This window comes from Jiangella endophytica (assembly GCF_003427025.1).
GTDB classification, from domain to species: domain Bacteria; phylum Actinomycetota; class Actinomycetes; order Jiangellales; family Jiangellaceae; genus Jiangella; species Jiangella endophytica.
In genome coordinates this window covers 1-56,009 of the sequence record NZ_QVAI01000024.1, presented here as the reverse complement: position 1 = coordinate 56,009, position 56,009 = coordinate 1, and the positions used below count along the sequence as shown (strand labels likewise).

Here is a 56,009-nt window from a genome sequence, read left to right as displayed (position 1 = left end):
GAGCCGGCCGTCGCCGTACATCGCGCGGTGGTCCGTGGCCGGGGCGGGTGCGCCGTTCTGCTGCGTGCCGTAGGCGACGACGCCGGCGATCGCGCCCTCCGCGGCCAGCCGGACGCCCTCGCCGACCGTCTCGCGGACGTAGTCCTCGGTCGGCGGCAGCGGCGCGTCGAGGAACCGGCCCGTGTAGATGAGCAGCACGAGCTGCAGGCCGCGGGGCTCGGTGTGCGAGCGGATCTCGTCGATGCAGTCGCCCAGCGACGTGGTGATGGTCGTGTTCTCGTTCCGGCCGTCCAGGTACGGGTAGATGATGCCGTCGATGTAGGGGCCGTACTTGTCGAGGAAGGCCGGGTTGGTCGCCGACCCGATGTAGGCGCAGGTGTAGAAGCCGAGGTCGGGGTTGATCCCCGACTGGGCGCGCTTGATCCGCTCCATGTAGTCAGGGGTGAACAGCAGCGCGTTGTCGCCGATCTCGAAGTCGTCGATCGCCCACGAGACCAGGTTCGGGTAGCGCAGGGACAGCTCGGCGATGGCCTTGGCCCACGCTTCGTAGTCGGTCATGAAGGGGCGCGAGGCGCGGCCGTTCTCGGTGGTCTCGCTGGGCGGCACGATGTAGGGGATGACGTCGATGCTGGCGGCCTGCGCGGCGGGCATGAACTCGTCGCGCAGGTCGTCCCAGTCGGTCGGCGAGTCCCACACGCCGTAGAGATAGGTGTTGACGTTCAGCTCCACCAGGCGCCGCACGAGGGCCGGGGTGTCGATGTGCCGGTAGCCGTCGGCCCGTGCCTCGCGCTCGCGAAGGTAGCCGCCGATGGTGTTGCCGCCGCAGAGCGTGGCCTTGATGCCGTGCTCGGGAATCCGTGGCCGGCCGCGGAACGAAGACATGGAGGGACCTTCCTGTGGATGACGTGATGCGGTGCTGGACTCGAGCGGGTCAGGCCTTGACGGCGCCGGCGAGCACGCCGCCGATGAACTGACGCTGGAAGAGGACGAAGAGCAGCGCCATCGGCACGATGCTGATCACGGCTCCCGCGGTGAGCAGCGAGATGTTCTGCGCGAACTGCGTGTTCGTGGTGGCGATGCCCACCGGCAGCGTCATCATGTGCTCGCTCTGTGCCATGAGCAGCGGCCAGAGGAACGTGTTCCAGTTCGCGACGAACGTGAAGATGGCGAGGACGGCCATGGGCTGGCGGCACAGCGGCAGGATGATCCGGACGAAGATGCTCCCGTGGCCCGCGCCGTCGATGCGGGCGGCCTCGAGCAGGGAGTCCGGGACGCCCCGGACGAACTGGCGCAGCAGGTACACGCCGAACGGCCCGGCGGCCGCGGGGATGATCAGGCCGCTGTAGCGGTCGATCATGCCGAGCTCGGAGGCCAGCAGGTACACCGGCACCAGCGTGGCCGAGAACGGCAGCATCATCGTGGCCAACATGACGCGGAACGTGATGTCGCGGCCGGCGAAGCGCATCTTGGCGAAGGCGTAGGCGGCCAGCACGTCGACGGCGACGGTGAGCGCCGTGACGGCCAGCGCCACCAGGACGCTGTTGACGATCCAGCGCAGGAACACCTCGTTGGCCAGCAGCCGCTCGTAGTTCGCGACGGTGAGGTTCGTGAACGAGAAGTCCGCGAACACGGAGTCGTGGAGGGACGCGACGACGAGCAGCAGCACCGGGCCGGCGCAGACGACCGACATGACGATGGCCGCCAGATGGACGGCCGTGGCCTGGGCGCCGCGCCGGGTGTTGCGGCGCGGACGGACGGCCTGCGGGCGGGCTGCGGTGACGCTAGACATCGTCGGCCTCCGACCTGCTGCGGTTGATGAAGATTCCGGCGATGACGGCCGTGATCACGAGCAGCACCAGGCTCATGGTGGCGGCGTACGGGACGCTGCCGCCGTTGAAGGCGTTCTGGTAGACGTACCACATGGCCGTGTACGTCGCGGTTCCCGGACCGCCCTTCGTCATCACGTAGACCAGGTCGAACAGCTGCACCGCGTTGATGGTGACGAGCACCAGCACCACCTGGGCGACCGGCCTGATGAGCGGCAGCTTGATCTTCGTCAGCACCTGCCATCCGCTGGCGCCGTCGATGCGGGCGGCGTCGACGAGATCCGGGTCGACGTTGTTGAACCCCGCCATGAACAGCAGCGAGTAGAAGCCGATGCTGGTCCACACCGTCACCACGGAGAGGAAGACGATGGCGGTGTTCCCGTCGGTGAGCCACGCGATGTCGAGACCCAGCACGCCGTTGGTGAAGCGCTCCAGCGGGCCGGTCTCGCCGTCGATGAGCATCTTCCAGATCAGGCCGGCCACCACGATCGAGAGCAGCGACGGCGTGTAGATCAGCGACCGGTAGACGCTCATGCCGCGGATCCGGCTCGACAGCAGCAGCCCGACCGCGCAGGTGACCACGAGGGTCAGCGGGATGACCACCACCATGAACAGGGCCGTGTTGCGCAGCGTCTCGTGGAAGAGGGCGTCCTGCAGCACGTTGCGGTAGTTCTCCAGGCCGGCGAAGGACAGGCCGGTGAGCAACGAGCCGCGCTGGAAGGTCAGGTAGACGGTGTAGACGAAGGGGAAGGCGATGAACGTGCCGAACAGCAGCACCTTGGCCACCAGGAACGGCGCCGCCGGCCCGAGCTCACCGCGACGCCGCCGCGACGGTCGGCGTCGCTCGCCGGCATCGGAGCGCCGGGGCCGGGCCGGGTGAGCCGGCGGGGCGACCTGGCCGGTCGCGGTGTCCGGCAGTGGCGACGTCACGAGCCGGACCTCGTCGTGCGGCTGCTGGAACCGGCCATGCGCGGGATCACGTCGATCTGCACCACGCCTCCCTCAATAGTTTCTATATATCGAAAATTTATTTAGCATGCCAGGCTAGTGTCGGGCCGCTCTTCGCACAAGACCGTGTGCGACACCCGGGCGCCGGACTACGGGCCGTAGACCTCCACCTCGGTGACGATCGCGTAGGCGTACCCGTTGGTCGCGATGGTGGTGATCCGCACGGCGTCGGCCCGCACGCTCGGGAAGGTGGACGTGGCGCCTCCGGACGTGTGGCCGCGCACCGACGCCACCGTCGTCCAGCCGGCGTCGGTGCGCACCTCGACGTCCCAGTCGCGCAGCGCGAACCGGGCCTCGGGATGCGTGTGCACGTCGACCCGGTTCACGACGGCCGGCCGGGCGAGGTACGTCTCGAGCTGGTCGGGGAAGACGCCCGGCGAACCGTCGGCCCAGGCGGTCGGCGGCCGGTTATACCCCTCGAGCGTGTAGCTGTAGTCGCCGTCGACGACGCCGCACGGCGTGGTGAGGTTGCCGACCGTGGAGGCGGTGGTCTCCTGGCCGAGGGCGAGGTTCGTGTCCGGCCCCGATGCCCGCTCCGTCACGGTGACCGGCACCGTGAGCCGGCCGGCGCCCGACTTCACGGTCAGGTCATACGCGCCGGGCGCGGTGTCGCCGGGGACGACCACGTCGATCGGCGTCATGGCGGCGTACTCGGTGGGCACATAGGTGGTGAAGGTGTCGCGCGAGACCCGGAGCGGGGGCGGTGCCACCACGTCGACCGTCGGATAGGACGGTTCGGCGTCCAGGCTCCGCACGCCGAGCTGCACGGTCGACGGTGAACAGAGCCCGGGCGCGACGTCGAGCCGGTCCGGGCCGGCGCTGAGCTCGAGGGACGGAGGGACGGCCGCGTCGGCCGGGGCGCTGTCGCCCGGTGCCGCCGCGATGGCGACGACGCCCAGCGCGATGACGGTGGCGGCCGCGCCGAGGGCGGCCGTGCTCGTGCGGTGCCTGCTGTGCATGGTGCCTCCTGGCGGCGGAGCGGGTGGGTCGGCGACGGGAGGTGCTGCCCGTGGTCAGGCCGGCTGGAGGCCCGGACGGCCGCTCTCGACGTAGAAGGTGGCGTCGGTGCGCAGTGGTGCTCCAGGCCGGCTGACGTACGGGACGACCTTGAAATCGGTGCGCCACGACTGAGGCGTCAGCTCACAGCGCACGTAACCGCGCTGCACGTTGTAGTAGGGGATGTGCGGCAGCTGGGACGCGAGCGCGTCACGCCCCGGGTCGGTGTCGCGGCCGTCGCCGGAGCTGCTGATCGAGGTGCCGACGAACTCCGTCCCCACGGTGGCCGAGTCGGGGTCGTCGAAGTCGGCCTTGATCTCGCAGGCGTTGTTCGCGTGGACGTCGCCGGTCAGGACGACGGGGTTGGCGATGTCGCGATCCTGCAGGAAGTCGACGATCCGGTCGCGGCCGGCCTCGTAGCCGTCCCAGGCGTCCATCTCGTAGGCCTCCTTGTCGTCGGCGACGTTGAGGTCGAGCTGCGAGAAGAAGACCTGCTGGGCGAGGACGTTCCAGGTGGCGCCGGATCCCGCCAGACCATCGAGCAGCCACTGCTCCTGGGCGCCGCCGAGCAGCGTCCTGTTCGGGTCGCGGCTCTCGTCGCTGGGTGGCTTGATGCCGTCGCCGTTGGCCTGGTCGCTGCGGTACTGGCGCGTGTCGAGGACGTTGAACCTGGCCAGGCCTCCGTAGTCGAACCGCCGGTAGAGCGGCAGGTCGGGCCCGGTCGGCAGGTTGCCGAGCCGCAGCGGCATGTGCTCCCAGTAGGCGCGGAACGCGTTGGCGCGGCGGACCAGGAACGCGTCGGTGGCCTCCTGCGGGTGGTAGAAGGAGTAGTCTGACGCCCAGTTGGAGAGGACCTCGTGGTCGTCCATCGTGACGATCCACGGGAAGGCCGCGTGCGCCGCCTGCAGGTCGGCGTCGGTCTTGTACTGGGCGTACCGCGCTCGATAGTCGTCGAGCGTGAGCAGCGTGCGCTCGGGGAAGTGCCCGCGGCCGAGGTTGCCCTGGTCGGCGCCCTCGTAGATGTAGTCGCCCAGGTGGAACACGACGTCCAGGTCTTCGGCGGTCAGGTGCTGGTAGGCGGTGTAGTGGCCGACCACGCGGTGCTGACACGACACGAAGGCGAACGCCATCGACGCCGGCGCGGCGGTGCGCGCCGGCGCGGTCTTCGTGCGGCCCTGCGGCGAGATGCTGTCGCCGGCACGGAAGCGGTAGAAGTAGTGCGTCGACGGTCGCAGGCCGCGGACGTCGACGTGCACGGAGTAGGCGAACTCCGGGCGGGCCAGCACGTTGCCCCGGCGCACCACCCGATGGAACGACTCGTCCTCGGCCAGCTCCCACCGGACGGGCACCGAGATGCGGCCGTCCATGCCGCCGAACGTAGCGAGCGGCTCCGGCGCCAGGCGGGTCCAGAGCACGACGCCGTCAGGCAGCGGATCGCCGGAGGCGATGCCCAGTGTGAACGGATACGCCAGCCGGCTGCGCTGCGGCGAGGTGTCGGCCGTCGCCAGGGATCCGCCGAAGGCCAGGGCCGCCGCGGCTCCGGTGACGGTGAGGAAACGGCGTCGTCCCCACCGCGCGGCGAGGAGTTCTCCTTGAGTGGGACGCGGGACGACGGGGTCGTCGGGGGTCATGGCGGTCCTCCGCATCGGTGGCCTGAACGGCACGGGCGAGGGTGGTGCGAGCCGCGCGCCGCTGGTGGCGACGCGGTCCGTCGCCACCAGACGCGTCGCGCCGGCGGTGCTGGGGTACTGGTGGGGAGTCGGGTGCCGCCGTGCGGTGGCTCAGGCGGCGCCGGCCATCTGCCGGATGCCCGCGGACGCGTCGGTGATCATGGCGTCGAGCGGCTGCCCGTTGAACAGGTAGTCGTTGATCTTGCCGATGAGGAACTCCTGCGGCTGGTACGGCAGCACGAGGGTGGCCCGGGCGTACTGGCCGTACTCGGTGGCCTCGTTCTGGAAGGTGTTCATGCGCGGGTCGGCGAGGGGCTCCTCGTAGAAGTTCCCCTCGACCGGGCGCGTGGGCTGGCCGAGGATCATGCGGATGTAGCGGTCGGCCTGCGCCGGCTGGAGCAGGAACCGGGCGAACTCGTAGGCCGCCTCGGGGTTCTCGCTCTCGGCCGCGATGGCCCAGTAGCCGCACCCGGCGACGATGTTGCGGCCGGCCGGGCCTCCCGGCAACGGGACGACCGTGAGCCGCGCGTCCGGGTACTGCTTGAAGACCTCTTCGGACGGCGGCGGCATCCACTGCATCCCGGACTTGCCGGAGATGGTGGACTGGCTCCACCGGGCGTCGTCGGCGAAGGTGCCCTGTGGAACCGTCGCGCCGGAGTCCACCAGCCGCTTCATCACCTCCAGCGCCTCGCGGCCCTCGGCGGTGTCGAAGCCGATGTCGTCGCCGGCCTCGTTGATGTAGTCGCTGCCGTAGCCCCAGAAGTACTGCCAGACCCAGTTGTCCTCCTGGGTCGGGATGGACGACCACGCCATGCCCCAGTGCTCGACGTTCTCGGCGTCGAACCCGGGATCCTTGAGGTTGCGGCCGCTGGTGTCGAACGTCAGCGCCTCGGCGAAGCCGATCATCTCTTCGAACGTCGTGGGCAGCGGCGGCTGGCCGGCCTTCTCCCAGATGGCGGCGTTCAGGCCCAGCGGCTGGAAGCCCTGCGTGAAGGGGACGGCGAGCAGCTCGCCGTTCTCGCCGGTGGCCGCGTCCAGGTAGGACTGCGGCTGCCCGGACGTGTAGTACTCCAGGTCCTCGTCGCTGGCGAACTCGCGGAAGTCGGCCAGCACGCCCGTCTCACGCCACTTGTTCATCCACGGGATGATCTGGTACGTCACGTCGGGAGGGTTGTTGCCCGAGAATCCCGCGGTGTACTTCGTCAGGGCGTTCTCCCACGGGATGACCAGGCTGGCGGCGCTGATCTCGCCGCCCGAGGACTCCTTGATCCCCGTCGCCATCTCGGTGGTGAAGGCCTTCATCGCCTCGGGGGACGAGTTGGGCGTGAGCCAGAAGTCGAGCGAGGTGCTTCCGCTGCTCGACCCTCCGCTGCTGCTCTCGCCGAGGCCACACGACCCGAGGAAGGCGGCCAGGCCGGCGGCGCCGCCGATCTGGAGGACTCTACGACGAGACATCTGGGCGGCGCCATGCGTGTGATCGAACACGGGAACTCCTGTCGTAGATCTTCGGTATTTCGAAGATAGAGTCGATATATGCAACCATAGTGCTGCGGCGGGGCGCAGCGCAATGGTTTGGAACCAACGTCGTGGGCGGTCGCCGGCGGCCCGCTCAGGAGGAGGGCAGTGGTCATGCGAAGAGAGGACGAGGCCGGACTGCCGTCCGCCGCGACGGCTGACGCCTGGCTCGCGGAGCTGGAGGTGGCTCGGCCGGACCGTGAGGCGGTACTCGCCGTGCGACCGGAGCTGACGGCGTCGCCCGCACTGTCGGCACAGCTCCGAGCGCATCGCGATCAGTTGGTCGCGGGCCTGGGTGATCCGCGTCCGCTAGGGCCGTGGGCCGACCTGGACCGTCCCTGGGCCGAGCTCGGGCCGCCGTGGAACGCGCTGGTCGCCCGGCAAGGCATCCGGAACCTGTTCTACGTGTGGGTGTTCCTGTCCGCGCTGCCCGCGGTCCGCGCGTTCCACGCCCGGCACGGCGTGACGCACCGCGGTGGAAGCCGCATCCTGGCGAACCTCGCGAGCCAGCTGGGCTCGTACCGGTCGCTGCACGGCGTCGCCGGGTTGAGCGAGCAGAACTGGCTGACTCGCCACTTCCGGGGCGTCATCTTCGACTTCGGCCGGCTGCACGTCGAGCGGACCTACTTCGACCTGACACTGCCATCGGGTACCGGACCGGAGCCGGGCGAGCCCGTGCTGTCCCTGCACATCCCCGAGGGCCGGCTGACGCCCGCCGCGTGCGACGAGTCGATCGCGGAAGCGACCACGTTCGTCCGGCGTGAGTACGGACACGAGCGGTACCGATTCGCCGTCTGCGTCTCCTGGGTGCTCGACCCGCAGCTCCGCGCCTACCTCGCGGCGCACTCCAACATCCTCGCGTTCCAGCGCCGGTTCGACCTCGCCCCCGGCACCGGCGCCGACAGCACCGGCACGGTCGTCGAGTTCGTGTTCAACCGCCCGGCGTCCGACCTGGACGCGCTCCCGCAGCAGACCTCGCTCCAGCGTGCCCTGGTGACCCACGCTCGCGCGGGCCGGCCGTGGCATTTCCGCACCGGCTGGTTCCCGCTCTGACCGGCAACCGGAGATCGGGCGCGTGACTCAGCGGCGGTCGTATCGACGGTCGCGCCGATCCTCGCGTCTGTCCTGACGCCGATTCACGCCGCGGGACACGACGGTGGCGGTGCCGACGACCGCGGCCGTCCGGGCGACCGGCGCGCCGATGACCCCGCGCCGCGCGGCGCGTGCTGGACGAAGCGGCATGTCAGTCTCCTTCGCTCGTCGGGTCGTCCTCGGCCTCGAGCGAGGCGAGAATCGACTGGATCGGGATGCGTCCGGACGCGATGAGCTGGCCGCCCGCACGGCGCGTGGCGGAGGCGAACGGTGCCGCCCAGCGGTTCTCCCAGACGACCACCCCGGCCGTGCTGCCGTTCTCCATGGCTTCCGCGAGATGGGCGACGTCCTCGGCCGCCAGGATCTCCGCGATCTCCGTCTCCAGGGCGCGCAGCTCGTCGACCTCGTCGAGGTCGTCGATCTCGAACGCCTCGACGCTTCCGTCCGCGTCCTTGCGCAGGGTCATGATGTCGAGCACGCGGATGGTGCCGTCCTCGACGAGGGACGCCAGGTGCGCCGCCATCTCTGCGGTGAAGTTGCTCTTCCCGGGCGGGAACTCCACGACGAGGTAGTCCACGGGACCCAGCTCGTCGATGTCGCTCATGGTCATCGGCACTCTCCTCTCGGTCGGGCGAGGGGCACGCGTCCCGTTCTGAACGGGTTCCGCGCGCCGTCATCCGCTGCCTTCGGTCAGCTTCTTCTGGGCGTCGGCGAGCGCACCTCGCAGGGCGTCGACGTGGTGTCCCTCCGCCTCGCCGACGGCCTTCTGGACCGCGCGCGTGACGGCCGGCTCGACCGTCGCGGCGTCGGCGTGCTTGTAGGCGACGATCAGCCCGGCGCCGCCGATGGGAATCGTCTCGGCCGCCGCCTCCTCGATCTTGCTGCCCGTCCTCTGGTGCAGTGCCTTGCCGGTCACCGCGCCGAGGGCCGCACCGATGGCCGTCGCCGCGAGCAGGGGTGGCGCGAAGAGGCCGACCACGAACCCGACCGAGGCAAGGCCCCCTGCGCCTTCCTCGACCATGTGGTCGGTGTGTTCCACCGTGAGGGTGCCGTCGAGATCCCGGCTGACCACGACGGCACCCCAGAGGCGCGCGCCGCAGTTCAGCACCGCCTCGTAGTCCTCGTGGGCGGCGGTGCTGGACATGTATCCGCCGATCAGGACGTCGGTCACTTCTGCGTCGAATGGCATCGCGATCACTCCTCCGGCGGGGTCAGGCCGACAGCCCGTGCGCGGCTTGTCCATGCTGCTCGGCGGTGTGGAGCTCCTGCTCGTCCTCGCCCGACAGGTGCGGCTTGATGTCGAACACGACCCGCCTGACGGTGCCCGTGAACGCGAAGGGCTTCTCCCGCTCGTAGCTGCGATCGACGACGCCACCGTTGTCCCGCCCGATGTCCATCCCCGAGTAGCCCGAGAACCGGACCGGCACGGTGTGGTCCATGCGCCCCTTGCCGACCTGCCGGTCGTCGATGAACAGGGCCACGTCGCCGCCGGTCGCCGGCTTCGCCCCGTCGGCCCTGAACTCCATCCGGACGGTCACGTCGCCGCTCGGGAGATCCTCGTCCGCGACCTGCTTGAAGACGAACACGCCCATCATCGAGTAGGTGTGCGTCAGCCTTCCGTCCTTGACGTAGAGGGTGAATCCGCCGAGGTGGTCGGCCTCGGCGACGATCACGCCCTCGGCGCCGCCGTCGGGGACGACCAGGTCGGCGGTGATCGTGTACGAGTGGTTGTAGATCCTCGGGATCATGCCCGGCATCACGTTCTGCACGTCGCCCCGGAACTCGTAGCTCGTCTCGCCCCCGAGGGGCGGCACCATGCCGAAGAACGTCGACAGGGTCGCGAGCAGGGGCAACACCTTGTAGCGCTCGGCCTCCCGCCAGAACAGCTCTTTCAGCTCCTCGACCTTCTCGGGGTGCTCGGCGGCCAGGTCCTTCGCCTGGGTGAAGTCGTCGGGCAGGTAGTACAGCTCGACGGGGCCCGAGTCCGGGTCCCAGGCGCTCGGCGCGTACGGCGCGAGCGCCTCCGGGGTGAGCAACCACGGGATGCGCTCCGTCTTCATCGCCAGCCACCAGCCGTCCTTGTACATGGCCCGGTTGCCGATGGTCTCGAAGTACTGCTGCGTACGGTGCTCTGGCGCCGCGCCGTCGCTCAGCGATGCGACGAACGACGTTCCGTGCAGCGGCTCCTGCTCGATGCCGTCCACCGTGTCGGGCGCGGGGATGCCCGCGGCTTCGAGGATGGTCGGCGCCACGTCGATCACGTGCGAGAACTGTGTGCGCAGCCCGCCGTCGTCGGTGATGCGAGCCGGCCAGTGCGCGACCAGGGGATTGCGCGTGCCGCCGAGATGCGAACCCACCTGCTTGCCCCACTTGAACGGCGTGTTGCCCGCCCAGGCCCACGCCGCCCCGTAGTGCGGCGCCATGAGCGAGGTGCTCCACGCGTCGAGTCCGCCGTAGCGCTCCGCGAGCTGCAGCTGCATCTCGTCGGTGAGCGGGATGCCGTTCTGCATGGTCAGCTCGTTGAACGAGCCGGTGACGGATCCTTCCATGCTGGCGCCGTTGTCGCCCCAGATCCAGAGGATCAGGGTGTTGTCGAGTTCGTCCAGCTCATCGATGGCGTCGATCACGCGCCCGACGTTGTGGTCCGCGTTCTCGGAGTACCCCGCGTAGACCTCCATCTGGCGGGCGTAGAACGGCTTCACGTTGTCGGGCACGTCGCTCCAGGCCGGGAACGCCTCGTCGCGGGGGGTCAACTCGGCGTCCGCCGGGATGACACCGAGCTCCTTCTGGCGGGCGAAGGTCTGCTCGCGCAGCCGCTCCCATCCCTCGTCGAACTGGCCCTTGTACCGGTCCGCCCACTCCTTCGCCACGTGGTGCGGCGCATGGCTGCAGCCCGTCGAGTAGTAGACGAAGAACGGCTTGTGGGCGTCCTGGGCACGCACACCGTGCAGCCATTCGATGGTGCGGTCGGCCATCGCGTCGGGGAAGTAGTACGGGTGCTCCTCGTCGTAGAACTCCTCCGGCGTGCCGATGATCTTCTGGTTCTCGGCGAGGCACGGGTCCCACTGGCTCGACCCGCCGCCGAGGATCCCGTAGAAGTAGTCGAAGCCCCAGCCGTTCGGCCAGCGGTCGAACGGCCCCGCCGGGCCCTGTTGCCCGTCGGGTGTCAGGTGCCACTTGCCGAAGGCCGCCGTGCTGTAGCCGTTGTCGCGGAGGATCCGCGGCAGCGGCGCACAATCGCGCGGCAGGGTCGCGGAATAGCCGGGGAACCCGCCCGCGAACTCGCCGACCGAACCGAAGCCCACCGCATGGTTGTTCCGTCCGGTCAGCAGCGCCGCCCGCGTCGGCGAGCACAGCGCTGTGACGTGGAACCGGTTGTACCGCAGGCCGGTCGCGGCCATGCGCGTGTAGTTGGGCGTCCGGATCGGCCCGCCGAAGGTGCTCGGGTTGCCGAACCCCGCGTCGTCGATCAGCACCACCAGCACGTTCGGAGCCCCGTCCGGCGGCCTCGGATGCTCGATCAGGTTCCAGTCGGGTCTCGACCCGTCGAGGGTCCTGCCGACGACCCCCGCGAAGGTCTCGCGTCTGATCGGAAGTCTGCTGCGATCGGGTTCACTCATCGTCTCTGTCCCCTCGTGCCGGGGATGATCGGCGCGCGAGGCGTGCACTCGATGGCAGTCTCGCGACGCCAGCTTCTCCAAGCGATTGTGCGGCGACGAACCCCGGTCACGCCTCGTCCACACGGGGTGATTGTCGGGACGCACCTGCCCCTAACCAGGGGTTGACGGGCTCGCGCCGTCAGGCCGGCCGCAACCGCCCTGGCAGGACGTGGACATCAGGTCGGGCCATCATGAGGCGTTGTCATGCATCACGAGGCAGGCATGCCTGGTGTAGTGGGACAACGCCTGGTGTCGTACGCAGCCGAACCAGCCGGCGGCCGGTCAGGCTCGACGCAAGCTCCTGCAAACGACGACGACCGGGCGGCGTCATGGCGCAACAGTTCCCCGGCCCCTGGCCGGACACCCCCAGCGACGGACCCTCGTCGATCTGGCTCGACGACGCGACCGGAGACTTGATCATCCAGTCGTGGAAGGCCGTCGAGTCGACGGGCGGCGAGCACAACGCAGATCCCGCTCGCGGTCAAGTGCGAGGAAAGTGCGACGAAAGTCCACGCTTCTAGCGTGTGCGGGGACGTGCCCCAGACGGTGGGCCGCCATCGACGAGAAGGGACACGGCGCATGCGCATGCTCGCCGGAGATCGCCGACCAAGGGCCGCGGGCCGCATCGCTCGAGGTGTGATGTGCCTGATGCTGGGGGCTATGGGGCTGGTCGGCGCGAGTGGACAGGCACAGGCTGCGGATAGGCCTGATACCGATGCCAACTGCTTCAGAAGCGGCTCGGTCGGCGACGCCGTGTGGAACATCAGTCATCCCAACGGATATGTCACCTTCAGGTCCAAGGGCGAGATCCTCAGGGTCCAGGACTACCGCTCGAACGGGTGGCGCATCGTCGCCAAGGTCAGCTGGTGCGACGCGAACGGGAACTGGCGTCCGTACATCTATCGCGACAGCGGACCCAACGACGGTCCAGTCGACCAGGAATATTACGACTTCGACTTCGCGGAAGGCCGCATATTGATCATCGAGGTCTGCGAATGGAAGCCGGCAACCGGGCAGGTGCGCGGGTGTCGCGATACCAAGGGGTTCCCCGCCTGATCTCCGCCAGGTCAGGTGCTGCTACCCGTTTCTGAGGGCTCCACGCCCGCTAGAGGTGCGCGTGGCGGTGTTGCCGGGTCGTCTGAACTTCGATGAGTTCAGACGACCCGGCACACCGTCGTGCCGCCGCTGCCGTGCCCGAGGCGACCGGCCACCGTGCAGCGTCGTGTCGATGCCCACCTTGGCTACGAGCCGCCCGAAGCGCTGCGTTACGCAATCAGGTACACGTTCAGTCGCACCATCCGGCGAGAGCGAGGAGAGGTGCAGGTCGGGGTTGAGTTCCAGGCCCAGAGCCGCAAGACGCATCTTCGACCGCCCGACATGTTCCCTGCGCAACTCCACAGTCTCAACGTCGAGCACAACTCGACGATCGGCATGCGTCTTGGTTGACGTCTCCCACCGCTTGCGACCGTGCTGCCCATGCTCCCGCCAATGTGCAGCACGCGGTTGTCGAGGTCCAAGTGCATCAACGTGATGGCACATCGGACAGCGCGCCGAAAGGCTCCGCTCAGGATCCAGTGAATCTGCCGGACGGTGGAGTCCGCCAGGGGACGGCATGTGTGTGGGCGACAGCGACGATCGCAGTCGTGCTCTGACGTGGTTCGTTTGATCGGTTCCGTCATTGCCGCCGCAGTGCTCACGACACCGCGCCAACTCGGCGTCGAGCGAGTCGAGCATCTCTTCGTCGATCGTGCCGACTGGTTCCTCACCGATGAAGGGCAGCACGTGCTTGTCCACGTCACCTGGTACGTAGCCCTGGGGTTGAATCCCAGCTTCGCCTCTTTGAGATGACTGAGCTTCGCATTGGTGCGGGATGGCGCCGCTCGGCAACGGCTCGATGCTGCCCCGCTCTCCGCGAAGTGGCATGCCCTTACGCTCACTCATGCCGGTTGGGTGGCCGGTGGCGCGCACGATGCTCCGGAGTGCGTTCGTGCCACGCACCGTCGACACGTGACTGCATGGTGGCGTTTGGCCTGGTCAGATGGGGTGGGCCCCCAGGGGATCGAAACCGACAGTTCGTGCCACGAACCATGCCACGCGACCGCGTCTGCACAAGTCGCACGCGGGCAGATCCGGCACGACCGCGACTGTGGCGAGGCGCGGATTGGCCATGAGGTCTTCTTCATCAGCAAGGTCGTGGACGTGTGCGAGGTCGTGCAGCACGTGCGCGTCTGGCGGTGGCACGAGGTTGCCGTCTCTGTCGGCCGCCGGCCAGGCAATGGCATGAAGGTTCACATGGTCATAGGCCTGCGTGAAGACAGCCTTGAGCAGGTCATCGCCGCTGAGACCGGGCTGGGCCCTGGGTCGCGATCTGTTCGTCGGGCAGGCGGAGCAACGGGTCGGGTACGTCTGCGTCCACGGAGCTCGTAGGCCAGCAACGAGGACAGTGTCTACGGATCGCCGGAACCCATCGATGCTCCTTCCCCGTGATCTCGACCGCAGTCTAGAGTCCAAAGGTCGCCGCTTACGCGGGCCGGATTCGTTGCCACGTACTCGAAGGTGTGCGATATTCGCACTATGGCGGGTGGTGTGGAGAGCTGGGAACAGGTGGGCCTTCGGGTTCGCGAAGCACGGATCGCGGCTGGGCTCAGCCAGGTCCAGCTCGCGGGCCTGCTGGGCGTTGACCGCTCTGCTCTCGTGCGCATCGAGAGCGGACAGCGTCAGGTCTCTGCCTTGGAGCTCTTCCGGCTGTCGGATCACCTCGGGGTGCCGCCGACTCACTTCGTCTCCGCGCCGACTCCTGCCATCGTGTCGCAACGGATGGATCTCGATGAAGCCGCTCAACCTGCGGCGCGCGACCGGTTCCGCTTGGACGCTGTCCTCGAGGCTCATGCACGTGACGCCGATTTTCTGCGGGCTTGCGGCCTTCTCCACGACGGCATCCGGCTGTCACCAGAACCGGTGGCGAGCATCGCCGATGCCCAAGTCTTGGCAGCATCAGCACGGGTTGCCATCGCCCATGACGATGGACCCTTGCCGGGCATGGCGTCGATAGCCGAGTCCTTTGGGCTCTACATCCTTGTGGCAGCACTACCTGGCGAGGGTGCGTCACTGCGTCTGGACGACCGTTTCGGCGTTGCGATCGTCGGCGCTGGCGCTCCGGCGGGTCGGCGCCGATTCACCGCCGCCCACGAACTCGGCCATCATTTGCTTGGCGACGAGTATCAATCAGACATCGGTGTCGCGGCCAGCCGCGATGAACGTGAGCGCCTCATCGACGCGTTCGCAGCCGCCTTCCTGCTGCCAGAGGCCGTCGCTGTCAGCCGCTGGACGCATCTAGAGGGTTCAGAGCGCGAGCGATTGATTCAGCTCGCCGCCGAATTCCGTGTGTCCTGGAGCGTCGCCGTGAAGCTGGCACAGCATGCTGGCCTCATCGCGCCTCAGCAGGCTGGCAAGCTGCGTTCTGAGACCCCGCAGCGAGGCGACTTCTTGGCTATCTGCGGTGCTGAGCCTGCAGAAGACTTGCGCGCAGGAGAGACGGGCCCAGCATGGCGTCGCGCCGTGATGGCCGCGTACCACGATGGCACGGTGACGCCGGCCCGGGCCATCGAACTCTTGCATGGTGCGCTCGACGAGTCCGATCTGCCTGACCGCCGGGACGACGCATTGCCATGACCGACCTTGTCTGGGACACGTCGCCGATCCTCCATGCTGGCCGCATTGATCGACTTGATGTCCTGGGCGACATCGCGTCGGGCTGGAAGAACGTGACAACCGCAGCTGTCGTCGAGGAGTTGGAGGCCGAGGGCGTCGCGCTGCCCGGCTGGCTGGACGTCGTCCACGTCGATGGCCTGGCAGAACTCGTCGCTCTGGGATCCTGGCTCCAGCGGGTATCAGCCGGAGCGCGCAATCGGGGGGAAGCAACCGTGCTGGCGTGGGCGGAGGTACACGGAGCCATTCCGATCATCGATGATCGGAATGCGCGTGCGGCGGCACAACGTGGAGGCCTCGACGCCCACGGCCTGCTCTGGGTAGTCGCCGCAGCCGTCAAGAGCGACCGAATCACCAGGCCAGCCGCGAGCGGATTTGTGGACGCCATGCTCGCTTCAGGCGCGCGGTATCCTTTCGAGCCGGGCGGCTTCGTCGACTGGGCAACCGAACATTCGCTCCTGTAGCAGCCGTTTGGCCTGGTCAGATCGGCGGGCCCAGGGGATGGAAACCTGAACCCGCGAATCAAAGGGACCCATGACACCGTCTGCTGCGGCCCTGAGCAGCAACAGTGGTCTCGTCGAGGCCCTCTGGAGGTACCTCCAGCAACGCTGGCCGCCAGGAGTTGATGCCTCGATGCATACCGTGGCTGCTGGCAGTTCCGTCGCGACCGCGAGAGATCCCGACAAGGGACGGGGCAACCGTCACGTTCGGAGCCGTGCCCAGTGCGATCAGCAGGTGCGACCTGCCGTGCAGGGCTGGGCGTGAGGTGGCCAGGCTCAGGGACGTATCGTGAACCGAAGATGCAGCACGCGGTCACCCTGGATGACCACGTGAGGTTCGTCGAGCAGGTGTTGGCGGTCGATGTCTCCGAAGTAGCGCCTACCCGACCCGAAGACCACGGGCACCACGTCCATCGCCACCTCGTCGACGAGTCCGGCGGCGAGGACCTGGCCTCCGACCACCCCGGCATTCACGATGACGGTCCGGTCGCCTGCCAGCTCCTTCGCCGTGGCGACGGCCGTCGTCACGTCGTCGACGAAGTGGTAGGACGCCTCGGGATGCCATCCGTCCGGCTTGGGCCGATGAGACACGACGACCACGTGGTCGCCCGCGGGCGGCTGGCCCTCCCAGCCGTTCACGAGGTCGAACAGGCGCCGGCCCATGACGCTGGCGCCGATGCCTTCCCACATGGGTCCGACGTACTCCGCCGAGGCGCTGGACACCTTGAAGTCGACTCCGGCACCGGAGTGGTCGAACTTCTCGGGCCCGTCGGGCCTCCGGTTGCTGGGCGGCGTGATCGGGGTGTCTCCGCTGAAGTACCACTCATGCAGTGGCCCGACGTCGTCGTTCAGATCAGCGATGAACCCGTCGACAGACACCACGTTGTGCATGATCACGTTTCCCACAGGATCTCCTTCGGCTGCAACACTCGACGCCGATGCTGCCAAGGAACGTGATGTCTGGTCTTGTAGAAAATCACTCGGCCGGCATCGGCCCGTTGTCCGGAGGGAAGTCCTCGTCGGCGGGGTGCCGGCGCCGAAGCGCCAGGTACGCCGACGGTGTGACGCCGGTGAACTCCTTGAACTCCTTGCTGAAGTGGGCCTGGTCGAAGAAGCCGACAGAACTGGCCGACTCCGACCAGTCGACCGGACCGCGCGCATCGGCCGAGAGGATCAGCCGCGCGAAGCGATAGATCCGCGCCAGCCGTTTCGGGGTGAGCCCGGTGTGGAACTTGAACTGAGCGGCCAGATGATTGCCGCTGACCCCAGCGTCCTTGGTCAGCGTCCCGATCGAGACGTTGCCCCAGGCGGCCTCCACGCACCCAGCCGTCTGAGTGACCAGTTGGAGTCCACGCGAGGGTGCGGCGACGAGCCGAGAGCGCAGTTCGTCCTCGAGCACCTGCAAGGCCCCGCCGACGGTCTTGACGGCAGCGATACGGCCGCGGAGCCGGTCCACGGACCGGCCCCACACCCCATCGACCGGGACACACCGATCCCGCAACTCAGTGGACGGCAGGTCGACGAAGGGTGACAGGCCCCACGGCTTGAAGTGCACCCCGACCAACCGCGCCGGGGACGGGAACTCGATCACGAAGCGTCGGGTCCGCATCCCCATGAACCAACCGTCCTCGAGCACCATCGGTGGCACGTCCGGGTCCGCGTCGTAGAGACGCACAGGCCCACCCATGGTGATGAACAAGTGCGCGGACGGCATCGGTGGGACGTTGAGTCGAGGGTGGCGCGGCACCCCGCTCAGGCAGTAGATGTCATCGATGAGCCCGTCCAGCGGCGGTGCCGGCACGCGGCTCGTGTACTCCACGAGGCCATTCTCCCGTGCTCGATCCAGGCCACTTGGACAGCAATAGACCGGAACCGGAGGCAAGCGGTCGATCGTCGCACACGCCGGTGCGTGGAAGATCAGTTCACGTCATGGGTCGTGTGCATGGCGACATCGTCTCGGGACTGACCTGCAGCGTCAGCCCATCGAGCAGGCCGACGTCGAGATCACGCATGATGCCGAGCTCTGCCGGTCGCGGCTCGAGGATCCGCTGCTCAGGTGTTCGAGAATTGCGCAAAAAGCCGATCCCAGCTGTCGAACGGAGGACCGGCGGACCATCGCGTGGCATGAACTCGTGTCCGCCAGAGTGACCAGAGTGACCGAATCGGTGGCGCCAGCCCACATCGGCGCAGCTCAGCGGTGGGCCCCCAGGGGATCGAACCCTGAACCCGCGGATTAAAAGTCCGCTGCTCTGCCAGTTGAGCTAGAGGCCCCGCGGACAGGCTACCCAGTCCGGCCTCCGGCGGCCGAACGCGCGTCACCCCGAACGGCCATACCTCGCCGTTACACCTTGACGGGCAGGACACGGGGAGTTCATATCGACGCTACGGATCGGTCACCTCGGGACAGGCAGAATGCAGAACATACTGGACAGCGTTGATCCCTTCATCGGCACCATGGCCACCGACCTGCCGCCCGCCCAGGGACTGGCCGCGACGTGGTGGTGGCCGAAGGCGCAGGTCGGAAACACCCACCCGGGCGCGAGCTACCCGCTGGGCATGGTGTCGGCGTGCGCCTACTCCGGCGCGTACCCGACCGGCTACGGGGTCTACCGCATCAGCACCGAGGGCCAGCCGACACAGTTGTACGACCGGAACCAGGCGTCCGGGTTCACGCACTTCCAGCAGTCCGGCACCGGCGCCATCCGCAAGTACTACAACTACTTCCGCGTCACCCCGATGATCGAGCCGCTCGACGCGCTCGGCACGCTCTGGCAGCTGCACGACGAGGTCGCGGAGCCGGGGTACTACGCGGCGACGCTCGACACCGGCATCAGGTGCGAGGTGACGGTCGGGGCGAAGACGGCCGTGCACCGCTACACCTTCCCCGAGAGCCGCAGCGCCCGCGTCGTCGTCGACTTCTCGTACGGCGGGCTGGCCATCGAGCACGGCCGGACGGTGCCGTTGCGGGCCCACCTGCAGAGCCTGGGCCGCGGGCAGGCGGAGGGCACGCTCGGCATGGAGGGCGTGCCGCTGTCGGTGTTCATCGAGGCCGACACCCCGGACTGGCGGCAGCTGCTGTGGTACGACCGCCGGCTGGTCGACGGCGGGACGCGGCTGGACTTCGACTACATCCGGCGCACGACGCTGCGGCCGTTCGGGCTGATCCTCATGGGGCCGGCCGTCGCCGGGCAGACGGTGGAGCTGAAGATGGGCTTCTCGCTGCGCGGGACGGAGCAGGCGAGGGCCAACCTGGAGGACGAGCTGGGGCTGGGCCGCACCCGGTTCGACAAGTGCCGCTCGCGCACCCGCAAGAAGTGGTCGTCGTACTTCGACCAGGTGAAGGTCGACGGCGGCACCGAGGCGCGGCGGACGGTGTTCGCGACGAGCCTCTACCACTCGCTGATCAAGCCGTGCTTCGCCGACGACGAGAGCCCGTTCTGGCCGACGCCGGGGCCGTTCGTGTTCGACATCTGCACGATGTGGGACATCTACAAGACGCAGATCCCGCTGATCACGGCGCTGGCGCCGAAGCGCGGCGCGGCGCTGCTGGAGTCGCTGATCCGGGTCTGTGAGGAGGAGGGCAACTTCCCCATCGGCTACCGCATGGCCAAGGGCGCGGACCGGTTCTTCCGGCAGGGCAGCGCGCTGGCGCACACGGCGCTGGCAGATGGCTACCTGCTCGGCCTCGACGGCATCGACTGGGACTGGGCTCTGGTGCACATGCAGGACGACCTGCGCCGGGTGTACGGCGAGGACTTCCTCGAGAAGGACGTCGTCCACCCGATCACGCACACGCTCGACCTCGCCTACGGCTACCACTGCACCGCCGTCATCGCGCGCGGCATGGGCGACCGCCGCCTCGCCGACGAGCTCGAGCAGCGGGCACGGCACTGGGTCAACGCGTTCGAGGCGGAGACCGGGCTGCTGAAGAAGTCGACGTACTACGAGGGCGGCCGGTGGAACTACTCGTTCCGGTTGCTGCACGACATGGCCGCCCGCATCGGGCTGGCCGGCGGCGACGACCGGTTCGTCGACATGCTCGACGCCTTCTTCGGCTACGGACGGCCGCCGGTGCGGCAGCTCGGCACGCCGCCGTTCGGGGACGAGTACCGCGAGGGCGCGGCGCTGCACCGGTTCGAGGGCCTCAACAACGAGCCGGACATGGAGGCCCCGTGGGCGTACCACTACGCGGGGCGCCCCGACCGGACGGCGCAGATCGTCCAGGCGGCGCTGACGTACCAGTTCGCGCCGACGCCCGGCGGGCTGCCCGGCAACGACGACTCCGGCGCGCTGAGCTCGTGGTACGTGTGGGCGTCGCTGGGCCTGTTCCCCGTCGCCGGGCAGAACCTGTACCTGGTGAACGCGCCGGCGTTCGCCACAGCGAGCCTGGAGATCGGCGGCAACGAGTTCCTGATCGAGACGATCGGGCATCGCGAGACGCCGATCAGCAGCGAGTCGGGAACTCCGCCGGCACCGCAGTTCGTCCAAACGGCAACTTTCAACGGCAAGCCGCTCGACAGCGGCTTCATCACGGGAAACGAGCTGCACGGCGGTGGCCGCCTGCAGATCGAACTGGGCCCGGAACCCTCGGCCTGGGCGACGAAGGAGCGTCCGCCGTCGGTCTCGGACCGTCCACACGGTTAGAAGACTCGGAGGTGTTGCCATGAGCCGACCCACCCGCCGCCTGGTGATCGTCGTCCGCGCCGATCCGGTGATCTGCGGCCATTCTGGCGAGGCCCGCAACCTCGCCGAAGTGGCGCTCACCCGAGGGTTCGACGACGTCCGCATCGTGACCTGGCCGATTCCTGCGCTGCAAGCGGCGGGCCTGCCGCTCAAGCCGCTGGACTCGATCCTCCCGTACAGCGCCGGCATCACCGTCGAGCGGCCGGAGCCGGTCGGCGACTACCGCGTCCCGGACGGCCGGTTCACCCTCGGCCTGACCAGCCGGCTCTACGAGCTGTTCACCGACGGCGTCCCGACGGTGTGCATCTCGATGTACCTGACTCCGCACACCAACGTCGTCGTCGAGGCGCTGCACGGCGCGCGGGCCATCGGCGCCGGGTTCGACGTCACGACCATCGCCAAGGCGGTCGGTTCGGACATCACCAACATCGTCCGCACCAGCATCGCCGAGGGCCGGGCCGGCGCGGCGGCCTTCCTGCTGACGACGTTCCTGGCCAACGACGCGTGCGTGGCGGTGTCGGAGTACACGCGCGACCTCATCGTCGAGTCGGCGATGCAGGTCGACGCCGCCTGCGGGACCCGCTTCGCCGAAGAGTGCGCCGCCCGCGTCAGCGTCAGTTACCCGCCGATCGACACCGGCGCGTACGTCGACCTCGACCCCGCTGCCGTCGACGCGGCGCTGGCCCGCCGCGGCCTGCGTCGCGACGGGTACGTGCTGTTCCTCTCGCGGGTCACGCTGGCGAAGGGGGTCGACGACCTCGTCGCGGCCTACCGGGCGTCGGCCGGGCGCGAGAAGGTGCGGCTGGTCGTCGCCGGCACCGGGCCCGAACTGGCGCAGATGCGCGACCTGGCCGGCGGCGACGACCGCATCGTCTTCCTCACCGACGTGAGCGACGAGGAGAAGCCGCTGCTGATGACCGGGAGCGCCGCGTTCGCGCTGCCCAGCAAGCCGCGGCCGGAGTTCGTCGAGACGTTCGGCATCGCGCTGGTCGAGGCGATGCTGTCCGGCGGCGGACCCGTGATCACGACGACGACCGGCGGCATCCCGGAGTCGGTCGGCGACACCGCCATCGAGATCGCGGCCGGCGACCCGGCCGCGCTCGCGGCGGCGATCGACCGCGCGGTGCTGGAGCTGACGCCCGAGGACCGGCAGGCGGCGGCGCTGCGGGCGCGGGACTACGCGATGCGGTTCGACCGCGTCCGGGTCTTCGACCGGCTCATCGACGGCCTCGCCGTGCCGGCCGGCTGACTATGCGGAGGGACTGACAGAACGCTGACAGGACCTGGCGGAAAATCGTGCGCACTCTGTCAGTCCCTGCGGGTTGAATGGGTCTTCCACGCCGGGCGGGTACACCCATCCGGCGTGGAAGACCTCGAAGGAGAACCCGACCTCATGACCACGCTCGACGTCTCCGCTCTGCGCACCCGCTTCACCGGTCAGGTCGTCGCACCCGGCGACTCCGGCTACGACGGCGCTCGCGCCCTCTTCTACGGCGGCCACGACCCCAGGCCGGCCGTCATCGTCCGCCCGTCCAGCCCTGCCGAGGTCGCCGACGTCATCGCGCTGGCCCGCGAGACCGGCCTCGAGCTCTCGGTCCGCTGCGGCGGGCACAGCCCCGTCGGCCATAGCGTCGCCGACGGTGGCATCGTCCTCGACCTCACCCACCTGCGCGCCATCGCGGTCGACGTCGACGAGCGCACGGTGTGGGCGCAGGCCGGCCTCACCGCGGGCGACGTCACCAAGGCGGTCGCCGAGCACGGGCTGGCCATCGGCTTCGGCGACACCGGCACGGTCGGCATCGGCGGCATCACCACCGGCGGCGGAGTCGGCTACCTGTCCCGCAAGCACGGCATGACCATCGACAACGTGCTGGCCGCCGAGGTCGTCACCGCCGACGGCCAGATCCTGCAGGTCGACGACGGCAACCACCCCGACCTGTTCTGGGCCATCCGGGGCGGCGGCGGCAACTTCGGCGTCGTCACCCGGTTCAAGTACCAGCTGCACGAGGTGCCGGGCGTCGTCGGCGGCCTGATCCTGTTCCCGGCCACGCCCGAGGTCGTCCACGGGTTCATCCGCGAGGCCGCGGCGGCGCCCGAGGAGCTGTCGGTCATCGTCAACGTCATGCCGGCACCGCCGATGCCGTTCATCCCGGCCGACCAGCACGGCTCGCTGGTGGTGCTCGGGCTGGTCTGTTACGCGGGCCCGGCCGACGAGGGCGAGAAGGTGCTGGCGCCCATCCGCGCCTTGGCCGAGCCGATCGCCGACCTCGTCCGCCCCATCACGTACGCCGAGATGTTCATGGACGCCGAGGGCGACGACGAATACCACCCCACCGCCACCGCCCGCACGCTGTTCGCCGACGAGCTCGACCTCGAGCGGGTCGCGCAGATCGTCGAGCGGCTGCGCACGGCGCCGGCGCCCATGCGGGTGGCGCAGTTCCGACCGCTCGGCGGCGCCATCTCCCGCGTCGCCGACGACGCCACGGCCTACGCTCACCGCGGCCGGGCGTTCATGGTCAACATCGCCTCGTTCCTCGACGGCCCCGACACCAAGGCCGAGCGCGAGCAGTGGGTCCTCGACACCGCCGCGGTCGCCGAGAACGGTGGCTCCGGCGCCTACGTGAACTTCCTCGCCGACGACGGCGCGCAACGGGCGCGGGAGGCCTACCCGGGCGCCACCTGGGAGCGGCTCACGCAGCTGAAGCGGCAGTACGACCCCGGTAACCTGTTCCGTCGCAACGTCAACATCCCGCCGGCCGGCTGACCCGCCACCCGGTCGCCGCGGCACAGCGGCGGCCGGGCTCGGTCGGCGGCTAGATGTTCTGACCGGAGAGCCCGATTGTCGGTGGTGGAGCCGGCAGTGTGCTTGTGGACAACGATGATCATCAACGATCGCATACAACACCAGAACGCCTCATAGCCACGCCTCACGTGTGCCGGCCTCATTCGGACCGGTCGCCTTGGCAAGGCTCACGGCCCCGCAAACCCGGACGAGTCGGACAGCCGGGCGACGGTGGGCCTTGCCAAGGACATGGCCGGCTCTGCCAAGACCAGCCACGCCGTTTCCACACCTGAAAGACCAGCGCGCTGAACGGACGCTCCGTCATCGCCCACGACCGCGAGAGTCACTCGTCAAGGGGGTGCCAGGTGTGGAGCCACTGGGGCCATGGGTTCGCGGCCGACTACGAGAACATCTCCACCGCTCCACGTTCGCAGCCAATGCCGACGGCGCTGTGCTAGTCGCCCGCGTCGCTCGAAGCGCGCCGTCTGCCCTCTGCCGTCCGCGACGCGTTCGCCTGGAAGCTCGGCGACGACACCATCGTCGCGGCTCACCAGCTCGACCGCCGGCCGCGATGTCGTCGTCGCCTACGACATCCCGTCCTCGTCCTGGAGCTCGCCCTCCAGGAGGCTCATGAGCACCATGTCGTGCCAGCGGCCGTCGTGGCGCAGGGTGTCGCGGGCCCGGCCCTCCTCGACGAAGCCGAGCTTCCGGTAGACGCGGATGGCCGAGGCGTTGGCGTCGGCCACCCACAGCTGGATGCGGTGCAGCCGCATGGCCGCGAAGCCGTAGCGGCAGATGAGGCGGGTGGCCTCGGTGCCGTAGCCGTGGCCCCAGCAGTCCGTCTCGCCGATGTAGATGTCGAGCTCGGCGCCGCCGGTCTCGGGCTCGGCGCCGCTGAGCGCCACCAGACCGATGAGGCGGCCGTCGACCACGGTCTCGATGCCGAGGACGACGCGCTCGTAGGAGTTCTTCGGCCGCTCGGCGTACTCGTCGGCGAACCGTTCGGCGCTGACCGGGTAGCTGTGGGCGAACCACCGCATGACGTCGGGGTCGTGGTTCCAGCGGTGGTGTGCCGCCGCGTCGGAGGGTTCCATGGGTCGCAGCCGTACGAGATCGCCGGTGAGCAAGCGGCACTCCGTTCGTCGAAGGGTGTCCGGTCACCCAAGCAGTCCCGCCGATCGGGCGACAACGTGTTTTCCGGTGTCGACGGAGGCCAGGAAGTCGAGCAGGACCGAGGCCAGCGCGGCCGGTGCTTCGAGGGCGGCGTAGTGGCCGACGCCGTCGAGCTGGGCGGTCGCGATGTCGTCGCGGGTGAGCTGCCGCATGGTGTCGGCCGTGAACGAGCCGCCGCCGGCGCCGACGGCGAGTACAGGCGCCGTCACCGGGTGGGCCTGGGCCAGCGCCCGGAACTCCTCGCCCTCGGCGAGCATCGACCGGTAGAGGCCGGCCGCTCCGCGCCAGCCGTCCGGCCGCGCGTAGCTGCGGGTGAACTCGTCGACGTCGGCATCGGTGATCGCACCCCGCACGGCGGTCAGACCGGGGAAGGCCCACTCGCCGAGGAACGCCCGCTCCCGGCCGGCCAGCAGCAGCTCGGGGGCGCCGGGCGCGGCCAGGACTCCGATGTGCCAGGAACCGCCGCGGGTGACGTCGGCGAGTGCTTCGAGGCCGAACCCGGCGAGCCCCAACTCGATCGCGGTGAGGCTCAGCACGTCATCCGGGTGGCCGGTGACCAGACGGTAGACGGCGCCGCCGGCGATGTCCTGCCCGGTCACGTGCACCGGTCCGACGCCGAGATGCTCGATGAGGCCGTGCAGGTCGCCGGCCGCCGTCGCGCTGTCATAGGCGTCGTCGGCGGCGCTGGAGTCGCCGAAGCCACGCAGGTCGGCGGCGAAGACGCGGTGCGTGGCGGCCAGGCGCGGGATGAGCCGGTGGAACGCCCACCAGGTCTCGGGGAAACCGTGCACGAGCAGGATCGGGCTGCCGGACGCGCCGGCGCTGACGTAGTGCAGCCGCGTGCCGTTCACATCGGCGGTGTGGTGGGTGACGGACATCGGTCCACTCCTGAAGGTAGACAACCATGTTGTCTATCCGACGATAGACAACATGGTTGTCCATGTCTAGGGTGGGCTCATGTCGCGTTCCGGCGCCGAGTTGGCGCTCCTGCTCCTGGGCGGGTACCGCTCACTCGTCGACGGTGCGATCGCCGAGCTGAGCGCCCGCGGCCACCACGGTGTGCGCCCGGTCCACGACTTCGCCATGCGTGCCATCGCGGCCGGCGCCGACAACGCCTCGGAGCTGGGCCGGCGGCTGTCGGTGTCGAAGCAGGCCGCCGCCAAGACCATCGCCGTGCTGTTCGAGCGCGGTTACGTGGAGCGCGGCCCCGACCCGGACGACGGGCGGCGCAAGCGGATCACCGTCACCGCTCTCGGCTGGGAGGTCATGCGCGAGGGCGAGGCGATCTTCGACGAGCTGCGTCAGGCCTGGCAGCACCGGCTCGGCGCGCGGGAGTTCGCCGAGTTCGAGGCCCGGCTGGCCGCGCTGGTCGGTGACGCGACGGTACGGCCCGAGTCCGCGGGCTGGGTGGCACACGAACTCGACGAGGGCTGACGCCTCAGGCGGGATCGGCGGCGAGGTGCGCGTAGACGCGCTCCCACTCGGCGAAGAGGGCGGCCAGCCGCGGGTCGACGGTGGCGAGCGGGACGAGGTGGCGGCGGGTCTCGGCGTAGTAGGTGCGCTGCTTCTCCGGCCGCGGATGGGTGTGCAGGCGCTGCACGTTGCTGTACCGGTCGGCCAGCTTGAGCCGCAGCGTGTCGGGCGGCAGTCCGCCCAGGTGCTCGAGGTAGCGCAGCCGGACGGTGGCGCCGTCCTCGCCCGGCGCGGGCGGCGGCTTGGTGACGTCGGCGACCAGCGCGGCGACCCGCGGCCCGAACCGTTCGGCGACGTCGGCGAGGGTGGCCGGGGTGTCCTCGACGACGTCGTGGAGGAGCGCGGCGGCGATCAGGTCGGTGTCGGTGACGTCGAGCGCGGTCGCGAGGATCTCGGCCACCTCCAGGAGGTGCCGGGTGTACGGCTCGCCGGCCGGCCGGGTCTGCCCGGCGTGCCGTTCGGCGGCGAACGCGTAGGCGGCGGCCAGCCGGTCGAGGTCCGGGCCGGGCAGTCGTCCGGTCAGTGCCGCGCGGGCGTCGTCCCAGGTCGTCCAGGAGTCGAACGTTCTCACGCGTCACCCGCCGGCAGGGTCGCGCGGTACTCGGCCCAGGTCGGCAGCGGCTCGGCCGGTGCGTCGCGGCGGATCCGCACGTGCTGCAGCTCGTGCGGAATGCCGCGACGGCGCAGCTCCTCGGCGGCGGCGTTGAGGGCGGCCTGGGCGGCGCCGGCGTCGGGATAGCGGCGCTCGTCGATGACGAAGGCCCCGGTGACCTCGCCGTCGGTCGTGGTCACGTACCCGATCCACACCCATGCATGGTTCGTGTCGGTCACCGTGCGTCGCTCCTGGTCTCGTCGTGGTCGAGGGCGGCCGCCTCGGCCTGCATGCGGCGGACCCGGTCGCGTTCCCGGTCGGTGACGGCCACGAGCGGCTTGTAGACGGTGTTGTGCTCGAGGTCGGCGGCGACGGAGGCCCGTTGCGTGATCAACTGTAGTTCGAACGGGTAGGGCAGCCCGCCGACGCGCACGCCGATGATGAACGGCACCACGCGGTAGGCCGGGTTGTGCGGCTTCGGATCGGTGTAGCGGCTCTCCCAGTCCAGCACCCGTCCGCCGTCGCCGACGCCGTAGCGCTCGACGACGGCCGCGGTGAGCGCGGCCAGCTCGGCGGTGTCGCCGACGGTGATGCGCGCGCCCACGGCGTCGAGGATGTCGCCGACGCGGTAGCCGGGGCGGGCCGAGCGGTTCTCGCCGCCGGCGGACATCCGCCCGACCTTGTCGACGAGGCCGTGCGCCGTCTTGACCCGGGCGCTCACGGCGGCGTCCGGGTAGGCCGCGGTCAGCGCCTCCAACTCGGCCCGCACGTACGGCATGACGTCCTCGACCAGGCGCCGGACGTAGTCGTCGAGCCGGCTCCGCTGCTGCGGCGTGGGGTCGGCGCCGACGTCGCGGGCAGGGTCCAGCCGCGTCGCCGCGGCGACGAACAGCGCCTTGCGTGACCGGCCGTCCGCCGTGGTCAGCGCCTCGTCCGGCACCGGATCGAACAGCGGGCCGCGGCCGGGACGCGCGGCGAGGTGCTCGTCGAGGCTCCGGTCGCCCAGCGCGCGGCCGTCGGCGAGCTCGGCGAGAACGGCCAGCGTGCGGGCGCGCAGCCGCGGGTCGCGGAGCGCGCGGGTGAGGTCCAGCGGGTAGTCGACGTCGGCCAGCAGCCGCGTGACCACGGCCGCGACGTCGGCGTGCGGCCCGGACAGGGCGGACGTCACGGCCGCGGTGGTGTCGTCTGCCGGACGGGTCGCGGCCGGCGCCGACGCGGCGGCGCCGGTGGCCGGCCGGCGCAGCGCGTCCAGTTCGCGGGCGACCGACGCGACCACGGCGGAGACCTCGGTGCCGAGCCGGTGGACGTCGTCGGGCAGCCGCCGGTGCGCGCCGTCGAGGGCCGTCAGCAGACCCGCGTCGACGTGACGGCGGGCCCGTTCGGCCAGGGCGCGCACCCGCGCCAGTTCGGCGCGGACGTGCTCGGCGACGTCGCCGACGGCCGCCGGGAGCTCGCGCTCGTGCAGTTCGCGTAGTCCTTCGGCGCCGTCGGCGATGGGTCGCTCGCTGTCGCCCTCGCCGCGCGGCATGCGACCCAGCGTCTCACGACGTCAGTCGTCGAGCAGTTCGATGTCGAACGCGCCGATCCGGTCCGGGTCCATGACGATCTCGATCTCGACCACCCGGTCGCCGGCGACGGTGAACGGGCACGCCCCGCCCAGGCGACCGCACGCCATCCAGACCAGGCCGGGGGCGCCGTCGATCAACGCGCGCCGGGTGTGCCGCGCTCGCTGGAGGAAGACGTCCGCGACGGCCTGTGGTCCGTGCATCACGCTGCTCAGCGGGGTCGCGCCGCGGGCCCGGGCGGCGAGGGAGAGGTCGACGGCGACGTCGTCCGCCCGCATCACGACCGCCGGGTCCAGGACCGCGAGCAACGCGCCGAAGTCACCCAGCCGCGACGCCGCCGTGAAGGCGTCGACGACGACGCGCTGCCGCCGGAGGTCGTCCGTGCCGAGCCGGTGCGACTGTGCCCCATGCACCCGTCGCCGGGCCCGGCTGGCCAGCTGCCGGGTGGCGACGGACGACCGGCCGACCAGCGGTGCGATCTCGTCGAACGGGACGGCGAACAGATCGTGCAGGACGAACGCCAGCCGCTCGGCCGGCGCCAGCGTGTCCAGCACCACCAGCAGCGCCGGGCCGACGGCGTCGGCGAGCAGCGCCTCGCGCTCCGGATCGGTCCCGTCGACCGGCGGCTCGGTCATCAGCGGGTGTTCGCGGCGCGCCGTCCGCGACCGCAGCATGTCCAGGCAGATCCGCGCGACGACGGTGGTCAGCCAGCCGCCGAGGTTGTCGACGCCGGCGGTGCCGGTTCGGGCCACGCGCAGCCACGACTCCTGAACGGCGTCGTCGGCCTCGCTTCTCGACCCGAGCATCCGGTAGGCCACGGCGCGTAGATGCGTGCGGTGGTCCTCGAACTGCCGTGCCAGCCAGTCGTCCTCAGTCATCGGTCACTTTCCTCCGTCGGGCTCTGTCAGTGCCCTGACGGACGGGAGGCCGAAGGTGTGACACAAACGCGACTGGCGGGGCCGCGACGCGGCCCCGCCAGCACGACGAACGACGGTCAGGTCAGCGAGCCGGCCCGCCAGTTCTCGACGAAGTCCGGGTTCGCGTCCAGCCACTGGGTGATGGCGCCGGCGTTGTCCTCGCGGTTGTTCTGCACGACCATGAGGTCCTCGATCTCCAGCAGTTGGTCGTTGGAGAGGTAGAGGTTGCGGATCAGCTGCGCGGCGTTCGGGAATTCCTCGTGGAAGCCCGGGCGGCCCAGGCTGTAGAGCCGCTCCGCGTCGCCGAGCGCGCCCTCCGGGTCCTCCAGGTCGCGGATGTCGTACGCCGCGTAGGCCCAGTGCGGGTGCCACAGCGTGACGGCGATGTCGTCGCCCGAGCTCATCGCGCTGTCCAGCTCGGCGAGCATGGCCGGGGAGGACGACGTCGGGAATTCCCAGTCGTCCAGGCCGTAGGTCGGGATGACCTCGTCCTGGGTCTGAGCGGTCAGCCCGGCGCCGGGCTCGATGCCGACCAGCCGGTTGCCGTACGCGTCGGCCTCGCCGGCCAGGTCCTCGAGCGACTGCGCCGGGGAGTCGGCGTTGACGGCGATGGTCAGGAAGCCCTCGTCGAACCAGCAGCCGACGTCCTCCAGGTCGTCGCCGAACTGCTCGACGTAGGAGGCGTGCGTGTTGGGCAGCCAGGCGTCCATGAGGATGTCGATGTCGCCGTCGGCGACGCCGGTGTAGGCCGGGCCGGCCTCCAGCTCCTCGAACTCGACGGTGTAGCCCTGCTCCTCGAGGGCGACCTTGGCCAGCTCGGCGACGACGTAGTTCTCGTCCCAGCCGGTGAAGACGCCGATGGTCAGCGTCGTCGAGTCGTCGCCGGTGCCCGCGGCGTCGGGGATCTCGGTGTCGCCGTCGGCGGGCTCGCAGCTGCTGCTGTCGACGTCGCCGATGGTCTGCACGTCGGCGCCGCCGCCGTCGCCGGAGCCGCCGGCGGTGGTCCCGCCGCCGCTGTCGTCGTCGCCGCAACCGGCGAGGACGAGACCGCTCGCGGCCAGGCCGGCCACGAGGGTGAGGGTGGACTTGCGCATGATTCTCCTCTGGATTCGACTACCAGGCACTCTGGGTTCGAGGACCTACTCGTGAAGCGACGTTCAGGCGCGCACTCTCGACGCCCGGACGACTGGGGCGCGGTCGGCCAGGGCCGAGACCACACGGTCCAGGTAGATGGCCAGCACGACGACGGCCAGACCGGCCTCTACGCCGCGAGCCACGTTCAGGGACGACAGACCGGCCACGACGTCCAGGCCGAGCCCGGCCGCTCCGACCATGGCCGCGAGGACCACCATCGACAGCGACAGCATGATGACCTGGTTGATCCCGGCCATGATCGTCGGCAGCGCCAGCGGCAACTGGATCTGCCGCAGGATCCGCGCCGGCGACGACCCGAACGCCTGGCCGGCCTCCACCACCTCGGTGTCGACCTGCCGGATGGCCAGTTCGGTGAACCGGACACCGGGCGGCATGGCGAACACGATGGTCGAGATCATTCCGGGGACGACGCCGATGCCGAACGCGCCGAGCGTCGGAATCAGGTAGACCATCGCCGGCATCGTCTGCATGAAGTCGAGCACCGGCCGCAGCAGGTTGCTCACGGTCGGCGAACGAGCCGCCCAGATGCCCAGCGGCACCGCGATGAGCGTCCCGATGAACGCGGCGACCAACACCAGGGACAGCGTCTGCATGGCGCCGTCCCAGCGGTCCATCGCCGCGATCAGGTAGAACCCGACCACGGTGAAGACGGCGAACTTCCACGACCGCACCGCCCAGCCGAGGGCGGCGAACAGCACGATCATGACCAGGAACGGTGGCGCGCTCAGCACGTCCACGACGGCGCTGTAGGCGCCGTCGAGCACGGTGTCGACGAGGTCGAGGACCGGCTGGAAGGTGTCGGTGAACCAGTCGAACGCGTCGGAGACCCAGGTGCCGACCCGCAAGCGCGGATCCAGCGGGTCGAAGGAGTCGCTCATCGGACCACCTCCAGATCCGGCTGTGCCTCGGCCAGGCTGGCCATCGCGGTGAGCAGCGTCACCCGCGGGATCACGCCCAGGAGCCGGCCGTCGTCGTCCACGACCGCGAGCGGCAGGACCGACTCGGCCGACGGCGCGAACAGCTCGGCCAGCACGGTGTCCGGGTGGACGGAGGCGACGTCGGAGTCGACGATCGACTCGAGGGTGCTGTCGCCGCGGTTGACGCTCGCGACGACCGCCTCGTCACGGACGACGCCGCGCAGCTTGCGGTCCCGGGCGACGACGAACGCCGCGCTGAGCTGCTTGTCGCGCATGCCGTGCAGCGCCACCCGCGGCCCGGCCGACGCGTTGACCTGGAGCTGGGCCGGCACCATGACGCTGGACGCCGTGAGCACGCGGGTGCGGTCGACGTCGGCGACGAACTGCGCGACGTAGTCGTTCGCGGGGTCGCGCAGCACCTCCTCCGCCGTCCCGACCTGCACGATCCGGCCGTCGCGCATCACCGCGATGCGATCGCCCAGCCGCATGGCCTCGTTGAGGTCGTGCGTGATGAACACCACGGTCTTGCCCAGGCTGGCCTGGAGCTCGAGCAGCTGGTCCTGCATCTCGCGCCGGATCAGCGGGTCCAGGGCGGAGAACGCCTCGTCCATCAGCATGATGTCGCTGCCGGCCGCCAGCGCGCGGGCCAGTCCGACCCGCTGCTGCATACCGCCGGACAGCTGGGCCGGATAGCGGTCCTCCCAGCCACCCAGCCCGACCAGCTCCAGCGCCTCGGCGGCCTTGGCACGCTGCTCGTCCTTGGGCCTGCCCTGGATGTCCAGCGCGTAGGCCGCGTTCTCGGCGACGGTGCGGTGCGGCAGCAGCGCGAAGTGCTGGAAGACCATGCTGATCTTCCGTTGCCGCACTTCACGCAGTTGCGCCGCGCCGATGCCGGAGATGTCGACGCCGTCGATGTAGACGTGGCCGGCCGTGGGCTCCCACAGGCCGTTGAGCATTCTGATCAGCGTGGACTTGCCCGAGCCGGAGAGGCCCATCACGACGAAGATCTCGCCCGGCTGCACCTCGAAGCTCGCGTCGATCACCGCCGGGGTCGCCCCCTGCGCCACGACGTCGGCACGGCTCGCGCCGTCCCGGAGCCGTCGAACGGCGTCGTCGGCGCCTCGGCCGAAGACCTTGAACAGTCCTTCCGCGCGTAAGGCGGTCACGCCCTCCCCTTCGTTCGTCTGCCACGCGACGCACCGGGTCCACCGGGCGCGCTTCGGCGCCCTTGAATCAAGGCGGCCGGTGAGCCACGCGACGAGCGACGCGAGCGAGGGCGAAAGCGGCACCGCAGGCATGAGCCCGCGCCATCGGCCGACAACCTCAACCGCGTCTGGTCTGGTTCGGTCGCTGGTGACGCTAGCCCAACCCGGTGATCGTCGGCCAACCGAGGACGTCCGGAGCAGCGGAATTGTGACGAGGGCAATGCCGAATGGTTACCTGCTGAGACGTCGACCGTCCACGATGTGGGACGGTCGACGTCTCGCGGCGTCAGCGGCGGAAGACGCTCTTGGGGATGTAGCCGGTGACGACCTGGGTCCGGTCGACGACCTCGGCGTTGTGGTAGTTCACGGCGATCGAGGCGAACGAGTAGGCCTTCGGGACCGTCAGTCCCTGAGTGGTGACGAGGAAGTCGACGGTCTTCTCGACGGCGATCCGCATGGCGCGGTCGAGGTCCCAGTGGATGCCCATCATCATCCAGTGGTCGTCGGTCTCGGCCCAGGGCAGCTCGGTCGCGACGTTCTTGATCACCGTGATGCGGAACGTGCCCGACAGCGAGTGCTCGACCGCGGTGCCGCTGACCTCGCCGTCGCCTTGGCAGCTGTGCGGGTCGCCGATGAAGACCTGCGCGCCCGGCTGGAAGACGGGCAGGTAGAGCGTCGTGCCGACGTTGAGGTCGCGGACGTCCATGTTGCCGCCGAACTTCCCGGGCGGCGTGGAGTTCTGCACGCCGGTGGCCGGCGGCGGGGCGTCCTCGGTGTTGCCGATGAACTCACCGGCCGGCGACGCGACGGCGATGATCCCCATGAACTTGTGCGTGGGGATGATGATGTCGTCGGAGAAGAAGACGACCTCGCGGCCGCGGTGCATGCCGGTCCGGTAGAGATGCGTGCGCACGTCCGGCCAGACGCCGGCGGGCAGGTCCGGCGGGATCTGCGCCGGGATGTCCAGGCCGGCGTCGCCCTCGCGCCAGCCCGGGTAGAACTCGGCCATGACGCCGCTGGTCGGCGCGGTGTTGTTGAAGCCGTACGGCACCCGGGTGTCGATGTCGATGATGTCGATCGCGATGGTGTCGCCCGGCTCGGCGCCGCGGACGTTGATCGGGCCGGTGAGGACGTGGCCGCCGTACTGCCGGTTCGCGGCCTGGCGCTCGGGCAGCGTCTCCCAGAACGCGATCCCGTCGGACAGGATCTCGCGCGGCTTCACCCCGAAGGCGCCGAAATAGTCCCGCGGGTGCACGTTCGGGTTGGTGAAGCCCTGGTGGGACAGGGTGTCGACGCGCACGGTCTGGCCCGAGCGCATCGTGACGGCCGGCTCCCAGCCGATCGGGAAGCCGCCCCAGTGCAGGTGGTCCGGGGTGGACTTCACGTGGTGGTCGTACTTCATCCGGCCACTCTGCCCGTTGCCGGCTTGGGCAGAGGTGGTGCCGCCGATGGCGGCGGCGAGCGGGACGGCGAGGCCGGCCGCCAGCAGGCTGCGCCGGCTGGCCGTGCTCCAGTGGTGCGTCGACATGACGACTCCCTTCGGGCAGGGGGCGTCGCGGCGGGGGATGAATCTTGTATCCGCGACCAGGAGTCACGGTCGCGGGCTCGTGTTGCGCCCGTGTTCCATGATCATCAACCTTTCGTGTCGCCATCACGACCAGAAAGGTTGATGATCATGGAAGCGGGGGTTCAGTCGTAGTCGGCCGCGGTGGTGCGGAACGAGACGACCGTGCGATCGGCGACGTCGAAGCCGAAGCTCAGGAACGAGCCGTCGTCGAGCTGGATGCTGGTCGGGTTGGCCTGGTCCTCCCAGCCGGAGTTGTACAGCGCGACCGGCCGCTGGTCCGTCCACGGCCCCGACGGGTCGTCGATCAGCACGCCGTACGTCGGCCGGCCCGCCTGCGCGTAGTTGCCGTACGTCATCAGCACCGAGCCGTCGTCGGTGACCAGGAGGTGCGCCGACGACGCCGGCAGGCCGGTGGGTTCGGGTGCGGTCCAGGTGCGGCCGTCGTCGAAGGAGCGGACGAGGGTCGACTCGCTCTCGATGGCCAGCACGTTGTCGTGCCGGCGGATCTGCATGACCAGCTCGCCACCGGGCAGCCGGACGATGTTCGGCTCGCCGTTGGAGAACCGCTCGTCGTCCTCGACGACGGTGATCTCGTTCGCCGCGGGGAAGGTGCGGCCGCCGTCGGTGCTGCGGGCGACCCGTGCGCCGTACCCGTAGAGCGGCTGCAGGATGTCGCCGTCCGGCAGTTCGACCGCGGGGCCGTGCTGCCAGGCGCCGGGCTGTGCGCTCTCGATCCGCGTGACCTCGGGGAACGTCAGCCCGCCGTCGGCCGACCGGTAGACGAACGTGCCGAGGTTGGACTCCGGCCGGGTCGACCAGTCGGTGCGGAACACCGTCAGCAGCACCGTTCCGTCCCGCAGGACGCTGAGCTTGGGGTCGCGGTTGTCGGCGCCGTCGGTCGCGGCGACGGTGACGGGGTCCGTCCACGTCGCGCCGCCGTCGGCGGAGCGGACCATGCGGACCACGCCGTCGGCGTTCGTGTGGGCGTCGGCGTAGTGGTAGGCCAGCACGATGGTGCCGTCGGCCAGGCGGACGGCGTCGGGGAAGCGCGGCTCGGCCGCCCCCGCGGGCTCCTGCGCGACGACCTGGGCGGGGATCGGCGAGTACGCCTGGATCCGCATCTGGGCCGACCGGGTCACGCCGGTGCGCAGGTCGGTGGCGGTGACGGTCACGGGGTGCAGCCCGATGTCGTCGCCGTCGATCGGGGCGCTGATCACCAGCCGTCCCGGCTCGCCGTGCACGCGCCCCGCGATCGGCTGGTCGACGCCGTCGACGACGACCTGGGCGCGCACCTGGGACGCCCGGACGCCGGGCGCGTCGATCGTCGCGACGACGGTGGACGCCGGGTGCTTCTCGGCGACGTAGGACGGGAGCACGCCGGAGACGGGCAGCCCTTCGGCGAATGCCGGGCCGGCCGGGTCGAGGTCGCTCAGCGCGATGTCGTCCAGGTACCCGTCCGAGCCGACGCCGGCCGCGCCACTGGAGGCCAGTTCCACGCCGGTGATCGCGCTGCCGCCGGATGCGCGGACGGTCGTACGGAACGACATTCCGTTCACCGTCAGCACCGCGGCCGCGGCGCTCGCGTCGATGCGGACCCGGCTCGGGTCGTCGCGGGCCGTGAGCATCGGGACGGTCGCCAGGCGCAGGTACTGCCGGCCGTCGTAGACCAGGACCTGGGCGGTGGTGCTGCCGCCGTACGCGTACACCGGGGTGATCATGAACCGGTACGCGCCGAGCGCCGGGTTGTCACCCTCGGCGTGCACGGCGACGAACACCGCCTGCCGGGTCGTGTGCATCGCGAAGTCGAACTCGAACCGCCTGGCAGCGGTCGCGGGAGCGGGTATCTGCAGGCGTGACTGGAGGATCGCCGTGTAGTCCGCCAGGTGTACCGCGCGGTTGCCGTTCGCGCCGAACGGCGCTTCGGCGACGGTCACGTCGCCCTGCGTGGTGTAGCCGGCCGGTGGCGCGCCGAGTGGTTCCGCGTCGAACGTGCGGACGTCGCCGGGACCGGCTGGTGCGGCGGCCGTCGTGCTCACCCCCAGCCCGGCGGTGAGTCCCAGTGCGGCGATGGCGGCGACGACGGCGGTGCGTGGCATGCGTCCACTCCCGTACGAGTCCGGCGGATCGACATGAAACGTCGTGCCACGATAGCGGCGCCGTCGTTGCGCGGCAAGACCCTCGGTGCAGCATCGCGCCGGGCCCAGCCGTGGAGCTGCGAGCGCGCCGCTCGGCTCAGTGCCAGGGCAGCGGCGGGATCGACGGAGGGTCGGACCACCACGCGGTGTCGACGCCGGGTTCCAGCCGTTCGCGCAGCAGCCCGGCCTCGAACAGGGCGGCGTCGCCGTGGCGCTCGACCGCTTGCCGCCATGCCCGTTCCGCGATGTCGGGGCGATGGTGGACCACGGCCGCGGCGTGGCAGACCGCGACCAGGCGATGGCCGGCGGCGGCGAGCACGGCATCCCAGGTCGCGTCCGGGATCGGCCGGCCCTGGGCCGCGACGTGGTCGACCACGACGTCGAACGCGCGCCAGCCGGCCGGAGTCGGCTCGAGCAGCGCCACGGTCTCGTCGATCAGCTCGCCCGCCCACTCCAGCGCCTCGCGGACGGTCTCGGTCGTGACCTGCCGGTCCGGAGACGGCAGGTAGTACGGCGCCAGCGCGCGCAGCACCGGCTCGGAGGCGGCGTCGAGGCCGGCGCGGCGCCAGTCGGCCGCGACCCGGACCAGTGCCGCGGCGAGCGGGTGGCGGGACTCGCCGGCGTGCCATCGCTCGATGGCGACGACGCCGCCGCCGTGATACTCGGCCACGCCGTAGCGCCGGATGCCGGCGCGGACCCGCGGATCGCCCGAGACGGCGGCCAGCCTGGCCCGCTCGGTGTCGTCGGCGTGCAGCCAGACCGTCTGGAAGCGCTCCAGGAGCTCCCACTGCGGCTGCCGTGCGCCGCGGGTCGGGAGGTGGTTCTCATAGGGGCCCGTGCGCATCGTCGCGACGACGACGTTCCGGGCCCGGACCGCGCGGTCGAGCCACTCCACCCGGAAGTGCTCCTGGTGCAGGTAACGATCGAGGTCGTCGAGCCAGATGACCGTACGGACGGGGCTGGCGCCCGCGCTGAACAGCTGCGCCAGCCCGCGTGGCGGCGCCGGGACGACGAGCGGCCGCTCGGCGAAGTGCCGCCGGACCACCTCGGCCCCGAGTCGCGTCTTGCCCGCCATGGGATGCCCCAGCAGCAGCACGGGCCGGCCCGAATCGAGAGTGTCGACGACCGTCATGTGGGCGTCGCGCACCAGATAGGGGACCGGCAGCAGCGATCGGTGCACGCCGAAGAGCTCGAGATTCGTCTCGCCGACCAGTGGAAGGGTGCTGTCGTCGAGTGCCGACCGGATGGTGGACTCGATGGCGTGGTCCTGCTGGTCCCAGCGCGCCGCCTGCTGCCGCAGCCACCAGGTCGCGGGCATTCCGATGCCGGCGGCGCCGCAGAGAGCGATGATCAGCCACCAGGGTGCGCCGACCCAGGACTGCGCGAGCAGGGCGCTCAGTCCCGCCGCGGTTGTCAAGATCAGCAACCGCGCCGAATGCTGGTGCGGGGTACTCCACCGCACACCGCTGTTTCGCCCCACGATCCATCCCCCTGCACTACATCGCCATTATCCCGTCTTGTCCGGTTTCTGGTAGTCATCGTGATCATTATTTTATGATCTTCGGTGAACTCGGCCGGAGACGGCTGAGCGGGCGCAGCCTTGTGACTGCGTGTCACATTGCGCGTGACCATGCCGATACGTGCCAACGTGCTGCGAAGGCGGCCGGCTGGTCCCTACGCTGAGCCCAGGATCGTCGCCGATCACGCTGGAGGGGACATGTCCGAAGCCGTGGTGGTCGAAGTCGTGCCGTACCCGGGGCCCGAGGTGTTCGGGGCGGGCAAGGTGAACGACTACGTGCTCCTGGTCGGCTCCGCGCTGGTGTTGCGCGGCAAGAAATACCGCGACCTCTACAAGGAGGGTCCGAGCCGCTCCTGGTCGGCCACCGACCAGGCCGCGGTCAAGGCGTTCCAGGAGGATCAGGGCTGGAAGGGTACTGACGCCGACGGCATCCCCGGCAAGCAGACCTGGCAGCGGCTCGGCCTCGGCTGAGGCGCCGCCACTCGAGGGTCGCCGTCGATCGTCCGCACCGAGGTCTTGTAAGTAAGTACTTACTTCTGCAATGCTGCGGGCATGGCACCGGTGCGCAGTACGGCGGCCCAGCGGCGGGCCGACGCCGTCGCCGCGGCGATGCGCGTGATCGCCGACGACGGCCTGACGACGGCGGCGCTGCAGCGCGTCGCCGACGAGATCGGGGTCTCGCAGCCGTACGTCTTCCGCCTCTTCGGCAGCAAGCAGGGACTGCTGCTGGCCTGCATCGACGAGGTGGGGGAACGCGTGCGGACGTCGTTCCGCGCGGCCGCGGCCGAACAGCCCGGCGACCCGATGACGGCGATGGGCGCCGGCTTCCGAGAGTTGCTCTCCGGCGGCGTCACCGGCGGGCTGTGGCTGCAGGCGTCCGCGATCGCCCGTCGCGACGAGGTGGTGGCGGCTCGCTGCCGCAGCGTCATCACCGTCCTCCTCGACGAGGCGGCCGCCTTGACCGGTGCGGGCGCCGACGACCTCGCGCGATTCCTGGCCGACGGCGCGCTGGTCGTGCTGCTCCAGGCGATCGGCGCCGACCTGAGCGGCGGCAGCCGGGCCGCCGTCGACACGCTGCTTCCTGGAAGGGCGACCTCGTGAATCGGCTGCTGTTCCCCGTCGTCGCGCTGCAAGGGTTGTGGGTGCGCTCGACCTTCACGCTGGCCCAGCCGGTCGACGCCCGGGTCGCCGGCACCGTCGGCACCGTCGGTTCGGGCGGTGAGGCGCCGCTGCGGGTGGCGGTCCTGGGCGAGTCGACGGCGGCCGGCTCGGGCGTCGACTCGCACGACGACGGGTTCGCCGGCGCCCTGGCCGACGCGCTCGCGGCCCGCTCCGGGCGTCCCGTCGACTGGGAGGTGGCCGCGCAGTTCGGTGCCACCGCGCGGCGCGTCAGGTACCGCCTGCTGCCGCGGCTGACCGGCGACTACGACGTCGCCGTGCTGCTGGCCGGCGCGAACGACGTGCTCACCCGGCGTCCGCCGGCCGACTGGGGCGCCGACCTCGCGGTGATCGTCGACGGCCTCGCGGCACGGGCCGCGCGCGTGGTCGTCGCGGGGGTGCCGCCGTTCGGCCTGTTCCCGGCGCTGCCCCGGACGTTGCGGCGCTACCTCGGCGAGCGGGCGGCCGCCCTGGACGAGGTGGCCCGGCAGGTGTGCGCGGCACGACCCGGGGCGACGTGGACCACCGTCGGATCTGACGACCCGCCGCCCATGGACTTCTTCTGCGCCGACCGCTTCCACCCCTCGGCGACCGGTTACCGCCTGTGGGCGTCCGCCGTCGCCGACGCGATCCCGGCATGACCGCCCCGGCGTCCGCCCTCCCGTTCGTCGACGAGCACCACCTGCTGGTGCCCGCTCCGCCTGCGGCCGTCTGGCCGGCGCTGGCCGCGCACGTGCGGGCCATGACGGGGGCCGGCCCGCTCTCCCGAGTGCTCGGGACCCTCCCTCGCCGGGCTTCCGGCGAGCCGCTCGAGCCGGGTGCGACGGTGCCGGGCTTCGCGGTGGCCGCGGCCGAGCCGGAGCGGCTGGTCCGGCTCATCGGGCGGCACCGGTTCTCCCGCTATGCGCTGACGTTCACCCTGGTCGCGGCGCCGGGCGGGACGATGGTCCGCGCGCGCACCGAGGCCGCCTTCCCCGGGCCGCACGGACGCGTCTACCGCCTGCTCGTCATCACCTCCGGTGCCCACCGTCTCGCCGTGGCCCGCATCCTCCGCGATGTCCGTCGCCGCGCCGTCACCCGGTGACGATGTGGTCGATGGCGCCGGCGCAGTCGTCGGCGATCGCCGACGGCGCGAAGGCGGTCTCGGTCCAGGACCGTCCCCGGTGCAGCCACACGCTGGCGATACCGGCCCGGTGCGCCCCGCCGATGTCGGCCGGCCCGGAGTCGCCGACCATCCAGGCGCCGAGCAGCGGCAGGCCGGCCGAGCGGGCGGCGAGGTCGAAGATCCGCCGGTCGGGCTTGGCGACACCGGCGCTCTCGGAGACCACCCAGCCGGCCACCGACGACTCCAGCCCGGTGTGCCGGATCTTCCGTTCCTGTTGTTCCGTGGTGCCGTTGGTCACCACGACCGGCACCCAGCCCGCGTCCCGTGCCTGGGTCAGTGCCCGCGGCACCTCCGGGTCGAGGGTCATCCGGTCCACCATGCCGCGATGCAGGTCGTCGGCCAGCCGGATCGCCGCCGTCCCGCCCAGGCCGAAACGTTCCAGGATCGCCCGTGCGAACGCCTCGCGCGGCTCGTAGCCGTCGCGGTCGGCCTCGATCAGCCAGGCGACGTCCGCGTCCGACCCGTCCAGGCCGCCCGCGAAGTCCTCGGCCCAGGAACGAAACGCCGCCGCTCGGTCGAGGAGGGTGTTGTCGAGGTCGAGGAGCAGCAGGGGCACCGGGCGAGCGTACGGTCGTTGATCGGCAGCGAAACATCCGGGTGACATGGCCGGTCTAACGTCGAAACCATGCGGATAGCGGTCGACGACCTGGCGGGACCGGAGATCGCCGCGTTCCTGGAGGAGCACGTCCGGGAGATGCGGTCCATCACGCCGCCGGAGAGCAAGCACGCCCTCGACCTCGACGGGTTGCGCCGGCCCGACGTCACGTTCTGGACGGTCCGCGACGACGTCCACGTCGTCGGGTGCGGGGCGCTCAAGCGGCTGGACGAGCGGCACGCCGAACTGAAGTCGATGCGGACCGCGGGCGCGCGCAAGCGCAGCGGCATCGCGTCGCTGCTGCTCGAGCACATCGTCGACGAGGCGCGCCGCATGGGCTACCGGCGGCTCAGCCTCGAGACCGGGTCGGACGAGTTCTTCCGCCCGGCCCGGCGGCTCTACGAGAAGTTCGGGTTCGAGTTCTGCGAGCCGTTCGCCGACTACGTCCCCGACCCGCTCAGCGTCTTCATGACCCGCACGCTCTGACGCACCCCGCCTCACCCGGCCGTCAGGTACGCCGTCCTCAGTGCGCGCCTGGCCCGGTGGGCGAGGCTCGACACCGCGCTCGGCGTCATCGACATCGGTGCGGCCAGCTCGGCCGGCGAGTAGCGCTCGACCTCGACCAGCCACAGGATGGTCCGCCACCGCGGTGGCAGCGTCGCCAGTGCGTCCGAGGCGTCCTTGGGCTCGTCGTACGGGTCGCCGGCCTGCAACGCCGGGTCGTCGTAGCCGGCCGCCGCGCTGCGGGTCCGGCAGTGCTGGAAGGCCAGCCGCTTCGTCGTCGTGAAGACGTAGCCGGCGAACTGCTCCCGCGGGCCGCCACCGGACCGCATCGATCGGAGCACCAGATAGAACGCCTCCTGGACGAGGTCGTCCGCGGTGTCGGCGTCGCGCACGATGCGGTAGGCGAGGCGCCGGGCACGCGGTGCCACGTCGCGGTACAACGTCTCGAAGGTACGCTCGTCGCCCTGTACGGCCAGGGCGAAGGTGTCGGAACACTCGGTCATGTCACCCCCTGTTGCTGCCAGGAACATTCCGGCCGGCGAGGGAAGCGGCACATCGGGGTAATCCACAGCGCGGCGCGTGCGGGGTACGAGAATCGGGACGAATGTGTTCTGTGACGCAGATCACAGTTGCTGCCGCGTGCTGATCCCGTCGTCACGGGCCTCCTAGTGGCGAGGGAGTGCAGCCTCCTCCGGGAGCCGCCGGCGTGGTGGGACGCCGACGAAGGCCCGGAGGAGGTGCCCTCGGGAGAAGGGGAGGGCGCGACATGCCGATGCCGCGGCGGGGGAGGTTCCGGTCGCGCCGGCGGCGGTTCGCCGACGTCGTGACCCCGGTGTTCGCGCGCGAGCTGCGCGGGACACTGCTACACGTCCAGTGGGCCGCGTCGGCGGTGATCGTGCTCGCGCTGCTGGGAGCGGTGCTGGTGGCCGGCCTGCGGGTCGGCCCGTAGCGCCCGGACGGCGTCAGTGGCCGGGCGGCGTCAGTTGCCGGCCGGGCGGTCCGCCTCCAGGACGGCGACCAGCGCGCGCATCGTGGCCAGCGCGCGGGTGAGCTCGTCGAGATCGAGCCGGCCGCCGATCTGCTCGGCCCACGGATGCTGCACCAGTGAGACGCGGCGGATCGCCCAGTAGCCGGCTTCGGTGCAGGCCAGCAACTTGGCGCGGCGGTGCGCGGGGTTGTCGCGGTACTCCGCCAGCCCCTGCTCGACCAGCAGGTCGGCGACCCGGCGCACGCCCTGCCGCGACATGCCCATGAGCCGGCCGATGTCGGCGTGGGTGCGCGGCTGGTCGAGGACGCCGCCCAGCACCTGCCACCACGCGGCCGTGATGTCGCCGGCCGCGGCCATGTCCTGTGCGGCCTCCATGAGCCGGGCGTTGAGCCGGAACGTCGTCAGCGCGACTTCGGTGAGCACCTGCCCGGCCGGAGTCGCCGGCGGTGGCTCCGGCCAGTCCTCACGCGGCGGGATCGGCGTCGTCATGCGGCCCGCATGAGCACCGGGTAGGCGCGCGCGTCGGCGCCGTGGAACACGTCCTCGTACGCCTGGAGCGTCTCGTCCGACGCCAGGCTCAGCCGGCTGAGGGTGGCGCGGGCGAACTGCACCGGCGAGTCCGGCCCGGCGGTGACGAGGTCGCCGCCGACGACCGCGCGCGCGTCGACGTAGCGGTCCCGGCCGCCGTAGCCGGGCTGTGCCATCAGGTACTCGGCCGCCGCGCTGGTGTGGTCGCGGTCGTCGAGCAGGCCGGCCCGCGCCAGGCCCGCCGTCGCGCCGCAGATCGCCGCCACCGGCACCCGCGCGTCGAGGAGCCGGCGGGCGACGTCCGTCCAGGCCCGGCCGCCGCCGGCGTCCCAGTGCGCCGCGCCGGCCAGCACGAGCAGGTCGCTCGTTCCCGGCTCGAGGTCGGCGAGCACCACGTCCGGGACGACGCGCAGCCCACCCATGGTCGTGATCGGCTCGGCGGACTCGGCGACGGTCACGACGTTCCACGGCGTGCCGGTGAACCGGCCGGTGCGCAGCTCGACGAGCAGGTGCCCGATCTCCCAGTCGGCGAGCGTGTCGTACAGGGCGACGTGTGCGGTAGGAGTCATGGACAATATGTTGTCAGTTTGGGAACATGTTGTCAATTTTGGTCCGCGCCTGGTGTGACGATGCGGCCATGGCTTCCAGACGCCGCAGTGCGAGCTCGCCGACCAGCTGAAGTGGACCAGCAGCGGAAAGATCCAACTGCCGGACTTCCAACGGGCCCACAAGTGGGCGAGGCACGTCTGGACGAAGCTGTGCGCGCGATCCCCGGTGACGGCATCGTCCGGGAGAACTTCGGCAAGGAGATCGTCCTCGATCTATCCGACCCGTCCGGCCGAGGGCGTCGAGCAGTTCGACCCGGAGGATGTCGGTGTCATCGCCGACATCGACCAGTGACCCGTGATCATCAATGATCCAACCACCCAGAGGGGGCCGGATCGTTGATGATCACGGGCGGCCCACCTCAGTCGTAGCGGCGGACCAGTCGGAGGTTGAGGAACAGCATCAGTGCCCCGAACGCGGCCACCACGGCGAACCCGCGCGCCAGCACGTCCCACTGCAGGTCCTGGAGGATGAGCGAGCGCAGCGCCTCCATCACGTAGGTGACGGGGTTGAACGTCGCCGCGATCTCCATGGGCCGGGTCAGCAGCTCCCGCGGCACGAAGTTCGGGGTGAGGAACAGCAGCGGGAAGAACACCAGCCCGCCCGAGTTCGTCGCCGCCGCGCTGCGCGTCTTCAACGCGATGAGCTGCATGAACCCGGCGAAGACCATGCCCCACAGCGAGGTCAGCACCAGCAGCAGCACCAGCCCGGCGGGCCCGCTGGCGATCGTCACGCCGAACGGCAGGGCGATGACGATCAGCGCGGCCGTGAGCAAGGCGGTCTTCGCGCCTTCGGCGATCAGGCGGCCGAGCACGAGCGCGCTGCGCGACACGGGGGCCGCCCGCAGCTTGTCGAAGTAGCCGCCCTCGATGTCCTCGACGAGGTAGAGCGCGGCCGAGCCGAACGACGCGGCCAGCAGCAGCGAGCTGGGCAGCTGGAACGCCGCGTAGGTCTGCCCGTACAGGAACGGGGTGGAGTCGGACGGGAAGATCCGGCCGGCCTGGCCGAAGTTGACCACCAGGAAGAACACCGGGATGAACAGCGTCGGCGCGAGAGCCTCGGGCGTGCGCAGCGACTCGCGGATGGCCCGCCGGCCGAGCAGCTCGGTCTGGACGAGGGCGCTCATCGTGTTCCCCCTGGCACCTGGCTGCGGGCCGCAGTCACGCCCCCACCTCCTGGACCTCGCCGGCGGCCCGTTCACGGGTCCGGCCGGTGGCGTCGAGGAACACCTCGTCCAACGTGGGGTCGGACGCGAGTCCGAGCCGGGTCCGCAGCTCGGCCTTCAGCGACGCCGGTGTGCCGGCGCGGACGATGCGGCCGCCGTCGATGATCGCCAGCCGTTCGCAGAGCGCGTCGGCCTCCTCGAGGTACTGCGTGGTCAGGAACACCGTGGTGCCGCGCTGGTTGATGCGCCGCACCTCGTCCCAGACGCCGAGCCGGCTGGCCGGGTCGAGGCCGGTCGTCGGCTCGTCGAGGAACAGCACCTCCGGCCGGTGGACCAGCGCTGACGCGAGGTCGAGCCGGCGCTTCATGCCGCCGGAGTACCCCTTGATGCGGCGGTCGGCGGCCTCGGAGAGCTCGACCAGGTCGAGCAGCTCGTCCGCCCGCTGCGCCGCCTCGGCCGCGCTGCTGCCGAACAGCCGCGCCTGCAGCTCGATCAGCTCGCGCCCGGTCTGACGTGGGTCCAGCCCGGCCTCCTGCAGCGCGACGCCGATGCGCCGGCGGACGGCGTCGGGGTCGGCCGTGACGTCGATGCCGGCGACGCGGGCGGTGCCCGACGTGATGGTCAGCAGCGTGGTGAGCATGCGGACGGTCGTCGACTTGCCTGCGCCGTTGGGGCCCAGGAACCCGAAGACCTCACCGGCGGCGACGCTCAGGTCCACGCCGCGGACCGCGTCGACTGTCCCGGTTCTGCCCCGATACTGCTTGACCAGGCCCTCGGCCTCGATCGCGAGAGCGTTCATCGTCCCCTCCTCGTGGTCAATGCCACGGGGGCGCACGGTGCGTCCCCACCGAGACGTCGAACCGTAGTGGCCGATCCCGACAAGGTCGGGTGGACGAATTTCCTCAGCGGACGATGACGGTGACGCGCTGCGCGTGGTTGTTGGCCACGCCCTGACGGTTCCAGGCCTGGTCGACGGGCTGCTCGTGCCCGGCGGCGTCGCGCGCGCGGGCCCGCAGCTCGTACCGGCCGGGGAGGGCCGCCCACTCGCATCGCCAGGATCGCCACGCGTACGGCGCGGGCTGCGGGCCCAGCTCGGCGGGTTGCCAGGTGCCGCCGTCGTCGGTGCTGACCTCGACGGACGCCACCGGGGCGAAGCCCGACCACGCCCGCCCGGTCAGCTCGACGACGCCGTGGTCCAGCACCCGGACCCGGCTCTGGAAGTCGGGCACGCCGGGCGGCTGGATGAGCGCCTTCGGCAGGATCCGGGTCACCGGCTCGCCGGGGTCGTCGGCGGTCTGCTTGAGCCGGTAGGCCGTGACGTTCTGGAAGCCGTCGAACTCCGACTCCAGCACGGTCACGCCGACGAGCCACTTGACGTGCGCCATGCCGTACCAGCCGGGGACGATCAGCCGGACGGGGGCACCGTGCTGCGGCGGCAGCGGGCGGCCGTTCATCTCGTCGGCCAGCAGGACGTCGTCGCGCAGCGCCTCGGCGAGCGGCAGGCCGCGCTCGTACGTCTGCTCGACGCCGCGCTCGACGCCGCGGTCGGCGCCGGTGAACGCGACGTCGACCGCGCTCGTGGCCACGCCCGCCTCGGCGAGCAGACCGGCCAGCGGGGTGCCGGTCCACTCCGCGGTGCCGACGGCCTCGTCCAGCCACGGCTGGCTGACCGGCCGCGGGCTGAGCCGGGCCCGGCCGTTGCCGGCGCACTCCAGCGTGACGCGATGGGTCACCCGCGGCCGGGCACGCAGGTCGTCGAGGCCCAGCGCGAGTGGCCGGGCGACCGCGCCGGACACCGTGAGCCGCCAGCCGGCCGGGTCCAGCGCCGGGATGTCGTAGTGCGTCAGCAGGTAATGCAAGCCGGACGGCGTGACGTCGTAGCGCAACGCCTCCAGCGGCAGCCCGTGGTTGCGCGCGGCGAGCCGCAGCTCGTCGGCGGAGATGCCCTCGTCAGGACCGGCGACGCGCGCCGGTGCGCTCACCCATTCCTCGACCGTGCCCATCGTCCAGTCGTACTCCCCGCCCGCCCGGCTGGCAACAGTCCGGGCAGGTCACACGCGGCGTCACACGCCGAGGTGGGAGACCTGAGGGATCGGCTGACACCCGAGGGGGAGAACCATGTCCGATTTCACGCTCGACCAGTTGCGCGAGCAGGTCCGCGGTCCCGTCATCGCCGCCGGCGACGACGGCTACGACCAGGCCCGGCGCGTGTACAACGCGATGATCGACCGGCGGCCGCGGGTCGTCGTGCGCCCCGCGAACGCGGGGGACGTCGCGACCGCCGTCCGGTACGCGCGCGACAACGGCCTGGAGGTCGCGGTGCGCGGCGGCTCGCACAGCGTGCCCGGCTTCGGCACCGTCGACGACGGCGTCGTCATCGACCTCAGCGCCATGCGCGGGGTCCGGGTCGACCCGGCCGCCCGGACGGCGCGCGCGGAAGGCGGTGCGACCTGGGGCGACTTCAACGCCGCGACCTATTCGTACGGGCTGGCCACGACCGGCGGGATCATCTCGACGACCGGGGTCGGCGGGCTGACGCTGGGCGGCGGCATCGGCTACCTGGCCCGCGGCTGCGGGCTGTCCTGCGACAACCTGGTCTCGGCCGACGTCGTCACCGCCGACGGCCGCATCCTGGTGGCCAGCGAGGACGAGAACGCCGACCTGTTCTGGGCGCTGCGCGGAGGCGGCGGCAACTTCGGCGTCGTGACGTCGCTGGAGTTCCAACTGCACCCGGTGAAGGACATCTACGGCGGGCCGATGTTCTTCTCGCTCGACGACGCCGCCGATGTGCTGCGCTTCTACCGCGACTTCATCCAGGACGCGCCGGAGCAGTTCGGCGGCTTCCCGGCGTACCAGATCGCGCCGCCGCTGCCGTTCATCCCGGAGGCGCGGCACGGTGAGCCGTTCCTGGCGTTCGTGTCCTGTTGGTCCGGGCCGCTGGACGAGGGCGAGTCGGTGCTCAAGGAACTGCGCGACGTCGCACCGATCGTCGCCGAGCACGTCGGGCCGATGCCGTACCCGGCGTTGAACAGCGCGTTCGACGCCCTGGTGCCGCCCGGCATGCAGCACTACTGGAAGGCGAACTTCGTCCGGGAGCTGTCCGACGACGTCATCGCGGCGCACCTCGAGCACGGCCCGCAGGTGCCCGTCGTCAACTCGACCATGCACATCTACCCGATCAACGGGGCCGTGCACCGCCTCGCGCCCGACGCGACCGCGTTCGCCTACCGCGACGCGAACTTCGCGACGGTGATCGCCGGGATGTGGCCGGACCCGGTCCAGAACGACGCCAACACGCGGTGGGTGCGCGACTACTACGCGGCGACCGCGCCGCTCTCGGAAGCCGGCGGCTACGTCAACTTCATGGCCGCCGACGACCAGGACCGGGTCGCGACCAACTACGGCGGCAACTACGAGCGGCTGCGGGCGGTGAAGCGCGTCTACGACCCGGACAACGTGTTCCACCTGAACCAGAACATCGCCCCGTAGGAGGCCGTGACTTCGTGGCGCCGGCGCCCGCGCTCACCTGGGCCTCGGCGCCACAGCCGGTTCCGGTCGACTCTGCCGGAGTCGCCATCTGCGGATGTTCACCGACTTCTCGGTACGGCCCAGCAACTCTGCCGCCTTCTTGATCGTGTGCGACCTCACGACCTCGTCGTCCTCTCGCGTCCACGCGCGCCTCGACATGGGGCGCGCACGCATTCCTGCTGGCCGCCGCCATGCCGCGACCGCCTGAGCGGCTGCGGATTTCCGTGCGAGCGCGAGGCAGCCGGGCGGATACAGCCACGCAGCCAGGTCGGCGGCTGGATCGCTGGCAACCATCGGCCCGAAGACGCCATCGCGCCCGTTCCGTCGAGGAGTACGGCGGGCGCCGGTAATGGCGAGCACCTGCTCGCAGAAGAACGTCGCAATGGCCTCGCTCGCCGTCGTCAGCGAGACGAACGGCAGTCCGGTACCTGTGAATCCGACGCTGCCGTCTCCGTCGATCAATCCCCTCAAGTACCCGCGGGTATCGAACGGGACCGTCGGAGGTCGGACGGTGTCGGACTTACGTCCGACAGGAACGCCGAGTGCGATCAATTCCTCGCGGAAGCTTTGTATCTGAGCGCCCCAGACCACAGAGTGATACCCGGGCGAGAAGTTCGTCGCACGCACCCGCTCCGTGACCGAGGTCGGCACGTCTGGGAACAGGTCGCTGAACGCGTACAAGATGTCGACGTCGCGTGCGGAGATCTCGATCGCCGCACGACCTTTGCGTCCGCGACCGGCGTAGAGATGTCCGTCAGTTTGGAAGAAGCCGAGGAAGTACGCGTGGTCGTCCCTGGTCGGGTCGATATACGACATGATCCATTCTAGTACTTCCATGCTTGGAGCTGCGATGACCGCAGCAGCGCAGGTCGACCGGTCAGAGGGCGAGCTCGACCCCCACGGGAGTTGTCGGATGAGCGCAGATCCTCGACCGGGTCGACAGCGACAGCGGGGCGCTGTGGACCGCCGGCCCGAGCTCAGTCAGACAGCGCGCGCACCGACGGCGGGACGGCGACACCGGCGCGGAGGTCGGGCGCCGGGACCGGTGCGCCGTAGCCGCCGCGCAGTGGGACCACGCCCGCCCACGCCGGCCCGTCGACGTCCTCGGGGAGGTCGTCGGGCCAGCGCCGCGACACCTTGAGCGACCACTCGGCGATGGGCAGCGCGAGAATCAGCGTCGCGGCGAGCTCGCGCTTCGTCGGGCGGCGCAGCTCACCGGAACGGCCCGGCAGGATGCGGTCGACCAGGACGTCGAGCGTGCGCTCCTTCTCGCCGCCGTCGAGGGCGGCGAAGCGGCCGAACAGCACCGCGCTGCGGTAGTGGAACGACGACTCGAACCCCGACCGGGCGACGACGACGGCGTCCATGGCGGTGACGGTGACCGACGCCGGTGCGCCGCCGCTCAGCGCCCGCAGCCACGACGAGCCCGTCGAGCCATGCACCAGCAGCCGCTCGCCGTCGCGGGCCACGGCCGTCGGGAACGCGACCGGATGCCCGTCGAGCACGACCGCCACGTGCCCCAGCAGGACCTCGTCGAGCAGGTCGTGCAGCGCGGCGAGATCGTCGACGGCCTTGTCGGGCATGCGCGTCAGGCGGGTCGGCGCGGAGGCCTGGTTCGTCACCATCGTCGCATTCTGCCCTGGCGCGGCCGCTCAGCCCGCGTCGAACGAGATCCAGACGTCCGGCGGCAGCTCCGGCCGGCCCGGCACCGCGCGCCGCTCCTCCGTCCACCGAGCCCCGGCAACCGCCGTCGCGACCCGGCGCCAGAACCGGACCGCACCGGCGTTGGTGTCCTGGAACGCGACCTCCCACGCGCCCGGGTGCCGCCCCACGACGTCGCGGACGGCCGCCAGCCCCACGCCGTGGCGGCGCATCCCGCGGACCACGAAGAAGCTGTTCAGCACCCGCGTCGGCGCCGCCAGGCCGCGGACGACGGCGAACCCGACCGGCCGGTCGTCGCTGGTCAGCAGGTACGCCAGCCGATCGGGGTCGGTGAATGCGGCGGTCAGGCGGTCGCTGCGGAACGTGCCGCCGGGGTTCGGCAGCCCGCCCTGGAACTCGGACAGGTCGTGGCGGAACATCAGCCAGAGCCGTTCGAGGACGGCGTGGTCGGCGGCGCCGGCCGGGCGCACGACGGGCGTGGACATGCTGCTCCCTCGGAGGGTGGGCGGTGGATGGCGGGCGGCGGGGACCGGCGCGGGTGCGAAAGGGGCCCAGAAACGCCGAAAGCCTCCCGGATCGGTGGTGCCGAGCCGGAAGGCGTGCCGTACCTGATCATCATAGCGGTCCGGCGTGTGCGCCGGTAGACCCCGCGTCGGGTCGCGGCTGACCGCGGCCCCGCGGCGAGTCGTCAGGCGACCGAGCCGAGGGCGGCCGGCGGCAGCGCGCCCCAGTCGCCCGAGGGCCAGGACAGCGGGTCGTCGGGCAGCGCGGCCAGTTCGGCGACCTGCAACGCGCACCACGGCGACACCTCGCGCAGGCCGCCGAGGACGTCGTCGCGGAACATGGACCAGGGGATCCACTCCAGGGCGCCGACCTCGGAGTCGTGCGGCTCGGGCGGGTCGGCCGTCGTGGCGGTGAAGACCGGGCAGACCTCGTTCTCGACGACGCCGTTGGGCATCACCGCGCGATAGCGGAACCGGGGCAGGACGGGGCGCAGGTCGCCCAGCCGGATGGTCAGCTCGTCGGCCGCCCGCCGCGCCAGCGCCGTCGCCATGTCCTCGGCCGGGCCCGGATGACCGCAGAACGAGTTCGTCCACACGTCCGGCCAGGTCGGCTTGCTGGCGGCCCGCTTCGTGACCAGCAGTGAGCCGGCCGCGTCGAATACGTAGCACGAGAACGCCAGGTGCAGCGGCGTCGCCACGTGGTGGACCTCGCTCTTCAGCGCCGTGCCGACGGCGGCGCCGGCCGGGTCCAGCAGCACGACCCGTTCGCCGACCAGTGTCTCTGCCATCGCGCCCGTCCCCCTTTCGCACAACGCCGTCGAAAGTGTGTCCGAGCAGGATGCCTCAGACGGCCGCTCCAGGGCAATCGCCGTCACACGCGGGTTCACACGCCGGTGCCTGATCGTTCTGCGGTGAACGCGTCACACGGATCATCGGGGGACGATCACCGTGAGCACCCAGCAGGCGGTCCGGCCACGAAAAGTCGGGCCGCCAACCGTTCCGCGACCCACCTTTCGTGGTCACAATCGACCCAGCGGGGGGTATCGCATGGGGACGATCCGGCTTCTGGGTCCGCCGGCCATCGAACGCGACGGCCGGCCGGTGCGCGCGCCCCGAGGCCGGAAGGCATGGGTGCTGCTGGCCTACGTCCTGCTCGCCGACCGCCCGCCGAGCCGGCAGCGGCTGGCCGAGCTGTTCTTCGCCGACGCCGAGGATCCGCTCGGCGCGTTGCGCTGGACGCTCGCGGAGCTGCGCCGCACGCTCGGCCGGTCCGACGTGCTCACCGGCGACCCGGTGTCGCGCGGCGCCCTGCGCGACGACGCCGTCGACGCCCGGCGGCTGGTCGACGAGCTGGCCGACCCGGCGCCGCTGCTGAGCGCCGGTCACGAGCTGCTCGAGGGCGTCCATGTCGCGTCCTGCCCGGAGGTGGAGTCGTGGCTCGCGGTCGAACGGCACCGGGTGTCGGCGCAGATCGAGACGCGGCTGCGGCAGACGGCAGTCGCGCTGCTGGCCGGCGGGCGCGCCGCTGACGCCGTCCCGTACGCCGCGCGGGTGGTCGAGCTGAACCCGCTCGAGGAGGGCAACCACGAGCTGCTGGTCCGCAGCCTGGCGATGGCCGGCGACCGGACGGCGGCGCAGCGGCAGGTCGCGGCCGGGCGCGACGTGCTCATGCGTGAACTGGGCATCGAGGCGTCGGTGGCGCTGACGGAGGCCGCGTCGGCCGCGTCGGACTCGCCCCGGACCCCGGCGCTGAGCGGCCGGGCGGCGGCGTTGAGCCAGCTCGACGCGGGCCGTGCGGCGATCGTCGCGGGCGCCGTCGACCCGGGCATCCAGTGCCTGCGCCGGGCGGTCGCCGAGGCGGCCCGCTGCCGGGATCCGCAGCTGCACGCGCGGACGCTGACGGCGCTCGGCGGCGCGCTGGTGCACGCCGTCCGCGGCCGCGACGAGGAGGGCGCGCTGGTCCTGCAGGAGGCGCTGCGGTTCGCGACGGCGGCCGGTGACCGCGCCACGGTCGTCACCGCCAACCGCGAGCTGGGCTACGTCGAGGTGCAGGCGGGACGCCGGACGGCTGCCCAGGGCTGGTTGTCGCGTGCCCAGGACCTGGCCGAGACCGACGCCGAGCTGGCCGCGATCCTGGGTGTCCGCGGCCAGAACGCCTCCGACGAGGGCGACTATCCGGCGACGTTCACCTACCTGATGGACTCGATCGACCGCGCCCGCACGGCCGGCGACGACCGGCAGGAGGCATGGTCGCTGTCGATCCTGGCCCGGGCGCACCTGCTGCGCGACGAACGGCATGAGGCGGCAGTCGCCGCGGACCGGTCGCTGCGCATCGTCCACGAGCAGCGCTGGCTGGCGTTCTTGCCGTGGCCGCAGGCGCTGCGCGCGGAGGTGGACCTGCGCAACGGCGAGGTCGCCACGGCCGCCGACGCCTACGAGCAGTCGTGGGTGCTCGGCTGCCAGGTCGGCGACCCGTGCTGGGAGGGCTTCGCGGCGCGCGGGCTCGCCCTCGTCAGCGCCGGCCGTGGCGACCAGCGGGCGGCGGCGGAGTGGCTGACCGAGGCGACCGTCCGCTGCAACCGCACCACCGACCGCTACCACTGGATGCAGGGTCACGTGCTCGACACCGCGATCGGCGCGGCCCTCGACCGCGGCGACGCCGACCTGGCCCGGCCGCTGGTCGCGTCGCTCGGCACCCTGGCCGCGCGCGGCGGCATGCGCGAGCTGGTGGTCCGTGCGCAACTGCATCGGCACCGGCTCGGTGACGGCGGCGCGCTGGCGACCGCCCGCGTGCTCGCCGCCGACGTCGACAACCCTGCCCTGACCGTCCTGATCGACGATCCCGACCGACCGAAGGTGGCACGATGACCAGCCCGCACTTCCTCGGCGACGCACCGGACTCGCCCGCGGCACAGCGCCTCTACGCGCAGGACCTGGCCGAGGACGGCTACGTCATGAACGTGTCGCGGCTGTGGGCGTACGGGCCGGAGGCGCACGAGCTGCTCTTCGATCTGATCACCCACGTGTGGGAGGGCAACGCGATGACGTTCCGGCAGCGCGGCATCCTGGTCGGCGCCACCGCATCGGCTCTCGGCGACTCCGTCTGCTCGCTGGTGTGGGGCACCCGGCTGGCCGGCGAGGCCGACCCCGACACCGCGGCCGCCGTCCTCACCGGCCGCGACGACGGTCTGACCGCGAAGGAACGGGCGATGGCGGCATGGGCGCGCAAGGTGGTCCGCGACCCGAACGGCACCGCTCAGCGCGACGTGCAGGGGCTGCGCGACGCCGGCTGGACCGACGGCGAGATCTTCCCGATCACCCTGTTCTGCGCGCTGCGGGTCGCCTTCTCGACGGTGAACGACGCGCTCGGCGCCCGGCCCGACGCCGAGATCCTGGACCGTGCCCCGCAGGCCGTCCTCGACGCGGTCGACTACGGCCGCCCGGTCGAGGACCGCGTCACGGCAGGGTGACGCCCAGGGGACGGCCGGCGTCGAAGCCGGGGAGGACGAGGAAGGTCGCGCTGCCGGTCGGCGTCACGTACTCGCCCAGGTCGTCGACCTCGTCGAGGCGGAACTGGGTCTGGACGAAGGTCCGCAGGTCGCGCTGGAAGCAGACGAACAGCAGTCCGGCGTCGGACGCGCCGTCGTCGAAGGCGTAGCCACGGCGCAGCATCAACGCGCTGCCGGTGACTGACGGGTGCGCGGCCCGCACGTGCGACCGCGCCGGCGTGACGTACTGGCCGTCGGGTGTCTTCGCGAGCAGGTCGACCTCGCCGGTGGGGCCGCCTCCGGACAGTGGGGAGCCGTCGTTGCGCTGCCGGCCGATGACGGCCTCCTGACGCTCGACCGGCTCGGCGGTGAACCCGGCGACGTCCAGCCGGAGCCGGCGGACGACGCAGATGCTGCCGCCGGCCAGTGGGCCGTCGGCGATCCACACGTGTTCGTCCTGCTCAGCGGCGTCCTGCGGGACGATGACGCCGTCGTGGAAGCCGAGCGGGTTGCGCGCGATGGTGCCGGTGCCCGGCGCCCGGAAACCGCGCTGCGACCACCGCGGGACGGCGTCCGGCGCGGCCCGCTCGGACAGCCACGACGCCGCCCGGTGGACGTCGTTCGGGTCGCTCGCGTAGACGGCGATCAGCAGGTCGCCGCCGGTCCGTTCGGGCGGCACGGCGGTGTCGCGGGCGAACGCCGGCAGCGGCTCGGCGCCGGGCAGGCCGGCCCCGAACGCCGCGATCACCCGCGGCCCGAGCCCGACCGTCACGGTGAGGTCGCCCGGGCCGTCCAGCAGCCCGGCCTCGGCCGCTCGCTCGCCGGTGAGGTCGAGGATCGCCGTGCCCAGCCGCGCGCACAGGGCCCGGACGGCGTCGCGGAACGGCGCGGTGGGCGACGGCGCCGCCGCGAGGTCGAGGACCAGCAGCAGGCCGTGCGGCTGCGGGGTGTCCGGACGGGCGATGCCGGCCTGGTGGGCGCCCATGGCGTCGACGGCGTCGGGGCGTCCGGCGGCCTGCGCGACCGTGTCGGCATCGTCCTCGGGCGTGGCGGCTGCGCGTCGCTCGTCGTCGGCGGTCGCGCGTCCGGCGGCGAGGCCGGCGGCGCCCGCGAAGCCCGCGGCGGCACCGGCGGCGGCCAGCCCGCGCAGCAGATCACGGCGCCGGGTGCGGCCGGGCGGCTGCTCGTCGGCGGTGGATTCGGTGGCCGGCTCGCTCATCAGCCGCTCGCCGTGGTCGTGAGGAACGCACCGGCGAAGTCGACCCCCGGCGCGTCGGAGAAGTCCACGGCGGTCCACTCGCCCGCGCCGCCCAGCCGGGTCTCCAGCCGCAGCAGCCGGCTCTGCTCGTCGAACCAGTACCGCACGGTCGCGTCGCTGCCGTCGGCCGCCGCCGTGGCGGTCGCGGGATCGTAGACGCGGTCGGCGGTCGGCCCGGCGACGACGTCGACCCGCACGCCGTCGACCTCGTCGGAGCGAAGCCAGCGCGCGTCCGTCTGCTGCAGCAGCAGCGGGTTGTCCGGCCGTTCGCTGCCGGCCTGGAAGACCAGCGCCAGTGCGGCGTGCAGCCGGGACTGCTCCGGTGCCAGGGTCGACGACGTCCACGCGGCGTCGTCGGGCGGCGGCAGCGGAGGACCGTCGTCCGAGGCCGGTCCGACCGGCGCGTGCGAGGTGATCTGCGACAGCGTCCACGCCACCAGCTCCGGGTCGCCGCCGTCCTGGCCGATGTGCGCATAGCCGACGTGCCGGGTGAAGTCGGCCCAGCCGTCGACGCTGAACGTGCGGCCGTTGTCGACCACCTCGAACCGGACCGCGCGGACGCCGTCTGTGTAGTTCGTGTACCGCATCATCGACAGCCGCTGGGCCTCGTCGCCCGTCAGCGGCCGCGGCCCCTCGCCGGACGCGGGCGGGCTCGCTCCGGCGTCCGGATCGTCGTCGCCGGAGCACCCGGTGAGGGCGAGGACGGCGACCGCGGCGAGCGCCGCGAGACGTCGGAGCCGACGTGGGGACGGACCGGTCGGAGGCCGGCCGGATGTGGTCATGGGGCCGAGTGTAGGCATGGCCGCGACCCGCTCACCTGGCATTTCGGACACTCCGGTGGCAAAGTTCCGGGTCCAAACGTGAGCTGCATCACATCGCGTGCTGAACGGCATGCGAACCGACTCTTCATGGTCAGCGCCCTCTTGTACCCCCGGTCCATGGGCACCCGGCGGCGCGAGATGTGCAACCGCAGTTGTACGACAGCGACGGAGGACCCCCTGTGAGACTGCTCCAGGAACGAGGCCACGGCCGACCGCTCCAGCACCGCCCGAAACGCGCCCGCGCAGCGATGGGAGGTCTGGTCGCGCTGGGCCTCGTCGGTTCCGTGCTCGGCGCCGCCGGCACGTCGACGCTGCCGGCGCAGGCGGCGGTTGGTGACCCGATCACCGGCACCATCTGGCAGGACTACGACTCCGACGGCATG

The 56,009-nt window shown here is 71.0% G+C and carries 55 protein-coding genes and 1 tRNA gene (1 of these 56 running past the window's edge); 18 read left to right on the top strand and 38 right to left on the bottom strand.

All coding sequences use genetic code 11. The annotated features are described in order from the left end of the window. The 6 genes from DZA62_RS36060 to DZA62_RS31750 form a co-directional block, all read right to left on the bottom strand. A protein-coding gene (locus DZA62_RS36060; protein WP_157988033.1) for a hypothetical protein crosses the window boundary here: on the bottom strand, positions 1-882 show its 5' portion. Its footprint begins 528 nt before the window's first position; 882 of the gene's 1,410 nt are visible here — the first part of the coding sequence; it begins with the start codon at positions 880-882; its stop codon lies beyond the left edge, outside the window. 49 nt (positions 883-931) lie between these two features. Next, on the bottom strand, positions 932-1,789 hold the full coding sequence (locus DZA62_RS31770) for a carbohydrate ABC transporter permease (protein WP_116952986.1): 858 nt from the start codon (positions 1,787-1,789) through the stop codon (positions 932-934). After that, positions 1,782-2,756, bottom strand: coding sequence for a carbohydrate ABC transporter permease (locus DZA62_RS31765; protein ID WP_116952985.1), 975 nt, complete (start codon positions 2,754-2,756; stop codon positions 1,782-1,784). Before DZA62_RS31765 ends, DZA62_RS31770 begins: the two co-directional genes overlap by 8 nt. 167 nt (positions 2,757-2,923) lie before the next feature. Beyond that, positions 2,924-3,793, bottom strand: coding sequence for a galactose-binding domain-containing protein (locus DZA62_RS31760; RefSeq protein ID WP_116952984.1), 870 nt, complete (start codon positions 3,791-3,793; stop codon positions 2,924-2,926). A 54-nt stretch (positions 3,794-3,847) separates the two neighbouring features. Continuing rightward, positions 3,848-5,461 carry an alkaline phosphatase D family protein gene (locus tag DZA62_RS31755; protein WP_198664413.1) on the bottom strand — a complete coding sequence of 538 codons (1,614 nt, stop codon included), beginning with the start codon at positions 5,459-5,461 and terminating at the stop codon, positions 3,848-3,850. 150 nt (positions 5,462-5,611) lie between these two features. Further along, on the bottom strand, positions 5,612-6,985 hold the full coding sequence (locus DZA62_RS31750) for an ABC transporter substrate-binding protein (RefSeq protein ID WP_198664412.1): 1,374 nt from the start codon (positions 6,983-6,985) through the stop codon (positions 5,612-5,614). Between the two features lie 144 nt (positions 6,986-7,129). Here DZA62_RS31750 and DZA62_RS31745 point away from each other — a divergent pair, with 144 nt between their 5' ends. Further along, positions 7,130-8,068, top strand: coding sequence for an acyltransferase domain-containing protein (locus DZA62_RS31745; RefSeq protein ID WP_157988032.1), 939 nt, complete (start codon positions 7,130-7,132; stop codon positions 8,066-8,068). A gap of 27 nt (positions 8,069-8,095) precedes the next feature. Here DZA62_RS31745 and DZA62_RS36055 read toward each other — a convergent pair whose 3' ends face one another. The 4 genes from DZA62_RS36055 to DZA62_RS31730 all read right to left on the bottom strand — a co-directional run bounded on the left by DZA62_RS36055 (position 8,096) and on the right by DZA62_RS31730 (position 11,727). Next, entirely contained in the window at positions 8,096-8,257 is a 162-nt protein-coding gene (locus tag DZA62_RS36055; protein ID WP_157988031.1) for a hypothetical protein, read from the bottom strand. A 1-nt stretch (position 8,258) separates the two neighbouring features. Further along, the gene (locus tag DZA62_RS31740) at positions 8,259-8,717 is read right to left on the bottom strand and encodes a DUF6325 family protein (protein WP_116952981.1); all 459 of its coding nucleotides are present in this window, start codon (positions 8,715-8,717) and stop codon (positions 8,259-8,261) included. Between the two features lie 63 nt (positions 8,718-8,780). After that, positions 8,781-9,278, bottom strand: a complete 498-nt coding sequence (locus DZA62_RS31735; RefSeq protein ID WP_157988030.1) for a DUF1269 domain-containing protein — start codon at positions 9,276-9,278, stop codon at positions 8,781-8,783. A gap of 40 nt (positions 9,279-9,318) precedes the next feature. Further along, positions 9,319-11,727 carry an arylsulfatase gene (locus DZA62_RS31730; RefSeq protein WP_116952979.1) on the bottom strand — a complete coding sequence of 803 codons (2,409 nt, stop codon included), beginning with the start codon at positions 11,725-11,727 and terminating at the stop codon, positions 9,319-9,321. 618 nt (positions 11,728-12,345) lie between these two features. Between DZA62_RS31730 and DZA62_RS31725 the strand changes: the two genes are divergently transcribed. From DZA62_RS31725 to DZA62_RS31710, 4 genes are all read left to right on the top strand, one after another. Next, positions 12,346-12,822, top strand: coding sequence for a hypothetical protein (locus tag DZA62_RS31725; protein WP_157988029.1), 477 nt, complete (start codon positions 12,346-12,348; stop codon positions 12,820-12,822). A 606-nt stretch (positions 12,823-13,428) separates the two neighbouring features. Further along, entirely contained in the window at positions 13,429-13,614 is a 186-nt protein-coding gene (locus DZA62_RS31720) for a hypothetical protein (RefSeq protein WP_157988028.1), read from the top strand. A gap of 738 nt (positions 13,615-14,352) precedes the next feature. After that, positions 14,353-15,438 carry a helix-turn-helix domain-containing protein gene (locus DZA62_RS31715; RefSeq protein ID WP_198664411.1) on the top strand — a complete coding sequence of 362 codons (1,086 nt, stop codon included), beginning with the start codon at positions 14,353-14,355 and terminating at the stop codon, positions 15,436-15,438. Further along, positions 15,435-15,938 carry a hypothetical protein gene (locus tag DZA62_RS31710; RefSeq protein ID WP_116952975.1) on the top strand — a complete coding sequence of 168 codons (504 nt, stop codon included), beginning with the start codon at positions 15,435-15,437 and terminating at the stop codon, positions 15,936-15,938. The genes DZA62_RS31715 and DZA62_RS31710 overlap by 4 nt, the downstream gene beginning before the upstream one ends. A 312-nt stretch (positions 15,939-16,250) precedes the next feature. Here DZA62_RS31710 and DZA62_RS31705 read toward each other — a convergent pair whose 3' ends face one another. From DZA62_RS31705 to DZA62_RS31695, 3 genes are all read right to left on the bottom strand, one after another. Continuing rightward, positions 16,251-16,880: a dihydrofolate reductase family protein gene (locus tag DZA62_RS31705; protein ID WP_116952974.1), complete on the bottom strand. Its 630-nt coding sequence runs from the start codon at positions 16,878-16,880 to the stop codon at positions 16,251-16,253. 70 nt (positions 16,881-16,950) lie between these two features. Next, positions 16,951-17,793, bottom strand: coding sequence for a helix-turn-helix domain-containing protein (locus DZA62_RS31700; protein WP_116952973.1), 843 nt, complete (start codon positions 17,791-17,793; stop codon positions 16,951-16,953). Positions 17,794-18,172: 379 nt separating this feature from the next. Further along, positions 18,173-18,245, bottom strand: a tRNA-Lys gene (locus DZA62_RS31695). Positions 18,246-18,386: 141 nt separating this feature from the next. Between DZA62_RS31695 and DZA62_RS31690 the strand changes: the two genes are divergently transcribed. From DZA62_RS31690 to DZA62_RS31680, 3 genes are all read left to right on the top strand, one after another. Further along, the gene (locus DZA62_RS31690) at positions 18,387-20,618 is read left to right on the top strand and encodes a glycoside hydrolase domain-containing protein (protein WP_116952972.1); all 2,232 of its coding nucleotides are present in this window, start codon (positions 18,387-18,389) and stop codon (positions 20,616-20,618) included. 19 nt (positions 20,619-20,637) lie between these two features. Next, entirely contained in the window at positions 20,638-21,906 is a 1,269-nt protein-coding gene (locus tag DZA62_RS31685) for a glycosyltransferase (protein ID WP_116952971.1), read from the top strand. A 144-nt stretch (positions 21,907-22,050) separates the two neighbouring features. Continuing rightward, positions 22,051-23,421: an FAD-binding oxidoreductase gene (locus tag DZA62_RS31680; RefSeq protein WP_116952970.1), complete on the top strand. Its 1,371-nt coding sequence runs from the start codon at positions 22,051-22,053 to the stop codon at positions 23,419-23,421. A 602-nt stretch (positions 23,422-24,023) separates the two neighbouring features. Here DZA62_RS31680 and DZA62_RS31675 read toward each other — a convergent pair. Further along, positions 24,024-24,533 (bottom strand): GNAT family N-acetyltransferase, encoded by a 510-nt coding sequence (locus DZA62_RS31675; RefSeq protein ID WP_232827657.1) that lies wholly within the window; start codon positions 24,531-24,533, stop codon positions 24,024-24,026. A 63-nt stretch (positions 24,534-24,596) separates the two neighbouring features. Next, entirely contained in the window at positions 24,597-25,490 is an 894-nt protein-coding gene (locus DZA62_RS31670) for an alpha/beta fold hydrolase (RefSeq protein ID WP_116952968.1), read from the bottom strand. Positions 25,491-25,569: 79 nt separating this feature from the next. On the opposite strand from DZA62_RS31670, the gene DZA62_RS31665 reads away from it, so the two are divergent. After that, positions 25,570-26,046, top strand: coding sequence for a MarR family winged helix-turn-helix transcriptional regulator (locus DZA62_RS31665; protein WP_116952967.1), 477 nt, complete (start codon positions 25,570-25,572; stop codon positions 26,044-26,046). A 4-nt stretch (positions 26,047-26,050) separates the two neighbouring features. On the opposite strand, the gene DZA62_RS31660 is transcribed toward DZA62_RS31665, so the two are convergent. From DZA62_RS31660 to DZA62_RS31615, 10 genes are all read right to left on the bottom strand, one after another. Beyond that, complete coding sequence (locus tag DZA62_RS31660) at positions 26,051-26,656, bottom strand: HD domain-containing protein (RefSeq protein ID WP_116952966.1); 606 nt, start codon at positions 26,654-26,656, stop codon at positions 26,051-26,053. After that, positions 26,653-26,916: a hypothetical protein gene (locus DZA62_RS31655; protein WP_116952965.1), complete on the bottom strand. Its 264-nt coding sequence runs from the start codon at positions 26,914-26,916 to the stop codon at positions 26,653-26,655. The genes DZA62_RS31660 and DZA62_RS31655 overlap by 4 nt, the downstream gene beginning before the upstream one ends. After that, positions 26,913-28,205, bottom strand: a complete 1,293-nt coding sequence (locus DZA62_RS31650) for a hypothetical protein (protein WP_116952964.1) — start codon at positions 28,203-28,205, stop codon at positions 26,913-26,915. Before DZA62_RS31650 ends, DZA62_RS31655 begins: the two co-directional genes overlap by 4 nt. A gap of 21 nt (positions 28,206-28,226) precedes the next feature. Then, the gene (locus tag DZA62_RS31645; RefSeq protein WP_116952963.1) at positions 28,227-29,120 is read right to left on the bottom strand and encodes a sigma-70 family RNA polymerase sigma factor; all 894 of its coding nucleotides are present in this window, start codon (positions 29,118-29,120) and stop codon (positions 28,227-28,229) included. 116 nt (positions 29,121-29,236) lie between these two features. Next, positions 29,237-30,253 (bottom strand): glycine betaine ABC transporter substrate-binding protein, encoded by a 1,017-nt coding sequence (locus DZA62_RS31640; protein WP_116952962.1) that lies wholly within the window; start codon positions 30,251-30,253, stop codon positions 29,237-29,239. Between the two features lie 63 nt (positions 30,254-30,316). Then, entirely contained in the window at positions 30,317-31,192 is an 876-nt protein-coding gene (locus DZA62_RS31635; protein ID WP_116952961.1) for an ABC transporter permease, read from the bottom strand. Next, entirely contained in the window at positions 31,189-32,397 is a 1,209-nt protein-coding gene (locus DZA62_RS31630; protein ID WP_116952960.1) for a quaternary amine ABC transporter ATP-binding protein, read from the bottom strand. The genes DZA62_RS31635 and DZA62_RS31630 overlap by 4 nt, the downstream gene beginning before the upstream one ends. 325 nt (positions 32,398-32,722) lie before the next feature. Further along, positions 32,723-33,964, bottom strand: a complete 1,242-nt coding sequence (locus DZA62_RS31625; protein WP_116952959.1) for an acetamidase/formamidase family protein — start codon at positions 33,962-33,964, stop codon at positions 32,723-32,725. 161 nt (positions 33,965-34,125) lie between these two features. Next, positions 34,126-36,099 (bottom strand): sialidase family protein, encoded by a 1,974-nt coding sequence (locus DZA62_RS31620; protein ID WP_116952958.1) that lies wholly within the window; start codon positions 36,097-36,099, stop codon positions 34,126-34,128. A 136-nt stretch (positions 36,100-36,235) separates the two neighbouring features. Further along, entirely contained in the window at positions 36,236-37,564 is a 1,329-nt protein-coding gene (locus tag DZA62_RS31615) for a hypothetical protein (RefSeq protein ID WP_116952957.1), read from the bottom strand. 291 nt (positions 37,565-37,855) lie between these two features. Between DZA62_RS31615 and DZA62_RS31610 the strand changes: the two genes are divergently transcribed. The 4 genes from DZA62_RS31610 (at position 37,856) to DZA62_RS31595 (ending at position 39,899) form a co-directional block, all read left to right on the top strand. Continuing rightward, positions 37,856-38,128 carry a peptidoglycan-binding protein gene (locus DZA62_RS31610; protein WP_116952956.1) on the top strand — a complete coding sequence of 91 codons (273 nt, stop codon included), beginning with the start codon at positions 37,856-37,858 and terminating at the stop codon, positions 38,126-38,128. 81 nt (positions 38,129-38,209) lie between these two features. Further along, positions 38,210-38,758, top strand: coding sequence for a TetR/AcrR family transcriptional regulator (locus tag DZA62_RS31605; RefSeq protein WP_116952955.1), 549 nt, complete (start codon positions 38,210-38,212; stop codon positions 38,756-38,758). Continuing rightward, on the top strand, positions 38,755-39,456 hold the full coding sequence (locus tag DZA62_RS31600) for an SGNH/GDSL hydrolase family protein (RefSeq protein ID WP_116952954.1): 702 nt from the start codon (positions 38,755-38,757) through the stop codon (positions 39,454-39,456). Before DZA62_RS31605 ends, DZA62_RS31600 begins: the two co-directional genes overlap by 4 nt. Continuing rightward, a complete protein-coding gene (locus DZA62_RS31595; protein ID WP_116953004.1) occupies positions 39,453-39,899 on the top strand; it encodes a hypothetical protein in 447 nt (148 codons plus the stop codon). Before DZA62_RS31600 ends, DZA62_RS31595 begins: the two co-directional genes overlap by 4 nt. On the opposite strand, the gene DZA62_RS31590 is transcribed toward DZA62_RS31595, so the two are convergent. Beyond that, positions 39,889-40,536: an HAD family hydrolase gene (locus DZA62_RS31590; RefSeq protein ID WP_116952953.1), complete on the bottom strand. Its 648-nt coding sequence runs from the start codon at positions 40,534-40,536 to the stop codon at positions 39,889-39,891. The two genes, DZA62_RS31595 and DZA62_RS31590, sit on opposite strands and share 11 nt — an antisense overlap. 69 nt (positions 40,537-40,605) lie before the next feature. Here DZA62_RS31590 and DZA62_RS31585 point away from each other — a divergent pair, with 69 nt between their 5' ends. Further along, a complete protein-coding gene (locus DZA62_RS31585) occupies positions 40,606-41,061 on the top strand; it encodes a GNAT family N-acetyltransferase (protein ID WP_116952952.1) in 456 nt (151 codons plus the stop codon). 11 nt (positions 41,062-41,072) lie between these two features. On the opposite strand, the gene DZA62_RS31580 is transcribed toward DZA62_RS31585, so the two are convergent. Then, positions 41,073-41,582 carry an RNA polymerase sigma factor gene (locus DZA62_RS31580; protein WP_157988026.1) on the bottom strand — a complete coding sequence of 170 codons (510 nt, stop codon included), beginning with the start codon at positions 41,580-41,582 and terminating at the stop codon, positions 41,073-41,075. Positions 41,583-41,845: 263 nt separating this feature from the next. On the opposite strand from DZA62_RS31580, the gene DZA62_RS31575 reads away from it, so the two are divergent. Beyond that, the gene (locus tag DZA62_RS31575; RefSeq protein ID WP_116952950.1) at positions 41,846-42,028 is read left to right on the top strand and encodes a hypothetical protein; all 183 of its coding nucleotides are present in this window, start codon (positions 41,846-41,848) and stop codon (positions 42,026-42,028) included. 30 nt (positions 42,029-42,058) lie between these two features. Here the strand turns inward: DZA62_RS31575 and DZA62_RS31570 are convergent, their stop codons facing one another. The 5 genes from DZA62_RS31570 to DZA62_RS31550 all read right to left on the bottom strand — a co-directional run bounded on the left by DZA62_RS31570 (position 42,059) and on the right by DZA62_RS31550 (position 46,369). Further along, positions 42,059-42,556 carry a MarR family winged helix-turn-helix transcriptional regulator gene (locus DZA62_RS31570; protein ID WP_116952949.1) on the bottom strand — a complete coding sequence of 166 codons (498 nt, stop codon included), beginning with the start codon at positions 42,554-42,556 and terminating at the stop codon, positions 42,059-42,061. Beyond that, entirely contained in the window at positions 42,553-43,164 is a 612-nt protein-coding gene (locus DZA62_RS31565; protein ID WP_116952948.1) for a DJ-1/PfpI family protein, read from the bottom strand. Before DZA62_RS31565 ends, DZA62_RS31570 begins: the two co-directional genes overlap by 4 nt. Before the next feature lie 398 nt (positions 43,165-43,562). After that, positions 43,563-44,327: an ABC transporter permease gene (locus DZA62_RS31560; RefSeq protein WP_116952947.1), complete on the bottom strand. Its 765-nt coding sequence runs from the start codon at positions 44,325-44,327 to the stop codon at positions 43,563-43,565. A gap of 34 nt (positions 44,328-44,361) precedes the next feature. After that, positions 44,362-45,165, bottom strand: coding sequence for an ABC transporter ATP-binding protein (locus tag DZA62_RS31555; protein ID WP_116952946.1), 804 nt, complete (start codon positions 45,163-45,165; stop codon positions 44,362-44,364). A 103-nt stretch (positions 45,166-45,268) separates the two neighbouring features. Continuing rightward, positions 45,269-46,369, bottom strand: coding sequence for a sulfite oxidase (locus DZA62_RS31550; RefSeq protein ID WP_116952945.1), 1,101 nt, complete (start codon positions 46,367-46,369; stop codon positions 45,269-45,271). A 115-nt stretch (positions 46,370-46,484) separates the two neighbouring features. Here DZA62_RS31550 and DZA62_RS31545 point away from each other — a divergent pair, with 115 nt between their 5' ends. Further along, a complete protein-coding gene (locus DZA62_RS31545) occupies positions 46,485-47,855 on the top strand; it encodes an FAD-binding oxidoreductase (RefSeq protein WP_116952944.1) in 1,371 nt (456 codons plus the stop codon). 33 nt (positions 47,856-47,888) lie between these two features. Here the strand turns inward: DZA62_RS31545 and DZA62_RS31540 are convergent, their stop codons facing one another. The 4 genes from DZA62_RS31540 to idi all read right to left on the bottom strand — a co-directional run bounded on the left by DZA62_RS31540 (position 47,889) and on the right by idi (position 50,847). After that, positions 47,889-48,710, bottom strand: coding sequence for an LAGLIDADG family homing endonuclease (locus tag DZA62_RS31540; RefSeq protein ID WP_116953003.1), 822 nt, complete (start codon positions 48,708-48,710; stop codon positions 47,889-47,891). A gap of 161 nt (positions 48,711-48,871) precedes the next feature. Continuing rightward, positions 48,872-49,519, bottom strand: coding sequence for a pyridoxamine 5'-phosphate oxidase family protein (locus DZA62_RS31535; RefSeq protein WP_198664409.1), 648 nt, complete (start codon positions 49,517-49,519; stop codon positions 48,872-48,874). Between the two features lie 27 nt (positions 49,520-49,546). Further along, the gene (locus tag DZA62_RS31530; protein ID WP_116952943.1) at positions 49,547-50,041 is read right to left on the bottom strand and encodes a GNAT family N-acetyltransferase; all 495 of its coding nucleotides are present in this window, start codon (positions 50,039-50,041) and stop codon (positions 49,547-49,549) included. Between the two features lie 203 nt (positions 50,042-50,244). Then, complete coding sequence (gene idi, locus DZA62_RS31525) at positions 50,245-50,847, bottom strand: isopentenyl-diphosphate Delta-isomerase (RefSeq protein WP_116952942.1); 603 nt, start codon at positions 50,845-50,847, stop codon at positions 50,245-50,247. Between the two features lie 259 nt (positions 50,848-51,106). On the opposite strand from idi, the gene DZA62_RS31520 reads away from it, so the two are divergent. Both DZA62_RS31520 and DZA62_RS31515 read left to right on the top strand, forming a co-directional pair. Then, a complete protein-coding gene (locus DZA62_RS31520) occupies positions 51,107-52,927 on the top strand; it encodes an AfsR/SARP family transcriptional regulator (protein ID WP_116952941.1) in 1,821 nt (606 codons plus the stop codon). Next, entirely contained in the window at positions 52,924-53,529 is a 606-nt protein-coding gene (locus DZA62_RS31515; protein ID WP_116952940.1) for a carboxymuconolactone decarboxylase family protein, read from the top strand. Before DZA62_RS31520 ends, DZA62_RS31515 begins: the two co-directional genes overlap by 4 nt. Here DZA62_RS31515 and DZA62_RS31510 read toward each other — a convergent pair. Beyond that, positions 53,516-54,766 (bottom strand): Dyp-type peroxidase, encoded by a 1,251-nt coding sequence (locus tag DZA62_RS31510; protein WP_116952939.1) that lies wholly within the window; start codon positions 54,764-54,766, stop codon positions 53,516-53,518. The two genes, DZA62_RS31515 and DZA62_RS31510, sit on opposite strands and share 14 nt — an antisense overlap. Then, positions 54,766-55,587 carry a hypothetical protein gene (locus DZA62_RS31505; RefSeq protein WP_116952938.1) on the bottom strand — a complete coding sequence of 274 codons (822 nt, stop codon included), beginning with the start codon at positions 55,585-55,587 and terminating at the stop codon, positions 54,766-54,768. The genes DZA62_RS31510 and DZA62_RS31505 overlap by 1 nt, the downstream gene beginning before the upstream one ends. Positions 55,588-56,009 lie beyond the last annotated feature (422 nt).

Coding starts and splice junctions, on each gene's coding strand:
- DZA62_RS31770 (WP_116952986.1), bottom strand. CDS start 1,789: ATGTCTAGCGTCACCGCAGCCCGCCCGCAGGCCGTCCGTCCGCGCCGC.
- DZA62_RS31760 (WP_116952984.1), bottom strand. CDS start 3,793: ATGCACAGCAGGCACCGCACGAGCACGGCCGCCCTCGGCGCGGCCGCC.
- DZA62_RS31755 (WP_198664413.1), bottom strand. CDS start 5,461: ATGACCCCCGACGACCCCGTCGTCCCGCGTCCCACTCAAGGAGAACTC.
- DZA62_RS31745 (WP_157988032.1), top strand. CDS start 7,130: ATGCGAAGAGAGGACGAGGCCGGACTGCCGTCCGCCGCGACGGCTGAC.
- DZA62_RS36055 (WP_157988031.1), bottom strand. CDS start 8,257: ATGCCGCTTCGTCCAGCACGCGCCGCGCGGCGCGGGGTCATCGGCGCG.
- DZA62_RS31740 (WP_116952981.1), bottom strand. CDS start 8,717: ATGACCATGAGCGACATCGACGAGCTGGGTCCCGTGGACTACCTCGTC.
- DZA62_RS31730 (WP_116952979.1), bottom strand. CDS start 11,727: ATGAGTGAACCCGATCGCAGCAGACTTCCGATCAGACGCGAGACCTTC.
- DZA62_RS31725 (WP_157988029.1), top strand. CDS start 12,346: ATGCGCATGCTCGCCGGAGATCGCCGACCAAGGGCCGCGGGCCGCATC.
- DZA62_RS31710 (WP_116952975.1), top strand. CDS start 15,435: ATGACCGACCTTGTCTGGGACACGTCGCCGATCCTCCATGCTGGCCGC.
- DZA62_RS31690 (WP_116952972.1), top strand. CDS start 18,387: ATGCAGAACATACTGGACAGCGTTGATCCCTTCATCGGCACCATGGCC.
- DZA62_RS31685 (WP_116952971.1), top strand. CDS start 20,638: ATGAGCCGACCCACCCGCCGCCTGGTGATCGTCGTCCGCGCCGATCCG.
- DZA62_RS31680 (WP_116952970.1), top strand. CDS start 22,051: ATGACCACGCTCGACGTCTCCGCTCTGCGCACCCGCTTCACCGGTCAG.
- DZA62_RS31675 (WP_232827657.1), bottom strand. CDS start 24,533: ATGGAACCCTCCGACGCGGCGGCACACCACCGCTGGAACCACGACCCC.
- DZA62_RS31670 (WP_116952968.1), bottom strand. CDS start 25,490: ATGTCCGTCACCCACCACACCGCCGATGTGAACGGCACGCGGCTGCAC.
- DZA62_RS31665 (WP_116952967.1), top strand. CDS start 25,570: ATGTCGCGTTCCGGCGCCGAGTTGGCGCTCCTGCTCCTGGGCGGGTAC.
- DZA62_RS31650 (WP_116952964.1), bottom strand. CDS start 28,205: ATGCCGCGCGGCGAGGGCGACAGCGAGCGACCCATCGCCGACGGCGCC.
- DZA62_RS31645 (WP_116952963.1), bottom strand. CDS start 29,120: ATGACTGAGGACGACTGGCTGGCACGGCAGTTCGAGGACCACCGCACG.
- DZA62_RS31640 (WP_116952962.1), bottom strand. CDS start 30,253: ATGCGCAAGTCCACCCTCACCCTCGTGGCCGGCCTGGCCGCGAGCGGT.
- DZA62_RS31635 (WP_116952961.1), bottom strand. CDS start 31,192: ATGAGCGACTCCTTCGACCCGCTGGATCCGCGCTTGCGGGTCGGCACC.
- DZA62_RS31625 (WP_116952959.1), bottom strand. CDS start 33,964: ATGTCGACGCACCACTGGAGCACGGCCAGCCGGCGCAGCCTGCTGGCG.
- DZA62_RS31620 (WP_116952958.1), bottom strand. CDS start 36,099: ATGCCACGCACCGCCGTCGTCGCCGCCATCGCCGCACTGGGACTCACC.
- DZA62_RS31610 (WP_116952956.1), top strand. CDS start 37,856: ATGTCCGAAGCCGTGGTGGTCGAAGTCGTGCCGTACCCGGGGCCCGAG.
- DZA62_RS31605 (WP_116952955.1), top strand. CDS start 38,210: ATGGCACCGGTGCGCAGTACGGCGGCCCAGCGGCGGGCCGACGCCGTC.
- DZA62_RS31595 (WP_116953004.1), top strand. CDS start 39,453: ATGACCGCCCCGGCGTCCGCCCTCCCGTTCGTCGACGAGCACCACCTG.
- DZA62_RS31585 (WP_116952952.1), top strand. CDS start 40,606: ATGCGGATAGCGGTCGACGACCTGGCGGGACCGGAGATCGCCGCGTTC.
- DZA62_RS31580 (WP_157988026.1), bottom strand. CDS start 41,582: ATGACCGAGTGTTCCGACACCTTCGCCCTGGCCGTACAGGGCGACGAG.
- DZA62_RS31575 (WP_116952950.1), top strand. CDS start 41,846: ATGCCGATGCCGCGGCGGGGGAGGTTCCGGTCGCGCCGGCGGCGGTTC.
- DZA62_RS31570 (WP_116952949.1), bottom strand. CDS start 42,556: ATGACGACGCCGATCCCGCCGCGTGAGGACTGGCCGGAGCCACCGCCG.
- DZA62_RS31565 (WP_116952948.1), bottom strand. CDS start 43,164: ATGACTCCTACCGCACACGTCGCCCTGTACGACACGCTCGCCGACTGG.
- DZA62_RS31560 (WP_116952947.1), bottom strand. CDS start 44,327: ATGAGCGCCCTCGTCCAGACCGAGCTGCTCGGCCGGCGGGCCATCCGC.
- DZA62_RS31555 (WP_116952946.1), bottom strand. CDS start 45,165: ATGAACGCTCTCGCGATCGAGGCCGAGGGCCTGGTCAAGCAGTATCGG.
- DZA62_RS31550 (WP_116952945.1), bottom strand. CDS start 46,369: ATGGGCACGGTCGAGGAATGGGTGAGCGCACCGGCGCGCGTCGCCGGT.
- DZA62_RS31545 (WP_116952944.1), top strand. CDS start 46,485: ATGTCCGATTTCACGCTCGACCAGTTGCGCGAGCAGGTCCGCGGTCCC.
- DZA62_RS31540 (WP_116953003.1), bottom strand. CDS start 48,710: ATGTCGTATATCGACCCGACCAGGGACGACCACGCGTACTTCCTCGGC.
- DZA62_RS31535 (WP_198664409.1), bottom strand. CDS start 49,519: ATGGTGACGAACCAGGCCTCCGCGCCGACCCGCCTGACGCGCATGCCC.
- DZA62_RS31530 (WP_116952943.1), bottom strand. CDS start 50,041: ATGTCCACGCCCGTCGTGCGCCCGGCCGGCGCCGCCGACCACGCCGTC.
- idi (WP_116952942.1), bottom strand. CDS start 50,847: ATGGCAGAGACACTGGTCGGCGAACGGGTCGTGCTGCTGGACCCGGCC.
- DZA62_RS31520 (WP_116952941.1), top strand. CDS start 51,107: ATGGGGACGATCCGGCTTCTGGGTCCGCCGGCCATCGAACGCGACGGC.
- DZA62_RS31515 (WP_116952940.1), top strand. CDS start 52,924: ATGACCAGCCCGCACTTCCTCGGCGACGCACCGGACTCGCCCGCGGCA.
- DZA62_RS31510 (WP_116952939.1), bottom strand. CDS start 54,766: ATGAGCGAGCCGGCCACCGAATCCACCGCCGACGAGCAGCCGCCCGGC.
- DZA62_RS31505 (WP_116952938.1), bottom strand. CDS start 55,587: ATGACCACATCCGGCCGGCCTCCGACCGGTCCGTCCCCACGTCGGCTC.